The following is a 54,929-nucleotide window of genomic DNA, read 5'->3' as shown; positions in this document are numbered from 1 at the left end:
ATGCCCAGGTGCCGGTTCTGCATCATGGCGACGTGCGCGTCTGGCAGTCGCTGTCGATCATCGAATACGCAGCCGAGCTGTTTCCGGAGAGCGGGCTCTGGCCGACATCCTCTGCGGATCGTGCCGTCGCCCGTTCCATCTCGATGGAGATGCTCTCGGGCTTTCGCGCGCTGCGCAATGCCTGCCCGATGAATTTTCGCCGGCCGAAGCGGCGTATCGAGCTTGCCGATGGGGTGATGGAAGACGTCGCGCGCATCTCCACGATCTGGCGGGAATTGCGGGCAAAATCCGGCGGTCCGTTCCTGTTTGGCGAATTTACCGCAGCGGACGCGATGTTCGCACCGGTCGTCAATCGCTTTGCGGTCTATGATCTGGTAGACGACGCCGACACGCTTGCGTATATGGAGGCAATGACGTCGCATCCGGCCTGGGTTTCATGGCAGGAAGCGGCCCTTCAGGAGACAGCAATCGTCGAAGAAGACGAGGCCTGAGGTGTTTCGGCGTGGTTTGCGAAAAAATCCCGCCAATATCCCTGCAGGGACTGGTCAAGTACCCGGTTGGCATGTATAAGCGCGCCAAATTTCCGAGATCGAGACATGGAATGTTCGGCCTCAGTTCCGGCCGGAAATCCCTGTTTTGCACGAAGTGGAGTAACGAAAATGGCTGTACCTAAAAGAAAAACGAGCCCGTCGAAGCGCGGTATGCGCCGCTCTGCTGACGCTCTCAAGACCCCGACATTTGTCGAGGACAAGAACTCCGGCGAACTGCGCCGTCCGCACCATATCGATCTCAAGACCGGTATGTACCGCGGCCGTCAGGTTCTGACGCCGAAGGAAAGCGCATAAGCTTTTCTGATGATTGCTTGAAAGGCCGGCTTTGCCGGCCTTTTTTGTTGCGCGCTCGGTAAGGCGCGTTTCTTCCCGCAGCAGGTGCCGTTCAGGTGCTCATGCTGTCGAGACGACCCTGAAGCGCGCGGAGCTGCTCCTTCAGTTCGTCGATGTCCTTGGCTTCCGCCTTCTTGCCCGATGGTGGGGCGGACTGGTGCGGCGTCGCGGCACCGGCAAAGGGCGCGAACATCTGCATGGCCTGACGGAACATGTCCGTATTGCGCCGCACCTGTTCTTCCATCATCTGCATCGGAAGGTGCAGGTTCTTGGCGATCGGCGTGTCGCCAAACGCACTCGTCATCTGCTCGCGCATCTGCACCTGCTGGTCCGTAAACGTCTTCATCGAGTGTTCGAGGAAGGTCGGCACCACCATCTGCATCTGATCGCCGTAATAGGAGATCAGCTGTCGCAGGAAGGACACCGGCAAAAGCGTGTTTCCGGTCTTCGACTCCTGCTCAAAAATGATCTGGGTCAGAACCGAGTGCGTGATGTCCTCGCCCGTCTTGGCATCCTGAACCGTAAATACCTCGCCCTTCTTGACCATTTTCGCCAAGTCTTCGAGCGTCACGTAAGTGCTTGTTCCGGTGTTGTAGAGACGCCGGTTAGCGTATTTCTTGATCGTCACGTCACCTTCGGTCTTTGCCATGATTTCCCTCCACTTCGCCATTCGCGCGATTATTAGTGCTTGGCATCTTCTCCCGCCTCGAATGTAAGCTTAAATTGGCGCAACTGACAATCGATTTGTGCGCCGCGATGGATCACCATGCTGCGCAGCAAATCGATGAAAAATCGGGTTTTTCGGGCGAAAACCGGGCGTTTGACAGGGCGCACAGGCTTTGCCAGTCTCGGTGCCAAGAAACGGAAAGAGGAGACATCATGTCCAATCCATCCATCGTTATCGCAGCCGCAGCACGAACGGCCGTCGGCTCGTTCAATGGCGCATTTGCAAACGTCCCCGCACACGAACTCGGTGGCGCGGTGATCAAGGAGGTGCTGGCGCGCGGTGGCGTGGAGGCGGGTGAAGTGGACGAGGTCATCATGGGCCAGGTCCTTCCTGCCGGCGAGGGACAGAACCCCGCCCGCCAGGCGGCGATGAAGGCCGGGGTGCCGCAGGAGGCGACGGCCTGGGGCGTCAACCAGCTCTGCGGTTCCGGTCTTCGTGCGGTCGCACTGGGCATGCAGCAGATCGCGCTCGGCGACGCCAAAATCATCGTCGCGGGAGGCCAGGAATCCATGTCGATGGCCCCGCATTGCGCACATCTGCGCGGCGGCGTGAAGATGGGTGATTTCAAGATGATCGATACGATGATCAAGGATGGCCTGACCGACGCGTTCTACGGCTATCACATGGGCATCACCGCTGAAAACATCGCCCGACAGTGGCAGTTGTCGCGCGAGGAACAGGATCAGTTCGCGGTGTCCTCGCAAAACAAAGCGGAGGCAGCGCAGGTTGCTGGCCGCTTCAGGGACGAGATCGTTCCGTTCCTGATCCAGACCCGAAAGGGCGATGTTCGCGTCGAAAACGACGAATACATCCGTGCCGGTGCGACTTTGGAGGGGATGGCGAAGCTTCGGCCGGCCTTCGATAAGGAAGGCACAGTGACTGCCGCCAACGCATCTGGCCTCAACGATGGCGCAGCCGCGGCGTTGCTGATGACGGAGGACGAAGCCGGTCGTCGTGGCATTGCGCCGCTCGCGCGCATCGTCTCCTGGGCCACCGCCGGCGTCGATCCGCAGATCATGGGAACTGGCCCCATCCCGGCTTCGCGTCGCGCGCTGGAAAAAGCCGGTTGGAAAATCGGCGATGTCGACCTGATCGAAGCGAATGAGGCGTTTGCCGCACAGTCCTGCGCGGTCACGCGGGATCTGGGCCTCGATCCGTCGCTCGTCAACGTCAACGGCGGAGCGATCGCCATCGGTCACCCGATCGGTGCGTCGGGTGCGCGAATTCTCAATACGCTGCTGTTCGAAATGAAGCGCCGTGGCGCGAAAAAGGGGCTTGCGACGCTCTGCATCGGGGGTGGTATGGGCGTCGCCATGTGTCTGGAAGCGCTCTAGCACTCGGTGGCAGCTGCCCACGTTATCGGCGTAAGCAGTTCCGTTACGCTGACGGCGGCGACGGTATGAAAGGAAGTTTACATGGCGCGTATCGCGTTGATTTCAGGAGGCACGCGCGGCATCGGGGCTGCGATCAGCACTGCGATGAAAGCGGCAGGCTATTCGGTCGCCGCAAATTTTGCGGGCAATACCGAAAAGGCCGCTGAGTTTCACGCGGCGACGGGCATTCCGGTGTTCCAGTGGGACGTGTCGGATTACGATGCCTGCGTGAAGGGCATCGCTGAAGTCGAAACGCAGCTCGGGCCTGTCGACGTCCTCGTCAACAATGCCGGCATCACCCGCGACGGCATGTTTCACAAGATCACGCCACAGCAGTGGAAGGAGGTCATCGATACCAACCTGTCCGGGCTGTTCAACATGACCCATCCGGTCTGGCCCGGCATGCGCGAGCGCGGCTTCGGCCGCATCATCAACATCTCCTCGATCAATGGCCAGAGGGGCCAGATGGGGCAGGTGAACTATTCTGCCGCCAAGGCGGGCGATCTCGGCTTCACCAAGGCGCTGGCTCAAGAGGGGGCCTCGAAGAACATCACCGTCAATGCGATCTGCCCCGGCTATATCGGCACCGACATGGTGCGTGCCATCCCGCAAAAGGTGATGGACGAAAAGATCATCCCGCAGATACCTGTCGGACGGTTGGGCGAACCGGAAGAAATCGCCCGCTGCGTGCTGTTTCTGGCCTCTGAAGAAGCCGGATTCATTACCGGCTCGACGCTCAGCGCAAATGGCGGTCAGTATTTCGCCGGGTAAGCGGATACAAAAAAACCGGCGCCCATGGGACGCCGGTTTCTATTCTGCGACTAAACGCAGGACTTAGCGGCAACGCGCTTCGTATGTACGGCCATAACGGTCGCGATAGACGCAGTAACCGTTGCGCTTCTGCGATTCGCCGATAGCAGCGCCAACCAGACCGCCGCCGACAGCGCCGACTGCAGCGCCACCCCAGCTGTTGGTCACAGCGCCACCGATAACGGCGCCCGAAGCAGCACCGATTGCAGTGCCCTTTTCAGTGGATGTGCAGGATGCCAGCATTCCGACGAGAGCGCCGACGAGCAAAACTTTTTTCATGTCACTTTCCTTCCCTTGGTAACGTGCGGCTTCGCCGCTTTTAGATCCTGCCCATCAGCAGGAGGATGATGATAATCAGCACAACAAGGCCGAGACCGCCGGACGGACCATAACCCCAGTTCCGGCTGTGCCCCCAATTCGGCAGCGCGCCAATCAAAAGCAAAATCAGTACGATAAGTAGGATGGTTCCGAGCATAGGATTGTACTCCGCTGACCTACCGGCTCGACATGTCCGGTTGGGATTGCCGAGAAAACGTAGCATGGGAACTTTTGTTCCACTCACCACTAGCTTGCCCGTGGGGTGTGGTTAACGGGTTACACTTTGGCCATGCGTCGGAAAGCCGGGTAATGTTCGAAACAGATCGGGAACGCTCCGGAATCCGCAATCGTCGCCGATTCGTTCACGTTTGTTCGAACGAAACTGGCTTGCGTATCGTACACATGTTGATCCTGGAAATCGTGGTCTCGCCTTGTCGAGGACAACATATCGGCTTGCGTTTATCGTCGAGCATGGCCATCTGATACTGCGATTGCGTTTCCGTGGAGGATCGCATCGGCGGATAAGCAGGAACTGGCTTTGCATTCTCAGCCCATGATTCTCAGCGGCCGCGGCGTCACGGCCGTGCTAGGCCCCACCAATACCGGCAAGACCCATTATGCCATCGAGCGCATGGTTGCGCACGGTTCCGGCGTCATCGGTCTGCCCCTTCGCCTGCTTGCACGCGAGGTCTATACGCGTGTCGTGGAGAAAGTCGGCTATCACAATGTGGCGTTGATCACGGGTGAGGAAAAGATAACGCCGCATATGGCGCGCTTTTCCGTCTGCACCGTCGAAGCGATGCCGCGCGAGACAAAGGCCGCCTTCGTCGCCATCGACGAGGTACAGCTGGCCGGCGATCTCGAGCGCGGGCACATCTTCACCGACCGCATCCTGCATCTTCGCGGACGCGAGGAGACGTTGCTGCTGGGCGCCGGCACCATGCGGCCGATCCTCGAACGGCTGCTTCCCGGGATCACCGTGGTCGAACGGCCGCGTCTGTCGCAGTTGTTTTATGCCGGCCAGAAAAAGATCACCCGCCTGCCGCAGCGTTCCGCCATTGTCGCCTTCTCCGCTGAAGAGGTCTATGCGATCGCCGAACTGATCCGCCGCCAGCGCGGTGGTGCGGCCGTGGTGCTTGGCGCCTTGAGCCCGCGGACACGCAATGCACAGGTCGCTCTCTATCAGGAAGGCGATGTGGAATATCTGGTCGCAACCGATGCGATCGGCATGGGCCTCAATCTCGATGTGGATCACGTTGCCTTCGCTCAGGATCGCAAGTTCGACGGCTATCAGTTCCGCAACCTTAATCCGTCCGAACTGGCGCAGATTGCCGGGCGTGCCGGCCGCCATGTGCGCGACGGAACCTTCGGCGTGACCGGACAGGTCCAGCCTTTCGACGACGAACTGGTCGAGCGGATCGAGGGTCATCATTTCGAGCCGGTGAAAGTGCTGCAGTGGCGCACGAAAAGCGTCGACTATTCCTCGCTTGCCGCTTTGCGTGCCAGTCTCGACCGACCGCCGACCGTGGCAGGCCTTGCCCGCGCGCTTCCGGCAATCGATATCCAGGCGCTCGACTATCTTTCGCGCTACGCAGAAATCCGCGATACGGCGACAACGCCGGAGCGGGTCGAAAAACTGTGGGAGGCCTGCGCTCTGCCGGACTATCGGCGGATTGCCCCTGCGCAACACGCAGACCTCATTTCGACTCTTTTCTCGGATCTTGTGCGCTTCGGCACGGTGAACGAGCAATTCATGGCAGAACAGGTTCGCCGCGCCGACCGGACCGACGGAGAAATCGACACCCTGTCGGCCCGAATCGCGCAGATTCGTACCTGGACCTATGTTTCGAACCGCCCTGGCTGGCTTGCCGATCCGACACACTGGCAAGAAAAGACACGGGAAATCGAGGATAGGTTGTCGGACGCGTTACATGAACGGTTGACGAAACGCTTTGTTGATCGCAGGACATCTGTGCTCATGAAGCGCCTAAGAGAGAATGCGATGCTGGAAGCTGAAATCAGTGTGAATGGGGATGTCTTCGTCGAAGGCCATCATGTGGGGCAATTGGCTGGATTCCGATTCACGCCTATAGCCGGCACGGAGGGTCCAGATGCAAAGGCCGTCCAGGGTGCCGCGCAAAAGGCGCTTGCGCTGGAGTTCGAGGCACGCGCCGCGCGGCTTTATGCATCCGGCAACAACGACCTTGCTGTCGGCTCGGACGGTTCCGTGCGCTGGCTCGGCGAACCTGTCGGCCGGCTTGCGTCAAGCGACCATATCATGCGCCCGCGCCTGATCCTGCTTGCCGACGAGCAGTTGACCGGCAATGCCCGCGAACACGTCGTTGCGCGCATCGAGCGTTTCGTGAACCATCATATCGCGACCGTGCTGAAGCCGCTGGACGATCTGTCGCGCGCTGAAGACCTGCAGGGTCTCGCCAAGGGCCTGGCCTTCCAGCTGGTCGAAAACCTCGGCGTCATGTTCCGGCGCGATGTTGCCGAAGACGTGAAGACGCTCGATCAGGATGCGCGCGCTTCGATGCGCCGCTACGGCATCCGCTTCGGCGCCTACCATGTGTTCATGCCGGCGCTGCTGAAGCCTGCTCCGGCGGAGCTTATCACGCTTCTCTGGGCGCTGAAGAACGACGGCATCGACAAGCCGGGTTACGGCGATCTCATTCCGGCGCTTGCTGCCGGCCGCACATCGGTCGTCGCGGATCCTGCTTTCGAGCGTACCTTCTACAAGCTCGCCGGTTTCCGCTTCCTCGGCAAGCGTGCCGTTCGTATCGACATTCTCGAGCGTCTGGCCGATCTCATCCGTCCGCTGCTGCAGTGGAAGCCGGGCTCCAGCCCGCGTCCGGAAGGCGCCTATGACGGTCGCCGCTTCGTGACGACGACAGCCATGCTGTCGATCCTCGGCGCAACGCCTGACGATATGGAAGAAATTCTGAAAGGCCTCGGCTATCGCGCCGATGCCGTGAAGCCTGAAGAGGCGCAGGCATTCCTGGCTGGCCAGGAGCCAGCTGCGGCTGCCCCTGCCACGCCAACGGCTGCAGCAGACGAGGCCGCACCGACTGCCGAAGGCGATCAGGTCGAAGCAACCGAAGCTTCCGCTGAGGTTGCGGCGCCTGCCGAGGCTGCTGCTTCTGCAGAAGACGCTGCTCCTGCAGAAGACGCTGCAAGTGAAGAAGCTGCGGCGCCTGACGTCGCCGCGTCCATGGAAGCTGAAACCGTTGAGGCAACTGCAACGGCCGAGCCGGACGCTCAGGCCGAGACAGCCGCCTCGACTGAAGCTGCCGCTGCCGTCGAACCCGAAGAAGCAAAGCCTGTTCTCCTGTGGCGCCCGGGTGGCGGTCGCGAGAATAGCCAGCGCCAGGGTGGTCGGCCACAGCAGGGTGATCGCCGTGGTAACGGCCAGGGTCAGCGCAATGCCGGTGCTGCCTCAGCAGGCCGCACCCAGGAAGCCCGCCCCCAGGGCGAAGCCGCTCCCAAGGAAGGCCGCCGCGATGGTCGTCGGGATGGCGAGCGCCGTGACGGTGGTCGTCCGAACCGCGACAACAACAACCGTCGTCCTGAAAACCGGGGCGATCGTTCCGAGCGCGGAGATCGTAACGATCGTCCGGACCGTAACAAGGGACCACAGCCCGCTCGCTTTGAGGCCAAGCCACCGCGCAAGGAAAAGCCGATCGATCCGGATTCGCCCTTTGCCAAGCTTGCTGCTCTCAAGGAGCAGATGAAGAAGTAGGCGCATGGTTGAAAAAGAGCTGCATGCAGGTTCGCGACAGCGCATCGACAAGTGGCTCTTCTTCGCGCGCATGGCAAAGTCACGCTCCATCGCGCAGTCGCTGATCCAGTCCAACTGCATCCGCATAAACGGCGCGCTGGTTTCTCAACCGAGCTATCAGGTCAAGACCGGGGACCGCCTCGACATCAAGCTGGAACGGCGCGATGTCGTTCTGGTCGTCAAGTCCGGTGGTGATCGGCGGGGTCCATTCGAAGAGGCGCGGCTTCTCTACGAAGATCTGACGCCGCCTCCGGAGGAACGCCAGAAGTTGACGGCGTTCGAGCAGGCGCAACGCCTGCCGGGCTCCGGGCGTCCGACGAAGAAGGAAAGGCGGGAGACCGAACGCCTGTTTCCCGAAGCGGGCGAAAACTAGGTTTAGAAAATCCGCCCTCAAGACCCGGTTTTTACGCACGGTTTATTCTTGCGCAGTTGCAGCAAAGGCATTAGGTGACACTCGAAAAGCATGACTTCCTTGAGTGCTGAAGCCTGCCGGCTTTTCGCCTGCCGCACCTTTCGTCGGCAGCGTGCCGCAATCTGCGATATTCGGAGTTTCGCATGACATTCGTCGTGACAGACAATTGCATCCGCTGCAAATACACAGACTGTGTCGAAGTATGCCCGGTCGATTGCTTCTACGAAGGTGAGAACTTTCTGGTCATTCACCCGGACGAATGCATCGATTGTGGCGTCTGCGAGCCTGAATGTCCGGCTGAGGCCATCAAGCCTGACACGGAACCAGGTCTCGACAAGTGGCTGAAGGTGAACTCCGACTTCGCGCAGATCTGGCCGAACATCACCGTGAAGCGGGATCCGCTTCCGGAGGCCAAGGAAATGGACGGCGAAGAAGGCAAGTATGAAAAGTATTTCTCGGCAGAGCCAGGTTCCGGCGATTAAACCCGGATGGTGACGGTGCGCCCGTCACCCGCTCGAATCAGCTGTCTTTTGGTTGGGCACTGTCCGACTGTCACGCGGCTTGCAAGAATAAAAGCAAATTATTGATTTCCGCACTTTTTTGTGGTAGAGCTTACTCACTGTTCCACAAGGTGGCACTCGCGTGCCCGAAAAACATCACGAAAGAAACAGATCGCTCCCCGCGTTCCCCGTGACATTGCAACACTTTGATGTTGTCGTCGCCGTTTCGCGAGTTGGTCTGTTTTTGCGCGCGTTGTCGGATCAGTATGGAGTGACCCGACGGTTTCCCCCGTCTCATCCGGGCCTGACAGACCCGGTTTCCCCAGACCCGATAAAACGGGTGAGTCAAAGGGAGTTTGTGAATCGAATGACGACCCAACTGAAAAAGAATTCTCCCGCACGCCAGGGCTTTAGAACTGGTGAATCGATTGTTTATCCTGCGCATGGCGTCGGCACGATCACCTCTATCGAAGAACAGGAAGTCGCGGGCATGAAGCTCGAGCTTTTCGTGATCGATTTTGAAAAGGACAAAATGCGCCTGAAGGTTCCGGTCGCCAAGGCCTTGAGCATCGGCATGCGCAAGCTCTCCGAGACGGATTTCGTCGAACGTGCACTGAAGGTGGTCCAGGGCAAGGCCCGCGTGAAGCGCACGATGTGGTCGCGTCGCGCACAGGAATATGATGCCAAGATCAATTCCGGTGATCTGATTTCCATTGCAGAAGTGGTGCGCGATCTTTTCCGCGCCGAAAACCAGCCCGAGCAGTCTTATTCCGAGCGTCAGCTGTATGAAGCGGCGCTGGATCGCATGGCGCGCGAAATTGCCGCCGTCAACAAGATGTCCGATACGGAAGCTGTTCGCCTGATCGAGGTCAACCTTGCCAAGGGTCCCAAGCGCGGCAAGACAGTCGAGGAAGATGAAGCTCAGGAAGAAGAAGCAGCCTGATTTTGTCTCTGAAAGACAACACCAAAAACCCGGCCTAGTGCCGGGTTTTTTGTTGGAACCTTTACAACACAAGCGCGTTAACCCGCCGGAACGGCGAATTTAATGCTGCATCGTGCTGCGTGTTCTCCGTCCTAACCAATAGCGGGGCGATTGCCTAACCGGTCCAAGACCTCCGCGAGACACTTGAGGGACATCGGCAGAAATTCGCAAAAATCAAGGCTGGAATATCGGTAATCCCGCAATTCAGCGTTTTTTTTGGTTCTGCCCTTTGTCGATCACGGCACCACGGAGAACACTATGACAGCCATGTCCGCAGACCGCACAATGATCAAGATAGCGATGTCGGCTCCGTATCTCGCCCGCGAGGAAGAGCGTGATCTGGCAATCCGTTGGAAAGACCGCCAGGATCAGGGCGCTCGAAACCAGATTGCACTCGCCCACATGCGTCTCGTCATCGCGATGGCGTCGAAATTCCGTGGGTTCGGTCTACCCATGAGCGATCTCGTTCAGGAAGGTTATGTGGGATTGCTCGAGGCTGCGGCAAGGTTCGAACCGGCCCGCGATGTCCGCTTTTCCACATACGCCAGCTGGTGGATCCGTGCCTCCATGCAGGACTATATCCTGCGCAACTGGTCGATCGTTCGCGGTGGTACGAGTTCAGCCCAGAAGGCGCTGTTCTTCAATCTGCGCCGCCTGCGCGCAAAACTTGCCCGCGGCGACTCCAACCTCACGGCCCAGGCCATCCATGAGGAAATTGCCGTCGCACTCGGCGTCAGCGTTTCCGACGTGCAGACAATGGATGCCCGTCTCTCCGGCAATGACTCGTCGCTCCAGGCTCCAACGATTTCCGGTGATGCCGACAGTGGCGAACGCCTCGACATGCTGGCCAGCGGCGAACCACTGCCGGACGAACAGGTTTCGGGCATGATTGATGGCGAGCGTCGCCTGAAATGGCTGCAGGGTGCCCTCACCAAGCTCAACGACCGCGAAAAGATGATCATCCGCGCCCGCAGGCTGACGGATGACGGTGCGACGCTGGAAGCGCTGGGTGCCAAGCTCGGAATTTCCAAGGAGCGTGTGCGGCAGATCGAAAGCCGCGCGATCGAGAAGCTGAAGTCGGCACTCGTCACCGCAAATCCGCAGATGGCGCTTGTGTCCTAAACACACTGTGCCCGCGCCGCTCTGGCGGTCGCGACATCTCGATACGATGCTTTAAAGCGCGCAGGCCCTTGAAACGGCCTTCGCGCTTTGAAGCTTTTATACAAGCCTCATTCGGAAATGATTTTGACTTTTTGGCCCGGCGACAATGTCGCGCCGACCGGAATGGCGTTGATCAGCTTGAACAGGTCCAGCTTGCGGTCTGTGCCCATCATCCGGCTTGACAGCGATGCCATCGTATCCTGCGGCCCAACGCTTACGACGCGGACGCGGAGCGGCTTCAGCGACGCGATTTCAGGCTGTGTCATGCGGCGGAAGCTGTTGCGCAGGATTTGTGCGGTCGTGTCGAGTGCGGGACTGCCCTTCGGGACCGCCGTCAGGAACCGGAAGATCTGGTCGTTGACCTTGATCACGGTCACGTCGAAATCCCAGCGTTCGGCGGATGCGCGTGCGGTCGCGGCCGGCAGGCCGTTGACAGTCGTCTCGCGCACGGTTTCCGGCTGAAGCCCGGCCACCCAGCCGCTGGTCAGATAGTTGGGCAAGCTGCTGGTGTCGCCAGCGGCGACGCCGTCGAAACGGATCGCGGTTTCGCCAGGTCCTGTCGCGAGAACCGCTTCCACCTTGTTGTCGATGCGGAAGTCCGGCGGAACGTCGAAGCGTATTCCAAGGCCCCCGTGCAGGAAGGTCTGGCCGCGGACATAGCCCTCCTGTGGGCTGTCGCCATAGAGAAGACCATCGATGCCGGCGAGGAAATAGTCGCGACCCTTGTCGCCGACGCCTTCCTGGCCGAAATTGCGGGCGTGCCTGCGGGCCAGATCGACGCGTTGGGCGGAATTCGGGTGGCTGGACAGGAAGTCCAGGCTCTGGTCGCTGTCGGGATCGACCGCCGAGTAGCGCGCATAGGCCGCCATTGAATCGAGGAAGCGCGCAGCGGCGTAAGGGTCGTAGCCAGCTTCGCCCAGCATCCGCACACCGATCACGTCCGCCTGCAGTTCCTGCTGGCGGGAGAAGGCTGCCAGCCTCAGCTTGCCGCGGGCAAGCGCCTGCTTGCCAGCGATGTCGCTCGAGAGAACTTCGGCGACCACCCGGCTGGCGATTACTTCAGCTTCCTCGCGCCGCTGCCGTTCGATCCCGTGATTGGCGGTCACGTGGCCCATCTCGTGCGACAGCACGGCCGCAACTTCCGAAGCGTCGTTGGCGAGCGCCAGCAGTCCACGCGTGACGTAGAGATAGCCACCCGGCAGGGCGAAGGCATTGATCGCCGGGGAATTGAGGATAGTGATGCGGAAGGATTGCGTCGGATTTTCCGAAACGGCGGTCAGCGCACCGGCAATCCGGGCAACCAGCCGTTCGGTCTTTGCGTCACGATATTCGCCGCCGTAGCTTGCAACGATACGGGGATGCTCGCGTGCACCCATCTGCGCCCGCGGATCGTTCTTCTGCACTTCGTCGACGATCTGAGGCGAGTCTGATGGAGAAACGTTCGGCGTATAGGCTTGGTCGAACACGGACTGACAGCCTGCGAGTGCTGCACCTGCGAGCAACACGACGGCAAAGCGTCCCCAACGGCGCGATGCGCTGGTCTGCCCGGTCCTGCCGGGTGTCGCGTCCTCGCGTGTTTTGATCCGTGTCTTCTGCACCGTCAGTCCCGTTCACCTTCGCTTCGTACCGATTTTCGCATCGCATGCACAGATAAAAGAGATAGGTTCAGCCGGCGCGTTTGCAATTGACTTCTGATAAACCAAGGCGATGACATCGCCGCAAGACCAAATTGTGGCACTGCGATAACGTTGGTTTTCGCCTGTCTCTATTCGTGACGACGCTCCGTCGACTGGCCTCTAGCGGGCGTAAGGAATAGCCGTGTTTGCGGCGGAGTTCACGATCGTGCCATCGTCGACGGCGACCACCACATCGGCAAGCTTTTGAACCTCGGCGCGGTCGTGGCTGACGATCACCACCGTATTGCCGGTTTCGCGGTGCAGGTCCAGAAGCAGCGATGCCATCGAAGCCCTGAGTTCGGGATCAAGCGCCGCAAACGGCTCGTCCATCAGCAAAACGGGCCTCTTTCGCACCAGTACCCGCGCGAAGGCCGCGCGTTGCCGCTCGCCGCCGGACAGCGTTCCCGGTTTGCGCGTCTCGAAGCCGGCAAGCCCGACGCGGTCGAGTGAGTGCGATATTCTCATCCTGTCCTCACGCGAAAGCTTCAGGGACGGATCGACGCCGAGACCGATATTGGTGAGGAGGTCGAGATGGGCGAACAGATTGTTGTCCTGGAACACCAGCGAAATCGGCCGCTGAGACGGGTGCGCGTGGGTCACGTCCTCGCCCGCGATCAGGACGCGGCCGGACTCAGGTATCTCGAAGCCCGCGATGAGGTTCAGCAGTGTCGACTTGCCCGAACCCGAGGGGCCGGTCACGGCAGTAATCGCGCCGCCGGTCATGGCAATATCGAAGCTGAACCGTTTGCTGCCGAGTTGCAGCGCGATCTTTTCCAGGCGGATGCTGTCAGCCATCGTATTCCCTTCGGCGGCGAAGACTTCCGAGGATCGTCAGCGCCAGACATATCACGCCTAAAAGCAGGGCAAGCCCGTCGGCGTCGTTGGTTCGGTAGCTGGATAGTCGGCTGTAGACGAGCCAGGGCAGGGTCGTCAGTTCCGAGGAGCCGAACAGGGCCACGGCTCCGAGATCGCCGAGCGAGAGCGCCATGGCAAACGACAGTGCCGTCAGGACAGGGCCGATCAGGAAGGGCAGGTCGATCCGCCGCAATCGCGAAAGGCCTGATACGCCGAGGCTCGCGGCCAGCCGTGCCGTCTGCCGCCGATGATCCTCGATCGAGGGCTCCAGGACCCGCATCACGAAGGGCAGCGCCATCAGCATGTTGATCGCCGCGACCAGTGCCGGGGCAAACCGCGAGACATCGCCAAACGGGCGAAGCAGCAGGAACCAGCCTGTCCCGATCACCACCGGCGGCACCAGCAGCACCAGCGACGACGTCGCGCCGAGCATCGCCGCCAGTCCACGCGCCGGGATGCCGGGATGGCGGAGGTCTCTTATGGCAATGCGCGCATGGATGATCGCCAATGCAACGCTGACGGCCAGCAGCCCGGACAAGAGCGCGATCGACAGGCTTGTATAGGCCGCGTTGAGGAAGGCGGGGCTTGAGGCCAGCCGCCAGAGATCGGCCTTGATGCCGGCTAGGAAGATCGAGGCAAGCGGCAGGACGAGAAACAGGGTCGCAGCGAGGATGGTCGAGCCGTCCCACAGCCTTGCGCCCCATGTGCGTCCATCGAAGCGGCGGGTGGCGCGGCCGGCGGTCACATGTGTGCCGTCGGGGGCGGGGAGAAACGCGAGGGCGGCGAGGATCAGGCCGGTTACCGCAATCTGCAGCACCGCCAATCCGATGGCGCGGGGCGGATCGAAATCGAAGCGCAGCGACTGGTAGATCGCTACTTCCAGTGTCGTTGCCGCCGGCCCGCCACCGAGGATGAGGACCAGCGTGAAACTGGTGGCGCAGAGCATGAAGATCAGCCCGGCAATGCCTGGCACGACGCGGATCAGGGCCGGGCCTTCGATGAAACGGAAGATCGACAGGGGCTTCATGCCGAGGCTGGTGGACAGCAGCCAGTATTCGGCCGGCTGCCGCTCAAGCGCCACGAGAAACAGCCGGGCGGCCAGCGGCAGGTTGAAGAACACGTGGGCCAGAAGAATGCCGGTCAGGCCGTAAATGCTGATCGGTTGCTCCAGCCCCAATGTCGATAGGAGGCCGTTCACCGCGCCCTGGCGGCCCCAGATGCCGATCAGACCCAGCGCCCCGATCAGAACCGGCAGGCCCATCGGCAGCGCCATCAGCCGCACGATCCAGACGCGGCCGATGAAATGTGGCCGTCTCGCCAGTGACAGCGCTACGGGAAGGGCAAGGCATACGGAGAACAAGGTCGATAGCGCCGCCTGCCACAGCGTGAACTGCAGGATGCGGCCGGTATAGGCCGTGAACAATTGCCCCTGCGTTTCAGGGGCATCCCAGAGCAGCAGGGCCGAGACCGCGATGCCGACGAAAAGCGCGATCGCGCCGAGGCTCAGCACCCCGCCGGAAATCCCTCGTCTTCGCTCGGCAGCGGTCAGCAGCATACCCGATTCAGCCGATCAGTTCATGCTCATGGCGTTGAGCCATTCGTCGATCCATGCCTGGCGGTTCTTCGCGACTTCGTCAGATCCCATCAGGAATGTCTTTTCCGGCTTAACCAGCTTGCCGAAAGCGTCTGGCAGCGGTTGCGACGTCTTCGTCACCGGCATCATCCAGTTGGTGGTAGGGATCACATCCTGGAAGCCCTGCGACACCATGAACTTCAGGAAGTCACGGGCGAGATCCTTGTCACGGGCGCCCTTCAGCATGCCGGCCACTTCGATCTGAACGTAATGTCCCTCGGAAAAAGCAGCCGCCTGGTAACGGTTCTCGTTCTCCTCCACCATGTGGTAGGCAGGCGAGGTCGTATAGGACAGCACCATCGGCACTTCGCCCTTGGTAAACAGGCCGTAGGCTTCAGACCAGCCGGGGGTGACGGTCAGGATGCGGCCCTTCAGCTTTGCCCAGGCTTCCGGCGCCTTGTCGCCATAGACGGATTTCATCCACAAAAGCAGGCCGAGGCCGGGTGTCGAGGTGCGCGGATCTTCGATCGCGATCTTCTGCGACGGATCGCCTTCCACCAGTTCCTTCAGGCTCCTCGGCGGGTTCTTGATGGTCTTCGTGTCGTAGACGACGGCGAAATGGCCGTAGTCATAGGGCAGGAACGTATCGTCGGCGTAATTGCCGGGAACGCTGATGCCGCCATTCTCTGACGATGCCTGCAGTCCATGCGGTTCGAACAGGCCGGTGGCCTTGGCCTCCGAAATCAGGTTGGTGTCGAGCCCAAGCGCGATATCGGCCTTGGTCGTCTCACCCTCCAGCTTCAGCCGGGTCAGAAGTGCGACGCCATCGGCGACAGCCACGAATTCGACCTTGCAGGCGCAGGTCTTTTCGAAAGCGGCCTTCACCTTGGGGCCAGGGCCCCAGTCGGCGGTGAAGCTTTCATAGGTGTAGATGGTCAGCACCTTGTCTTCGGCCTTGGCGGCCGGCGACAGGATGATGGTGGCCGCAGCCACGGTGAGCGATAGCAAGAGTTTGCGCATCAACGCCTCCTTCAAAATCAATCTACAAGGGGAATAGGCGCTGAGCGTGAGCCGTCTAATCCCTCCGCCGGTGTTAGCCGGATCAGGTTCCGCGGGTTGGCTGAAAGCCTCTCAGCCGCACGTTACCGCGCAGCACCCCGTTAGAGCGGGAGTAGATGTAACGGTGAAGGAATTGTCTGGCAAGTGGTGTCGAACCCTGCCGTCTTGCGTTCAGGGCCAAAGGACCGAAAGGCATCGTGCGATAGCAGTCTCGATAGCAAGAAAGCCGCCCGGCGTGCCGGACGGCTTTCTTGCTAGTAGTTCTTTGACAACAAGGTTCAGGCGTTGAGCGCGTAGCCTGACTGGGAGTCGTTGCGGAATATCTTGAGGTCACGCGGCACGATCGCCATGCCGCCAAGACGGTTGGCGATGGCATAGTCGATTGTCTGCTCTACCACATGCGGCATCACGGGCTTGGTCAGAACGCCGAGCGATCCCTCGACGCCGTCTTTCACGTCTTCCGGATTGGCCGTCATGAAGATGACCGTCAGGCCGTATTCGGCAGCGAGTTCGCGCCCGATTTCCGGACCTGTGCGGCCATCGGCGAGATTGACGTCGACCAGCGCGATATCGGCGTATGCACCGAGCGACAGGGCGTGCTTGCGGGCGCTGGCAAAGCCTGCAACCTTGAGACCCATGCTCTCGACAGTCTCGGCAACATCAAGCGCGATCAGGAATTCGTCCTCAACGATCAGAACGCGCTGTTCCATTGCATCACTCGCCAGCCGACGACGCATCACATTAGTCAGCATTGGACATTCCTAACCGTTTTGTTTCCATCTGGTCGGCATGTCGGCATTCATACCGCACTACGCATTTCGACCACTTGATGGATGCCGAACGTCACCGGGGAATGTTTGTTCCGGCTCCCGACAAATAAAACGGTGGATGTTTATTTGTTAAGTATAGGAATTCTTTAACTATCCTTCAATCTGTTCTCTGAGCATCTCGAGTTCCAGCCATTCTTCTTCCATTTTGGCGACGCGATCGCGCAGTTTTGCCGTTTCTGCGGCGAGCTTTGAAAATGCCGACGGGTCTTTGGCAAAGAGTTTGGGATCGGCCATCTTGCGTTCGGACGTGGCGATGTCGTCCTGTGCCTTCGCCATTTCCTTGGGAAGGTTTTCGAGCGCGAATTTCTGCTTGAACGAAAGCTTGCCCTTTGCCTTAGTGACACCGGGCGCACTGCCTTCGGTCTTTGCCTTTTCCGCCTTATCGGCGCGGCGCTTTTCGTCGGCCATGCCTTTGCGCTGCTGCAGCATGTCGGTATAGCCGCCTGCATATTCGATCCAGCGTCCATCCGGCGCATCCGGGTCTACCGGAGCGATCGTCGAGGTCACGGTGCGGTCGAGAAAGTCGCGGTCATGGCTGACGAGAATGACGGTGCCGGCATATCCCGCAACGATTTCCTGCAAGAGGTCCAGCGTCTCGATGTCGAGGTCGTTGGTCGGTTCGTCGAGGATCAAAAGGTTCGATGGTTTTGCCAGCATGCGGGCCAGCATCAGCCTTGCGCGCTCTCCGCCGGAGAGGTTCTTGATCGGCGTGCGGATCTGTTCCGGCTGGAACAGGAAGTCTTTCATGTAGCCCGCCACATGCCGCTGTTCGCCGTTGACCAGCAGCGTTTCGCCGCGGCCGTCTGTCAAGTAATGGGACAGCGTGTCGGCGGGATCGAGGTCCTCGCGCTTCTGGTCGAGCGTGGCAATCTCGAGATTGGTGCCGAGCTTGATCCAGCCGCCGTCGGGGGCGAGCTGGCCCGTCAGCATCTTCAGCAGCGTCGTCTTGCCAGCACCATTCGGGCCGACCAGGCCGATCCGGTCGCCGCGATGGATGCGGATCGAGAATGGCGCGACGATCGGCTTGTCATAGGTCTTGGTGATGTTTTCCGCTTCCACCACCAGCTTGCCGGACTCGCGACCTTCGGCGACGGAGGCCTGAACGGAACCCTGCGGCCCCTTGTGGCCGCGGTAGTCGGCACGCATGGACTGCAGCTCGCCGACGCGGCGCATGTTGCGCTTGCGCCTTGCGGTCACGCCGTAGCGCATCCAGTGTTCTTCACGCTCAATCGCCTTGCCGAGCTTGTGCTGCTCGATCTCTTCCTCTTCGAGAACCTGATCGCGCCAGGCTTCGAAATGGCCGAAACCGCGCGACAGGCGGCGGGAGGTGCCGCGGTCGAGCCAGACTGTAGCGTTCGACACCTTTTCGAGAAAGCGACGGTCATGGCTGATGACGACCAGTGCGCTACGGGTCTTGCGCAGCTCGTCTTCCAGCCATTCGATGGTCGGCAGATCGAGATGGTTGGTCGGCTCATCCAGCATCAGGATATCAGGTTCCGGTGCCATGACGCGGACAAGTGCTGCACGTCGCGCCTCGCCACCGGAAAGCCTGACCGGGTCTTCCTCGCCTGTCAGGCCCAGATGCTCCAGCAGATAGGTGACGCGGTAGGGGTCGTCGCCCGGTCCAAGCCCCGCTTCCGCATAGGCCTGCACGGTTTTGAATCCAGCAAAATCCGGCGCCTGTTCGAGATAGCGGATCGTCGCATTGGGGTGCCGGAAAACCTCGCCGGACTGTGCTTCCACCATGCCGGCGGCGATCTTCATCAGCGTCGATTTGCCCGACCCGTTGCGGCCGACGAGAGAAATCCGGTCTCCCGGCTCCACCTGCAGGGCAGCTCCGTTGAGAAGCGGCGTGCCGCCGAAGGTTAGAACGATATCGTCGAGTTTCAGAATAGGCGGTGCCATGCGGCGTCTATGCTCCGGAAAAATCGTTTGGGCGGGCAAGGATCATCGCCTTGCCGTCACGTAAATGGAATTGGACCGGCCCTTCTGCAACGTTGGACACGGTGCGGGAGGAACCGAAGGGCAGCGCGTAATCCTTGAGAGGATAGCGCGCGCCGTGAATGTCGAGGCCTGCGAGGGCTGTGAAACCGATAACGGAAAACAACGCGCCCTTGGGCAGGTCGAGCGTCATCGTGCCGGTGAGAAAGGGCACAGCCTCTTCCTCGCCGGATGTCAGGAAAACGTCATGGCCGCGTTCGGCAAGGCTCATCGCATGCAAAAAATGCTGGAGCGCGTGGTCGGAGCGTTCTCCGCCCAGCGCGCCGATCAGGATCAGCCGCGTCGCGCCGCGTTCGATCGCTTCAGCCGTCGCAATCTCGCCGTCCGTCTCGTTCTTTTCCGGCGGATAGGTCCGGCGCTCGACATCGGGATAGCGCTCGATCAGGTCTGCGTCGGAGGAATCGAAATCGCCCACCCAGAGCTCCGGCATCACACCCAGCGCCTGCGCATGCCGCATGCCGCTGTCGGCCGCGATGAAGCGGCTTGCGGCAACTGCCTTTTGCAGTCGGTCTGTTACGGTGAGGTCACCGCCGAGCAGGATCGTGAAGGTCGAGTTGGCCATTGCCCATGCCCATATCCTAAAGCGGCTGGCAAGGGAAAGGCGCGTGTCGCACTGTTCGTGCGAAAGCGGTCATTTTTGCTCCCATTGACGGCGGGCGTGGCAAGGATTATTTGAAAAGTCGAAATTCCGTGGTGATTTGGCCGGCCGGCTTGCAGCCACGTAAAAAAAGTCGCTAAAGGGCCGCGAGAAGAGTTTCAAAAACTTCCCACGGGCCGGCTGCGATTCTTCGTGCCGGCTTTTTGTTTTTGGGTTGAAGAGATGCCGATCAAGATCCCCGATACGCTGCCTGCCTTCAATACGCTCGTTTCCGAGGGCGTGCGCGTGATGACCGAAACGATGGCGGTCAGGCAGGACATCCGGCCACTGCAGATCGGGCTTCTCAACCTCATGCCCAACAAGATCAAGACCGAAGTGCAGATGGCGCGCCTTGTCGGCGCTTCGCCGCTGCAGGTCGAGTTCTCGCTGGTTCGCATCGGCGGCCACAAGGCCAAGAACACATCGGAAGATCATCTCCTGTCGTTCTACGAGACGTGGGAAGAGGTGAAGCGCCGCAAGTTCGATGGTTTCATCATCACCGGCGCGCCGGTGGAAACCCTGCCCTACGAGGACGTCACATACTGGCAGGAGATGAAGGAAATCTTCGACTGGACCACCACCAACGTGCATTCCACCATGAATGTCTGCTGGGGGGCGATGGCCGCCATCTATCATTTCCACGGCGTTCCAAAGCACGGGCTGAAGGAAAAGGCATTCGGGGTCTATCGCCACCGCAACCTGTCGCCGGCGTCGGTCTATCTCAACGGTTTCTCCGACGATTTCCAGGTTCCGGTGTCGCGCTGGACGGAAGTTCGTCGGGAGGATGTTGAAAAGGCCGGCAACGATCTCGAGATCCTGATGGAATCGGACGAAATGGGCCTCTGCCTCGTGCATGAGCGGGCCGGCCGGCGGTTGTTCATGTTCAATCACGTGGAATACGATTCCACCTCGCTCGCCGACGAGTATTTCCGCGATGTCGATGCCGGCATACCGATCAAGATGCCGCACGACTATTTTCCGCACAACGACGATACGCTGGCTCCGCTCAACCGCTGGCGCGGTCATGCGCATCTGCTGTTTGGAAACTGGATTAACGAGATCTACCAGACGACGCCTTACGACCTCGAAAAAATCGGCACCGAGTGATCGAGACCGGTTTCTGCCCCGTCATCCTTGCTGGATGAGAGCCTGACGGATTTTTCGGCTGGCCTCGTTGCAGCTTTGACCGAAATCACGCAGTTTGCCGCAAACATTCGGGAGATGGGTTATGACGGGTCATGAATTCGAGATTTTCGGCACGACGAAGAGCGGCGAGGCGGTGCACCGGATCACGCTGTCGGGCGGCGGGCTGACAGCCCAGGTTCTCACCTGGGGTTCGGTTATCCAGGATCTGCGGCTTGCCGGCCACGAGCCGCCTCTGGTGCTGGGGTTCGACAATTTCGCAGACTATGAGGCCTACTCGCCCTATTTCGGCGCCACGCCTGGTCGCTGTGCCAATCGCATCGGCGATGGCCGCTTCTCAATCGACGGCACAGAATACCAGCTGGAACTCAACGAAGACGGCGTAACCCATCTGCACGGCGGATCCGACGGTATCGCCCGGCGCATTTGGTCGATCGTCGATCACGCGGAAGACCGAGTCGTGCTGCAGATCACCGACCCGGACGGACGCGCCGGATATCCCGGCAACTGCACCGTCACTGCGACCTACCAGCTGATGGAAGACGGGGTGCTTTCGGTGATCTACGACACGGTGACCGACCAGCCGACGCCCGCCAACGTCTGCCAGCACTCCTATTTCAATCTCGACGGTCGTCCCGACATTTTCGGCCACGACATGATGATCGCCGCGGCTGAGTTGACGGCGGTGGATGAAAGGATGGTGCCGACCGGCGTCCTGATGCCGCTTGCTGGCACCACGTTCGACCTGAGCGAGATGGGTCCGATCCAGCGCACCGGCGCCGATGGCGAACAGGTGAAGTTCGATCATAACTACTGCCTCTCGGAGGAGAGGACTGCCAAGCGCTCGGTCGCGCTTGCCCGCAGCCTGTATTCCGGCGTGCAGCTCGAAGTGCGCACCACGGAGCCGGGGATCCAGTTCTACGCGGGCTTCAAGCTCGCCTTGCCGGTGCCCGGCATGGAAGGCCGTCCCTACGCGCCTTACGCCGGCTTCTGCCTGGAAACCCAGGTCTGGCCCGATGCAATCAACCACGAGACTTTCCCCAATGCAGTGCTTCGCCCGGGCGAAACCCTGCGCCAGGAAACCGACTACGTGTTTTCGAAGAGCTGAGGCGATGAGGGCTGAGGCTGCCGAAAGGCGGCCTCAGTCTGGCTGCGAGGATGCAGGCAGCCAGCGAATGACGATAATAGACGAGGTACCCTACTGGGTACCAATACCGTTATTCGTTTTTTCGTCTGAAGGGAGAATTTGGAGCGGGCGAAGGGATTCGAACCCTCGACCCCAACCTTGGCAAGGTTGTGCTCTACCACTGAGCTACACCCGCTCATAAACCGTCGACCCGGTGGTAGTCTGGATCGTCGGTGCCGCTCGTTGCCGGCGACGGGCGGTATATGGCCCAGACTTTTTTTAAATGCAACAGGGAAATGACGATCTCGATGAAGAATTTTTCAGGCGCTTTGAAAGTCCCTGCGAAACAAGGGTTTGCGCCCAGGCGTGCATCTTGGCCGGTCGGAACAATCTGTCTATAGTCCGCCATCCTTACCCCGCCGGCCGGGGCCAACACCTCAAGAGCAGCCAAGATCGATCATGCCAAAAACTGCAGAAGACCTGTTCGCCTTTCTCGATAGCCTCGATATTGCCCACAAGACGAAAGCGCATGCACCGGTGTTTACGGTATCGGAATCAGCCAGTCTGCGTGACGAGGTCCCGGGCGGGCATACCAAGAACCTGTTCGTCAAAGACAAGAAGGACCAGTTCTTCGTCATCACGGTCGAAGAAAACGCCAGCGTCGATCTAAAGACCGTCCACAAGGTGATCGGTGCGTCCAGTCGCGTCTCGTTCGGCAATCCTGAAAAGATGCTGGAATTTCTCGGCGTCGTGCCGGGCTCCGTCACCGTGTTCGGCGCGCTGAACGACACGGATAACAACGTCACGTTCGTGCTCGACGAAGACCTCATGCGCGAAGAGGTGATCAATGGCCATCCACTCTCAAACGATGCGACGACGTCGATCGGTCGCGACGATCTTATCCGCTTTCTGGAGGCGACGGGCCATACGCCGCTTGTCTTGAAAGTGACGGGCTGACATACGATCTTTGCAATTCAGAGTAAGACATAATGCGCATCGGCCGTGTGCCGATTGGACTTTTTCCGGGAGAACACTTTCATGAGCGGCACGAACAATCCTTATGGTGGCTCCTATGGCGCCGGTAACTACGGCGGCCAAAACGCGACGGTGAACTTCGGTTCGACGCCTGCAGCGGCCCCAGCGCCCGCGGCTTCCTCTGCCCCTGCTGCTGCCGGTAGCTATATCTCGGACACGACAACCGCAGGCTTCGGCAAGGACGTGATCGAGGCATCGCGCAGCCAGCCGGTTCTCGTCGATTTCTGGGCGCCCTGGTGCGGTCCGTGCAAGCAGCTGACGCCCGTCATCGAAAAGGTCGTCAACGAAGCCCAGGGTCGCGTCAGGCTCGTCAAGATGAACATTGACGACCATCCCTCGATCGCGGGACAGCTCGGGATCCAGTCGATCCCGGCCGTGATCGCCTTTGCCGATGGCCGTCCGGTCGACGGGTTCATGGGTGCCATTCCGGAAAGCCAGATCCGCGAGTTCATCGAAAAGGTCGCAGGTCCAGAGGGCATGGACCAGGCGGCCGAGATCGAGGCGGTGCTCGGCGATGCGGAAACCCTGCTCGGACAGGACGATATCCAGGGTGCCGCACAGCTCTACGGCGCCGTGCTGCAGGCCGACCCGGAAAACCCCAAGGCTGCGGCCGGCATGATGCAGTGCCTGATCGGCATGGGCGAAACGGCCCGCGCCGGCGAGATGCTCGCCTCCCTGCCCGAAGAGATGGCTGCCGATCCCGCAATACAGGCGGTCGCCAAGAAGCTGGAGCAAATCGAGGAAGCCCGCAAGCTGGGTGACCCTATCGCACTCGAGCAGCAGCTTGCCGCCAACCCCGACGATCACGAGGCCCGCGTGAGCCTCGCCAAGATCCTCAACGTCCAGGGCGAACGCGAAAAGGCGGCCGATCACCTGCTGACCATCATGCGCAAGGACCGCACCTTCGACGACGATGGCGCGCGCCGCCAGCTGCTGCAATTCTTCGAGGTCTGGGGGCCGAAAGATCCAGCTACGATTTCCGGGCGCCGCCGCCTTTCGTCGATCCTGTTCTCCTGATTGTGTTGCCGATTGATCGCTAAGCCGGATCGCAGCCTTGCGTTCCGGCGACGATGCCCCACATTAGTTTTATAGGTTTGGCTGAACGGCCAGGTTTGGACAACGGCCAGATTCGGACAGACATTTTTGTCCGGTGAATGTGGTCTGGGAGGTATCGGACCAATGCATGTGGGAAACGCGCGCTATCTGAAGCGGGAGGATCTTCCGGAAACGATCCCGGTCTTTCCGCTGACTGGGGCTTTGCTCCTGCCGGGAGGCCAGCTTCCTCTCAATATCTTCGAGCCGCGTTATCTGTCCCTGTTCGATGCAGCGCTTGCGGGCGACAGGTTGATCGGTATCGTGCAGCCATCATTGATGGAACCGGACGAGCCGCTCGGCGGCGGGCGCTCGGCGCTGTCGTCGATCGGTTGCGCCGGCCGGATCACGTCCTTTGCCGAAACCGGCGATGGCCGCTACATCATTTCGCTCAGCGGGATCTGCCGCTTCAGGCTGCTCGATGAGATCGGTGGCGGCCATCCGTTCCGCAAATTCAGACACGCGCCGTTCCTGTCCGATCTGACCGACGAGGATGACGAAAAAGCCGTCAACCGGCCGGAACTGCTGCGGGTCTTCAAGGCCTATCTCGACGCCAACAAGCTGGAGGCGGACTGGGAAAGCATCGAGCGGGCCGGAAACCGGACGCTGGTGAATTCGCTGTCGATGATGTCGCCCTTCGGCCCTGCCGAGAAGCAGGCGCTTCTGGAGGCACCGGATCTGAAGAGCCGGGCTGATACGTTGATCGCAATCACCGAGATCCTGCTTGCGCAGGGATCCGGGACTGCGAACGTGCTGCAGTAAGGCAAAGACCGGTCATGGACGAAAAACTCAGCAAGGTGGACCCGAAACTGCTCGATCTTCTCGTCTGCCCGATGACCAAGGGCAGGCTGTCGCTCGATCGCGAAAACAACGAGCTCGTGTCGCAAGGCGCGCGGCTTGCCTATCCGATCCGCGACGGGATCCCGATCATGCTCATGTCGGAAGCCCGCAAGCTCGAGGACTAGCCTTCAGATCGAGCCGTGAGCAGCCTTCAGATTGATCGGCCGCTCAGCAGTTTCGGGTTATCCTTGACCGTCGTTCCGGCGGCCTGGCCGATGAAGAAATCCTTGATCTTCGGAAGCCGCTCCACGACGCCCAAGCCGAAATCGCGGGCGATACGGATTGGCGTGACGTCGTTGGAAAACAGCCGGTTCAGCACATCCGTCGTCACGCCCATCCGGAACGTATCGAAACGCCGCCACGACTGGTAGCGCTCGAGCACATTGAGCGAGCCGATGTCGAGGCCGAGGCGATCCGCCTCGACGATCGTCTCGGCAAGCGCTGCGACATCCTTGAAGCCGAGGTTGAGACCCTGGCCGGAGATCGGATGAATGCCGTGGGCGGCATCGCCGGCAAGCGCGAAGCGCGGTGCGACAAAGGCACGCGACAGGGTGAGGCTGAGCGGATAGGCCTTGCGACCGCCGACCAGCCGGATCTCGCCCAGCTTGTGGCCGAAGCGCCGCTGCAGCTCTTCCTCGAAGATCAAGTCGTCCGATGCCATCAGGCGCTCGGCGGCATCGGTGCGCTCCGTCCAGACCAGCGACGAGCGATTGTTGGTGAGCGGCAGGATGGCGAACGGGCCGGACGGCAGGAAATGCTCTTCCGCCACGCCTTCGTGGTCGCGTTCATGGGCAACCGTCGCGACGATGCCGGACTGGTCGTATGTCCAGTTGACAGTGCGGATACCGGCCATGTCGCGCAGCTTCGAGCGCACGCCGTCGCAGGCAACGAGAAGGCGGGTTTCCTCGGTCGAGCCATCGGAAAATTTCACGGTCGTATGCGTTGCGGTCGTCTCGAAGCCGGTGGCGGAAAGGCTGTGACGGATCGATACGCCGAGCCGTTCGGCGGCACCGCGCAGGGCGCGCACCATCGCGACGTTCGGCACCATATGGGCAAACGGCCTGCCTGCCTGGATCGTGCCGTCGAAGGTGAGAAAGACCGGGCGGACCGGATCGGATGTCCGGCTGTCGGTGACGATCATCCGGTTGATCGGCTGGGCGTGCGGCAATATTTCGTCCCAGGTGCCGAGGATGTCGAGCATCTGGCTGGCGGCCGCGATGATCGCGGAGGCTCGCTCGTCCTTTTCCCAGACACCGGCCGGTGCGGCCTCGACGACCTGGACCTCCAGATGCGGCGCCGCCTGCTTGACCGCGACCGCCGCCGCAAGGCCCACATAACCACCACCCACAACCAGCATGTCCAGCATTGCAAAACTCCCGAGCACGTCAAACACTTCGTGGCGTTTCCATTTGAGCTCGAAACGCTTAGCCTTAGATATAGATCATCAAGTGCCCGCTTCCTACCGCCGGAGTCCGTCTTAATGTCGAGTTCTTCTACCCCAATCGATCCCATCAGCGCACTGCTGACCGTACTCGACCTCGAAAAGCTGGAGGAGAACCTGTTTCGCGGCAGGACCGGCCCCGACACGGGATGGCAGAGAGTGTTCGGCGGACAGGTGATCGGCCAGGCGCTGGTTGCGGCACAGCGGACGGTCGCCAGCGATCGCTTCGTGCACTCGCTGCATGCCTATTTCCTGCGGCCTGGAGATCCGCTGGTGCCGATCATATACCAAGTGGAGCGTATCAGGGACGGGTCGAGCTTCACCACGCGACGGATTGTCGCCATCCAGCATGGTCATGCCATCTTTTCGATGTCCGCTTCGTTCCAGATCGAAGAAGGCGGTTACGACCATCAGATGTCGATGCCGCCCGTCGCCATGCCGGAAGAGCTGATGCCGGAAAGCGAATTCAAGCAGATGTTCCTGAAGCACGGCTCGGATGCCGTGCGCCGCTACTGGTCTCGCGAGCGTCCGATCGAGATGCGGCCGACGTCGCTTGCGCATTATCTGTCCAAGGAGAAGCTGGAGCCGCGCCAGGATATCTGGGTGAGGACCACCGGCCCGGTGCCGGACGACCGGGCGATCCAGGCAGCGCTGCTTGCCTATCTCTCCGACATGACGCTTCTCGATGCATCTCTCTATCCGCACGGCACCTCGATCTTCGATCCTACCATCCAGGCTGCGAGTATCGACCATGCGATGTGGTTCCACCGTCCGATCCGTTTCGACGACTGGCTGCTCTATTCGCAGGACAGTCCCAGCGCATCCGGCGCGCGCGGCATGACCCGCGGCGCAATCTACAGTCGATCCGGCGAGCTCGTCGCATCCGTCGCGCAAGAAGGTTTGATTCGTAAAAGAGCAAATGAATAATATTTGGGCATTTTGAGAAAACTGCACAAGTTTTCGCCGCAATTTGGCCGACGCGTTGCCCGTTATTTGGCGACGTTCTGAAAGGGTCATTCTTATCAATAGCTTAATATGGCTTCTCAAACTGGCATGACCCTTGAATGTGTCATGTCAGTCGCTGCTCTTGATCAGGCAGTGATCCAGGAGAATCGGCCCCGAGCCGAGCAACAAAGGATGGGAAGCCAGATGAAAATTGTAATGGCCATTATCAAGCCATTCAAGCTGGATGAGGTGCGCGAAGCCCTCACCGCTGTCGGTATCCAGGGCCTTACCGTGACCGAAGTAAAGGGCTACGGACGCCAGAAGGGACACACGGAAATCTACCGTGGGACGGAATATGCGGTCAGCTTCCTGCCGAAGCTGAAAATCGAGATCGCGGTTCCGACCGACCTCGTCGAAAAAGCCGTTGAAGCAATCGCCTCTTCCGCCAAGACCGGCCAGATCGGCGACGGCAAGATCTTTGTCTATTCGATCGAGCAGGCCGTGCGCATTCGCACCGGCGAAACCAATACTGAAGCGCTGTAAGAACGGCTGACAGGGGAGTCTTCAAGCTATGCAATTTACCAAATTTTCCACTCTCGGGCGCCTCGGTGCCGCGGCTGCGGCCTTCGCCGCGCCCGCCGTCGCCTTTGCGCAGGACGCTGCCGCACCGGCAGTCGCTGCCGCGGCTGCCGCCCCGGTTGCCGACAAGGGCGACACCGCGTTCATGTTCATCTGCACGCTTCTCGTGCTGTTCATGCTGATGCCGGGCATCGCCCTGTTTTACGGCGGCCTCGTCCGCACCAAGAACATGCTGTCGGTCCTGATGCAGTGCACCGTTGCCGGTGCCGCCATCATGATCATCTGGGTGACCTACGGCTATTCCTTTGCCTTCGGCGGCAGCACCTCCGCCTTCTGGGGTGGTACGGCGAAAATGTTCCTGTCGGGTGTCAACATGGACTCGACGGCTGCAACCTTCTCCGACGGCGTGGTCATTCCGGAATTCATCTTCGTGATGTTCCAGATGACCTTTGCGGCTCTGACGCCTGCACTGATCATTGGCGCCTTCGCCGAGCGCATCAAGTTCTCGGCTTCGATCCTGTTCTGCATCCTGTGGGTTACCTTCGTCTACTTCCCGATCGCCCACATGGTCTGGGACGCAAACGGCCTGATCTTCGGCTGGGGCGCGCTTGACTTTGCCGGCGGCACCGTCGTTCACATCAATGCAGGTCTTGCAGGTCTGATCGGTGCGATCATGGTCGGCAAGCGTACCGGCTACGGCAAGGACATGATGGCCCCGCATTCGATGACGCTGACGCTGGTCGGCGCTGCAATGCTCTGGGTCGGCTGGTTCGGCTTCAACGCAGGCTCCAACCTCGAAGCTTCGGGCGGCGCAATGCTCGCAACGGTCAACACCTTTGTTGCAACCGCTGCAGCCGTTCTCTCGTGGTGCGTTGTCGAAACCTTCACCCGCGGCAAGGCTTCGCTGCTCGGTGCTGTCTCGGGCATGATCGCCGGTCTCGTCGCCATCACGCCGGCTGCCGGCATTGCCGGTCCGATGGGCGCCATCGTCATGGGCCTGATCGTCTCGCCTCTGTGCTACTTCTTCGTTGCCGTCATCAAGAACAAGTTCGGCTATGACGACACGGCAGACGTGTTCGGCGTCCACGGCATCGGCGGCCTGTTCGGCGCTCTTGCCACGGGCATCTTCGCATCCGCCTCGCTCGGCGGTATCGGCTATGCCGAAGGCGTCACGATGGGCGGTCAGTTCATGACCCAGGTCTATGCCGTTCTCGTCACCATCGCGTGGTGCGGTATCGGCTCGCTGGTCATCTACAAGATCGTCGATCTCGTCGTCGGCCTGCGCGTCACCGTGGAAGCAGAACGCGAAGGTCTCGATCTCGCCTCGCACGGGGAAGCTGCCTACCACTCGTAGGAGGCTGCAACTGCCTCTCGAAGGCAGCGTCAATCTCTGATGGCCATCACTCAAGCCCGGGCCTTTGGTCCGGGCTTTTGCGTTTTGCCAAGCGAATTCCAGCCGATCAATCTTGGTTAAAGCCGCGTTAACCATCGCGGGGGTATTCTGCCTGGAATTGCGTGACCGGCCGAAACCTGCCGGTTCATGAAACAGGCGGTTTTTCAGGACGGCGGGCAGACAAGATGGGCAGAAGCAGTTCGGCGGCTATGGCAAATCGATCCACCCGCCTGGTACTCACAGCCTTTGTCTGGCGACAGGCGCTTGCGCTGACAGGCTTTGGCATTTTCACGCTGCTGGCGCTGGCGGTGGCAGCCCTTGCCACGTGGAATGTCGCAGATCCGAGTTTCTCCTACGCCACCGACAACCCGCCTGCCAATATCCTCGGCTTTTCGGGCGCAGCCTTCGCCGACCTGATGATGCAGTTCCTCGGACTTGCGAGCATCTTTGCGCTGCTTCCAATCCTTGCCCTGGCGCTCGCTCTGATTTCCGGGCGTCGTTACGACCGCATTCCGGCGCGGCTTGCAGCATGGGGCGGCGGTACGCTTCTCGCCTCGGCGACGCTCGGCTGCTTTCCTGCGCCGGCGACCTGGCCTATCCCGAACGGCATCGGCGGCGTCATTGGCGACATGATCCTGCGCTTTCCGGCTCTCTTCGTCGGCGCCTATCCGACCGGCATGGTCGCAACCGTGCTCGGCTGCATCTTTACCATTCCCTGCATCTGGCTGATGCTGTTTGCCTCAGGCTTTGTCGGCGAGGCCGTCGAGACGGAAAGCGATGACGACGATGCGCCCGTGGCTGCCGTCTCCGCGCGCAACCGTCAGGATGAGGACGATGACGGCGACGACAATGGCCTCTTCGGGGGCTTCCTGGCGTTCGGCGCACTGGCCCATTACTGGTATATCGCTCAGGCGCGCCTGCGGCGGCTGACTGGCGCAAAGCCCCGCGCCCGTGTCGGTTTCGACCAGCCCTATGATTTCAACGACGACGAATTCGGCACCCTGAACGAGCCGGTCCGTGCCAAACAGGCCTCTGCCGGTGGCAGAAGCCGGATGGAGCCGTCGCTCGATGGCGCACCGGAGCGGGTCCTGTCGCCACGCCGGATCGTATCTGCGCCGCCGATGCCCTCCAATGACGCGGATGACGACGATGATTCGTCGCTCGATACGGCAGACAATCCACGTCGCCCGGCCGGGATCCTTGCCGACCACGATGAGGATTTCGCGGCCGCGCGCGGGTCGAAATCTGCTGGCAACGGCTCTCCGCGCGTCGTCCCGGCGGCACCGCCTCCCAAGCCCAGCGCCCGCGTCGGTCGCGATGCGCAGGGCTCGTTCATCTCTGCCGACGGGTTCCAACTGCCCTCCGTGCACCTGCTTGCCGAACCAAAGGCGATTGCCCGCGATGCTTCGCTGTCGGCTGACGCGCTGGAGCAGAACGCCCGCATGCTGGAAGGCGTGCTGGAGGATTTCGGCGTCAAGGGCGAGATCATCCACGTCCGCCCGGGCCCTGTCGTGACACTCTACGAACTGGAACCTGCGCCGGGCATCAAGTCGTCCCGCGTGATCGGACTTGCCGACGATATCGCCCGCTCCATGAGCGCCATTGCTGCCCGTGTCGCGGTCGTTCCCGGCCGCAACGCGATCGGGATCGAGCTGCCGAACCGAATTCGCGAAACCGTCTATCTGCGCGAAATGATCGGCTCGAAGGATTTCGAAACCAGCAAGGCAAAGCTTGCCATGGCACTCGGCAAGACGATCGGGGGCGAGCCTGTTGTCGCCGATCTTGCCAAGATGCCGCATCTTCTCGTGGCCGGTACCACCGGTTCGGGTAAGTCGGTTGCGATCAACACGATGATCCTCTCGCTTCTCTATCGTTACACGCCGGAGAAGTGCCGCCTGATCATGATCGACCCCAAGATGCTTGAGCTTTCCGTCTATGACGGGATCCCACATCTCCTGTCTCCCGTCGTCACCGATCCGAAGAAGGCCGTTGTCGCGCTCAAATGGACCGTCCGCGAGATGGAAGAGCGCTACAAGAAAATGTCGAAGATCGGCGTGCGCAATATCGACGGGTTCAACTCGCGCGTCGAGCAGGCGATGGAGCGCGGCGAGGTTCTGACCCGTACCGTCCAGACCGGTTTCGATCGCCAGACCGGCGAGGCGGTTTACGAGACGGAAGAGTTCGACCTGCAGCCGATCCCCTATATCGTCGTCATCATCGACGAAATGGCCGACCTGATGATGGTGGCCGGCAAGGATATCGAAGGCGCTGTCCAGCGTCTGGCGCAGATGGCGCGTGCGGCCGGCATCCATGTGATCATGGCGACGCAGCGCCCCTCGGTCGATGTCATCACCGGCACGATCAAGGCCAACTTCCCGACCCGTATCTCCTTCCAGGTGACGTCGAAGATCGACAGCCGCACCATTCTCGGCGAGCAGGGTGCCGAACAGCTGCTGGGCCAGGGCGATATGCTCTATATGGCGGGCGGCGGTAGAATTCAGCGTGTCCACGGGCCTTTCGTCTCCGATACCGAGGTCGAAGAGATCGTCGCCTACTTGAAAACTCAAGGGTCGCCCCAATATCTCGAAGCTATCACGGCTGATGACGACGAGGATGGCGAGGGCGCAGGACCTGCCGGCACTTCCAACCTCTCCGACTCGGACGATCCTTACGACCAGGCGGTGGCGGTTGTGCTCAAAGACGGCAAGGCCTCCACATCCTACATCCAGCGCCGTCTCGGCATCGGCTACAACCGTGCGGCATCGCTGATCGAGCGGATGGAGCAGGAGGGCCTGATCGGCCCGGCCAACCATGCCGGAAAGCGCGAGATCCTCGTGCCGACCGAAGCGGATGTGCTGGATCGGTAAGGCCGGTAAAGCGGTCTTCAGGGGTTCGTGATCCGGCGCAAGCGGCCATCAAGACGCCGTGTTTCCACAACAGAAACACGGAAGGAGACCAGAATGACAGAACAAAAGACCACTCTTTCCAAAAGCATGACCGGACTTCTCGGCCGTCGCCAGTTCTCGCTCGGCCTTGCCGGCGGTGTTGCCGGGCTGCTGGTTGCGGGAGCGGCCAAGCCCGTTCTGGCGCAGGCCGCAGCCGGTGCCTCGGCTCAGCGGATCGCCGACCATTTCTCGTCGGTGAAGACGATGATGGGCGAGTTCGTTCAGTTCGGGCCACGCGGCGAACAGACCGGCGGCAAGTTCTTTATCGAGCGCCCCGGCAAGCTGCGCTTCAACTTCGAGGATCCGTCGCCGCTGCGCGTGATTGCCGATGGCCGCAACGTGGTCGTGGGCAACGTCAAGCTCAAGACCTGGGATATCTACCCGCTGTCGAAGACGCCGCTCAGCCTGCTCTTGTCCGAGCGCATCGATTTGACATCCGCGACCGTGCGCAGCGTGCGGGAAGAAACCGACCTCACGACGATCGTGCTCGGCAACAAGTCGATCTTCGGCGATTCGACCATCACCATGATGTTCGACACCAAGACATTCGACCTTCGCCAGTGGACGATCACCGACGCCCAGAACAAGGATACGTCCGTGATGGTCTATAACGTCCGCAACGGCGTGGCGATGGACGAGAGAGTGTTCACCATCCCCTACGATCAGGTGAAGTAAGACATATCGACTAGGACGGATCGCTTTTGGAGGGCTGCGGAAACGCGGCCCTTTTTGCTTTTACTGCTATCCGAAATTGCCTAGAGGTGATGCCCATCAGCGAGGGCAGGCATGACATTCTCCATCACCACCTGGAACATCAACTCGGTCCGGCTTCGCATGCCGATCGTGCAGCAGTTCATTACCCGCAACCAGCCGGACATTCTCTGCCTGCAGGAGATCAAGTGCCAGGAGCCTGAGTTTCCCTACCAGCCGCTGAGAGACCTCGGCTACGAGCATATCATCGTGCATGGCCAGAAGGGCTATCACGGCGTCGCCATCGCCTCGAGGATCCCGCTGTCGGAAGATCACCGCCAGAACTACTGCAATGTCGGCGATGCCCGGCACATCTCGGCGCTTTTCGGGACGGGTTCCCGGCGTATCCGGGTGCATAATTTCTACGTGCCTGCAGGAGGCGACGAGCCGGACCGGACGATCAATCCGAAATTCGGTCACAAGCTGGATTTTGTCGAAGAGATGAAGGTTTTGCAGGCCGATGCGACGCCCGGCATTTCGTCGATTCTCGTCGGCGATCTGAATATCGCACCGCTGGAGCACGATGTCTGGTCGCACAAGCAGCTTTTAAAGATCGTCAGTCACACGCCGGTCGAGACTGAGGGCATGAAGGAGATCATCTCCAAGGGCGGCTGGCTCGATCTGATGCGCCAGTACACGCCGGAGCCGGAAAAGATCTATACCTGGTGGAGCTACCGCGCCAAGGACTGGGAAGCCGCCAACAAGGGCCGCCGTCTCGATCATATCTGGTCATCGCCGGACCTTGGCCCGTTTCTCGACCGGATCGAGGTGCTGAAGGAAGCCCGAGGCTGGACCCAGCCATCGGACCACGTTCCGGTGACGGCAGTGTTCAAGTTCTAAGGAGCAGTCGTCTCAGCGGAACCGGTGCTGCATGGCGAGTGCTGCCTTGGCGAGGTTGACGATGTTGTCGCGGATCCGGTTTTCGATCAACCGCCCGACCTGAGGGTATTCTTCCAGCAGGCGTTCGAACAGCGAGCGGCCGATCCTGAGCGTTTCGGAATCCTCGGCGGCGATTGCCGTGAACTTGCGCTCGACCATGGTCACCAGCGCGAGCTCGGATAGAAGCGTGCCGGCCCCGACCGTCTTGTCGAGACGAACGGTGCCGTCGCGGGTGGTCGAGTAGAGGTCGAAACTACCTCTGCAGATGATGAAGGCGGATTCGGCGGGCGAGCGTTCGCGGAAAAGCTCCTGGCCTGTCGATGTCGAACGCCGTTCGGCACCGAACGCGATCAGCCGCAGCTGGTCGCTATCCAGTTCCCTGAAAAGCGGCACCTGCGACAGAAGCCGGATATCGTCGGACAGTGCCATTTTACGGGTTTGCGGTCTTCGGGGTTAAGGAACGATCTTGTATCCACCGTTTTCCGTCACCAGAATCTCAGCATTCGAGGGGTCGCGCTCGATCTTCTGTCTCAGACGATAGACATGGGTTTCCAGTGTATGCGTTGTAACGCCGGAATTATAGCCCCATACTTCTTCCAGAAGAATATCGCGTGTGACGACCTTCAGCCCTGCGCGATAGAGATAGCGGATGATCGCCGCTTCCTTTTCGGTCAGACGGATCTTCTTGCCATCGTCCGTGGTCAGAAGCTTCTGGCTCGGCTTGAACAGGTAGGGGCCGACGGTGAACGTGGCGTCCTCGCTCTGTTCGTACTGGCGAAGCTGGGCGCGGATACGCGCAAGCAGAACCGCAAAGCGGAACGGCTTCGTCACATAATCGTTGGCGCCGGCTTCGAGGCCGAGGATCGTGTCGGAATCGGTGTCGTGGCCGGTCAGCATGATGATCGGGGCCTTGAAGCCGTTCTTGCGCAGAACCTTGACCGCCTCGCGGCCGTCCATATCCGGCAAGCCGACATCCATGATCAGCAGATCGACCTGGGTCGCCTTGGCGGTATTGACCGCCTTGGTTGCATTGGCTTCCTGCAGGATCGAGAATTCGTCGTAGAAGCCGAGCTGCTCCACAAGGGTCTCGCGCAGATCATCGTCGTCATCGACCAGCAGTATCGTTCTCGCCATGCAGTTCTTGCCTTCCGTAGCGCCTATTGCGTTTGTAAGACGTATCTAGGGATCTTCGATGTAAAACCCAACCCGCTATGAATTCAAACGAAATCATATTCAAAGCAAAACCTTGTGAGTGAAATGCATCGTTTTCTCGAGAAAGATCACAAAACCGGACCCGTCGTCGTGGTTCGTACCGCGCCGCGTGACCGCCGGCGTGCCATCGTGACATGCAGCGGGATCACCGTCCAGGCAGCGCTGGGGCGATCCGGGACGACGGCGTTCAAGCGGGAAGGCGACGGGGGAACGCCGATTGCCGCGATGCGGATCATCAGCGGCTTCATCCGCGGCGACCGTCTTTCGGTGCCGGCCACGCGGCTTCCGCTTCGCCGCATCGGCCGCGACATGCTCTGGTGCGACGAGCCGAAGCACCCGGCCTACAACCGCCTGGTGAAGGCCCCGTTCAAACCCTCTCACGAGGAGATGCAACGGGCAGACGAACTCTACGATATCTGCCTCGTGCTCGACTGGAACATCACCTCGCGCAAGCGCCACGGCGGCTCGGCCATCTTCTTCCACCTGATCCGCCCGGGTTACAAGCCCACCGCCGGCTGCGTCGCGGTTCACCCGCGCGACATGAAGCGGCTGCTGCCGTTTCTGCGCAAGGGGACGCTTGTGCGGGTGCTGGGGTGAGGGTGCTGGGATAGGCTACCGGCCGATGGCAATCGCACCGGCCGCCACGATGAGCCCGGCCACGATGCGCTTCGGTGTGAGTGTCTCGCCGAGGAACAGCCTGCCGATGATCATCGCGAAGACCACGCTCGTTTCGCGGATTGCGGTGATGGGACCGGCAGGTCCCATGGAGTAGGCGATGATGACGACGCCATAGGCGATCAGCACGAAGATGCCGGCCAGCAGGGCCTTGCGGGTTTCCCGCTCGCGGATGTCCAGGCGCAAGCGGCCCCGCATCAGCGTATACGCGACAATCAGAAGCACGCCATAGGTGAACAGCACCCAGGCGGCATAGGCACCCGGATCGGCCAGATAGCGTACGCCGATGGAATCAACCGTCGCGTAGGTGGCGATGATTAGGCCGGTCAGCAGCGCCCACAAAATGGACGTGGTCGGCGCGCGCTGGCTGCCGGTCGAGAGGCTCATGATGCCAGCCGCTACCAGGATGACGCCGAGAATCTGGGAAGAGGTGAGCGTTTGTCCCATCATCAGGAAGCCGCCGAGTGACACCAGAAGCGGCACGGAGCCGCGCACGATCGGGTAGACCTGTCCGAGGTCGCCCAGCCGGTAGGCGAAGACGAGGAAGATGCTGTAGGCCACCTGCAGCATCGATGAGGCGAGGATAAACCCGAGGCCTGCGGCCGTCGGCCATGGAAACCACAGCATGACCGGGAGAGCGGCGAGAATGCCCGTGATGCCCATCACGGTGATCGACCATAGCCTGTCGGCGCCCGAGCGCAGGAATGCATTCCAGCTGGCATGCATGACGGCGGCTGTAAGCGCCAGCGCGATGACGGTCGGGCTCATTGCTTGGCGATCCTTCCGGCCCGCGGCAAAAGACGGAGCGGGCAGACAGGCATTGCCGTACCGATCTCCTTAAAAATCTACCGTATTGGCGCGTCCCGAAAGGTCAAACGTGTTTTCCTGAACCGGCTGTGAGCGCTGCTCATCGCAGCAAAAAGCCGCCGGATGCTTTCACATCCAGCGGCTTCGCTTGTCTGGCATGAAGAGCCTTCAGCCTATTTCCAGTCGCGGATATCCACGAAGCGACCGGCGACGGCGGCAGCTGCTGCCATGGCCGGTGAGACCAGGTGGGTGCGGCCCTTGGAGCCCTGACGGCCCTCGAAATTGCGGTTCGAGGTCGAAGCGCAGCGTTCATAGGGGTTGAGGCGATCGTCGTTCATGGCAAGGCACATGGAGCAGCCCGGCTCGCGCCAATCGAAACCGGCATTCTTGAAGATCCGGTCGAGACCTTCGGCTTCCGCCTGTTCCTTGACGAGGCCGGAGCCCGGAACGACCATGGCCGAGACAGTGGGCGCCACGGTCTTGCCTTCGACCATCTTTGCCGCAGCGCGCAGATCCTCGATGCGTCCGTTGGTGCAGGAGCCGATGAAGACGCGATCGATGGTGATGTCGGTCATCTTCGTGCCCGGCGTCAGGCCCATATACTCGAGTGCGCGCCATTTGGAGGTGCGCTTGTTCTCGTCCTTGATCTGGTCCGGATCCGGCACCGTGCCTTCGATCGTGGTCACGTCCTCGGGCGAGGAGCCCCAGGAAACGATCGGGGGCAGGGCGGCTGCGTCCAGCACCACGACCTTGTCGTAATGGGCGCCTTCGTCCGTGTGCAGCGTCTTCCAGTAGTCGACGGCCATATCCCAGGCGGTGCCCTTCGGCGCGCGCGGCTTGCCCTTGATATACTCGAACGTCGTCTCGTCAGGAGCGATCAGGCCGGCACGAGCGCCACCTTCGATCGTCATGTTGCAGACGGTCATGCGGCCTTCCATGGAGAGCGACCGGATCGCCTCGCCGGCGAACTCGATGACGTGTCCGGTGCCGCCGGCCGTGCCGATCTCGCCGATAATCGACAGGATGACGTCCTTTGCCGTGACGCCGGCGGGCAGTTTGCCGTCGACGCGGACCAGCATGTTCTTTGCTTTTGTCTGCAGCAGCGTCTGGGTGGCCAGAACGTGCTCCACTTCCGATGTGCCGATCCCGTGCGCCAGCGAACCGAAGGCGCCGTGCGTCGAGGTATGGCTGTCACCGCAGACGATCGTCATGCCCGGCAGGGTAAAACCCTGTTCCGGCCCGACGATATGGACGATACCCTGGCGGACATCGCTTTCGGAAAAGTATTCGACGCCGAAATCCCTGGCGTTTTCCGCCAGCGCCTCGACCTGGATGCGGCTCTCCTCGTTCTTGATCCCGAGGTGACGGTCAGGCGAGGTCGGCACGTTGTGGTCGACGACGGCGAGCGTGCGCTGTGGCGAGCGCACCTTGCGTCCGGCAAGGCGCAGGCCCTCGAAGGCCTGCGGGCTCGTCACCTCATGCACCAGGTGACGGTCGATATAGAGAAGACAGGTATCGTTTTCATCGCGGGAGACGACGTGGTCGTCCCAGATCTTGTCATACAAAGTACGAGGTGCGCTCATGGCTGCGGTCCAATAAGATTGAGAATGGGTGGGGAAATAGAGGCGGCATCTTAGGCCGCGCCGGACATGTCTGCCCGGTCAGCTAAGTCGGCTGCATAGAGCGCCGGATACGCGCGCAAAAAAGCGTGACGGCAGACGCTTGTGGTCCTGCAGCACGATCATGCGGTTCGCGAGACATCCGAATTTCGATCCCATGGCAAAGGGTGTAGCAGTTTTTTGAATTCTCGGCAATTGCCTCCAGAAAACGTACATGCGAGAACGCTACTAAAGGATCCCCCTTATCGGGGGTCGGTCTGCAGCGCCTCCCGGGCCTGAAAGAGGAGACGAGAATGGCTTTGCCAGCCCAGCTTCCCGACAACGAGGCTGAACGCCTGCTCTCTGTGCGGGCCCTGATTTCCGCCGACGGACCCTCCACGCCGGAGCTCGAGGCGCTGGTGAAGCTTGCCAAGGATGTGTTCACGACGCCTTATGCGGCCGTCAACATCGTCGACGCCGATTGGCATCGGGTGGCCTGCCAAGTTGGCATTCGAACGAGCGAATGCCCGCGCGACATTTCGATCTGCTCCCGTGTCGTGTTCGACAACGAGGTCGTGGTGGTTCCCGATCTTGCCCGGCATCCGGAACTGCGCGATCTTCCTTATGTGCTGGGCGAGCCGGGTTTCAGGTCCTATGCCGGTGCGCCGGTCGCGCTGGAGCCGGGTCTTCCTGTTGGTGCCTTCTGCCTTCTCGATACGGAGCCGCGCGAATTCAGCGACCGGGAGATTGCCAATCTCATGCATTTCGCCGAGGTGGCGAGCGGTCTTTTGCGGCTGCAGAAGGCAAATCATGTGATGGGTTTTGCCGAGGAAAAGCTGCGGCTGGCCGCAATCACCGATCCGATGACCGGGTTCTACAATCGCGCGGCGCTGGTCTCGATCGTCGACGGCATGCTGGCCGATGCATTTTCGGCGCAGCAGACGGTCGGCATTCTCTACATGGATATGGACGGGTTCAAGACGATCAACGACACGCTCGGCCATCCCGCGGGCGATGAAGTGCTGAAGCAGGCGGCGCAACGCATTACCGAATGCCTCGGTGTCCAGGAAATTGCCGTCCGGATGGGTGGCGACGAGTTCGCCGTCTTTGTTCCGAACCTTGCCAATGCCGATGCGCTGGCCGGTCTTTCGGAACGCCTCGTGAAACGGTTCCGCAGCCCGTTTGCCGTGGGCAGGCATATCGTCAATGCACGTCTGAGCGTGGGTGCTGCCCTCGCACCGCATGCAGGGTCGGATCGCCTCAGCCTTTTGCAGGCCGTGGACGAAGCGCTGTACGAGGCGAAGGCCTCCGGCCGCGACAGGTTCGTCCTCAGGTCCTCCTGACGGCGGCGAATGCGGGCGATGCCTTCTATCGACGGCTTGCCTTTCTGATCCCCTGTTCCCGCATCCTCTTTTCGACTTGCCGCAAGGCAATCGACAAGCCGATCGTCAGGATCAGGTAGATATAGGCGACGATCGAATAGGTTTCGAAAAACCGGAACGAGCCGGACGCATAGATCTTGCCGGCCTGGCTGATATCGGCCACGCCGAGAACCGAAACGAGAGAACTGTCCTTCACCATGGCAACGAAGTCGTTCGAGAGGGGTGGGAAGATCACCCGTATCGCCTGCGGGAATACGACAAGGCGAAAGCGCTGACCCCGCGTCAGCCCGAGCGCCATGGCCGCTTCGACCTGGCCGCGATCGATGGACTGGAAACCGGCGCGAAAGATCTCGGCGATAAAGGCCGAATAGCCGATCGTCAGCGCAATGATCGCTCGCCACATCAGCGACAGATCGCGGACCTGCATCGGCTCCAGCCAGCCGCCGTCGACCAATGGCGTGATCAGGACATTGTAAAAACCGACGATCGCCGGTGCGCCAGCAAAGGCAATGTAGAATAAAAGCACCAGGATCGGGATGCCGCGCACGACTTCCACATAGAAGCGCGCCGCTTGCCGGAGGGCCAGGCGATCGGAAAGGCCCGCAAGGGCGATGGCCAGCCCCAGAGCGGTGGCAAGCACGAAGGCCGTGACCGTCACGAACACCGTCACCCAGATGCCGCGCGAGACGGTGGCGAAAACCTGGGCATAGAGATCGTTGACGACGATCACGGCTGCGAGCGCGAGGCCTATGACGACGACGGCTGCGAGCCACCACGGACGATCACCATCGCCGCCCGATGTCGGCAGGGTCTGAAAGGTCATCAGGTTTCGACCCTGTCCGCGAAGCCTGCCATCCTGATGGTCACTGGCCCATCTTGTAGTCGAGGAACCACTTTTTGTTCAGGGCATCCAGCGTGCCGTCGGCTTTCAGCGCGGCGATCGCGGCGTTGACGGGCGCTGCGAGATCCGATCCCTTCTTGAAGATGAAGCCGAAATCTTCGGCTCCGAGCGGGCCGCCGATCACCTTCAACCCGCCGTTCGACGCGTCGACATAGCCTTTGGCCGCGACGCTGTCGGTCAGCACGAGATCGACGTCGCCGCCTTTCAACGCCTGCACGGTTGCGCCAAAGGTCTCGAACAGCTTGATGCGCGGGTTCTGCTCGTTGCCGTCGAGGATGCTGTAGACCGACGTGTAGAACGGCGATGTGCCCGGCTGGGCGCCGATCAGCGCGCCGTCCACGGCCGCAAAGGCCTTTTCGTCCGCAAAGCGGGTCTCGTCGCCGCGCACCAGCATGAACTGTTCGGAGCGCAGGTAGGGATCGGAGAAATCGACCTGCGCCTTGCGTTCATCCTTGATGGTGATCCCGGTCATGCCGATGTCGTACTGGCCATCGGACACGGCCTGGATCATCGCGTCCCAGCTGACATTCTGGTACTCGACCTTGAAGTTTAGCCGCTTGGCGATCTCGTTCATCGCATCATACTCCCAGCCGATCGCCTTGCCCGTCTTCGGATCGACGAACTGCAGGGGTGGGTAGGCGTTTTCGGTAACCACGACAACAGACCGGCCCTTCAGGTCCGGCAGGTTTTGCGCGAAGGCGCAGACCGGGGCCAGGCTTGCAACTGCGAGGGCGGCAATGACAAAACGTCTTTTCAGCATGGGGCGATCCTCAAGAGAAATATCTCAGCCAAATCTCACCAATTTCTGCGGGAAGACAAGCACAACCATTCCTTCAGACGAAGATCGCTGGGTTTGGCTTTGCAGACGCAACTGCATGGGATCGATATCAATGCCCGAGGGCAATCGCAGGCAATAAAAAAGGCGGCCAACCGGCCGCCTTTTCTCATCCCATGAAGGGAAATCTTATTCAGCAGATGCTGCTTCTGCAGCCTTTGCTTCTTCCGCAGCCTTCGCTTCAGCGGCTTCTGCTGCTGCCTTGTCGGCGGCGAGAGCCTGTGCTGCTGCGATCTTTTCAGCTTCGATGCGTGCCTTTTCTTCGACAACTGCAGCGCGCTCGGCTTCGTTCAGCTTGCGTGCACGCGTGCCGGTGTTCTCGACGATACGAGCCGACTTGCCGCGACGATCGCGCAGGTAGTACAGCTTGGCGCGACGGACGCGACCGCGGCGAACGATTTCGACGCCTTCGACGAGCGGCGAGTAGACCGGGAATACGCGCTCGACGCCTTCGCCGTAGGAGATCTTGCGAACGGTGAAGCTTTCGTTGATGCCACCGCCGGAACGGGCGATGCAAACGCCTTCATAGGCCTGTACGCGGGTACGGGTGCCTTCCGTCACGCGGACGTTGACGCGGACGGTGTCGCCCGGGGAAAATTCTGGAAGCGAGCGCTTGGCTTCGATCTTGGCGACCTGTTCGGCCTCAAGCTGCTGGATGATGTTCATGTGTCAAACCTCAGGTTTTTCTGAAACAGCCAGAGCGCTCTTAGGATCCGTTGGTCAAAGCCTCTGGATCTGCCTTGCGGCAGAGCGTTTCGCCATTCTTTGTTGCTGGCAGACGGGACAGTTTTCCCATTTCCGTTCGCGCCATTACACGAAAGGCATGCGCTTGTCATCGGGCATGCCGCAATTTTGTGGCGATCGGTGGCGTTTTCGCCGCTTGCTGCCTCTCTATAGCAGGTCTAAAGGCTGACCGAAAAGAATTCGGGAGGATTCATGTCGATCACCATGGTGGTGCTGTTGGCCGCTGCCGGCTTTTTCTCGGGCGCCGCCAACGCGATTGCCGGCGGCGGGACGTTTCTCGTCTTCGGCGCCTTGACGCTTGCCGGCGTGCCGCCGATCTTGGCCAATGCAACATCGTCGATCGTGCAGTTTCCGGGCTATGTCACCTCGACGCTTGCCTATCGCCGCGAGATTGCCAGCCACTGGCGAAGTGCTTTGGCGCTCGCAATCGTCTCCGTCATCGGCTCGATTTTGGGAGCGCTGATCCTGCTGGCGCTCGACAATGACGCGTTTCGCCAGGTCGTGCCGTGGCTCCTGGGCGCCGCGACCGCCGTGTTTGCGGCAGGCCCATGGCTTAAGCCGAAAGCCTCGTCCGAGCGCCCTGCCAACTCGCCGCTTTCGGTCATCGGTCAGTTCCTGACATCGATCTATGGTGGGTTCTTCGGGGCCGGAATGGGGATCATGATGCTGGCGGTGCTGGGTATGACGACCGGCGGCAGCTATCACCATCTCAACGCGCTGAAGAACATGCTGGCGGCGCTGATTGCCGGCGTCGCGATCGTCGTGTTCGTCGGCGGCGGTGTGATCGCCTGGCCGGAAACGATCATCATGATGCCGGCGGGCGCGCTCGGCGGCTATTGCGGCGTGTGGCTTGCGCGGCGGGTCCCGCAGGCGGTGCTGCGCTGGTGCGTGGTGGCGGTCGGTGCCGGCCTGACTGTCTACTGTTTCGTGACTGGCTAGTTCTCGTTCAGCAGGTCCGGGCGGCGTTCGCGGGTGAGCCGCAGCGACTGTTCCAGCCGCCATTTCTCGATCGCGGCATGGTTGCCGGAGGTCAGGATAGCGGGTATTTCCCGGTCTTCGAAAACCTGCGGGCGGGTATAGTGCGGGTGTTCGAGCAGGCCGTGCTCGAAGCTTTCGTGGGTGCCGGAAAGGGCATTGCCCATCACGCCCGGCAGAATGCGCACAACGCTGTCGAGCAGCGTCAGGGCTGCCGGCTCGCCGCCCGAAAGGATATAGTCGCCGATCGACACTTCCTCGAGCTGGCGTGCATCGATCACCCTCTGGTCGACGCCTTCGAAACGACCGCAGACAATGACCACGCCCTCGCCATCGCCAAGCTCGCGGACCCGCTTCTGGGTGAGCGGCTTTCCGCGCGGGCTCATCAGCAGGCGGGGACGGCTGTCGTCTGCGAGGGAATCGATCGCCTTTGAGAGAATATCCGCCCGCAGCACCATGCCGGCGCCGCCGCCGGCCGGCGTGTCGTCCACGGTACGGTGCTTGTCCTCGGCGAAATCGCGGATCTGCATCGCTTCCAGCGACCACTGCCCGCGTTCCATCGCCTTGCCGGAAAGCGAGAAGCCGAGATGGCCGGGAAACATTTCCGGATAGAGGGTCAGCACCGTGGCGCGAAACGGCATCGCGGTCACTTGTCCTTGCGAGGGAAATTCGAGTTCGCGCCGTCTTCGTCGGGGTTTTCGATGAGACCTGCTGCGTCCGGATCGATCAGGATCTTGCCGCCTTCGAGATCGATCTCCAGAACGGCTGCCTCGGTAAACGGAATAAGCGACGGACGGCGGCCGGGGCCTTTCAGCTCCAGAAGGTCGCCGGCGCCGAAATCGAACACGGCGCTGACCGTGCCAAAGCTCTTGCCGTCCTTGTCGACCGCTTCCAGGCCCTCGAGGTCGGCGTAATAGAATTCGTCGTCGTCCAGTTCCTCGTCCGGCAGGTTGTCACGGTCGACGAACAGCTCGATGCCGTTCAGCGCTTCTGCATCCTCGCGGCTGTTGATGCCGCGGAAGCGCACGATGACGACGGTTTTCGCCTCGCGGATATCGAGGATCTCGAACACCCGGCCGTCCGCGGTGTAGAGATTGCCGTAGTCGCCGAGCGCCGTCGGGTCCTCGGTAAAGGATTTCACCCGCACCTCGCCCCGCAGGCCCTGGGCAGCGCCGATCGTTGCCATCAGAACTGGGTTTTCGAGCTTGGTCATGCGGGAAGGCTCCGGTTTCTTCGCGCCCATTTAAGCGCAACACAGTGAAATGAAAACAGTCTCGGCGGAATGAAAACAGCAAAACGGGCGGTGCGTTGCCGCACCACCCGTCGAAGCAAAAGAAGCAGATCTTATTCCGCGGCAGCAGCTGCCTTGGCGTCTTCGATCTTCTTTGCGCGCTCGGCAGTGCGTTCCTGAGCCTTCTTGCCCGGCTTCGCCTTTTCCGGGTTGCTCTTGGCATCGCGCTGGCCAACGCCGGCTTCTGCCAGGAAGCGCAGAACGCGGTCGGTCGGCTGTGCGCCGTTGTCGAGCCAATGCTGAACGCGCTCTACGTTGACTTCAACGCGCTTTGCGTCGTCCTTGGCAAGCATCGGGTTCCACGAACCGACCTTTTCCAGGAAGCGGCCGTCACGCGGCGAACGGGCGTCAGCGACGACGATCGTGTAGTAAGGACGCTTCTTCGAGCCACCACGGGCAAGACGGATCTTCAAGGGCATTGTATTCACTCCTAGGTTTGTCTGGGCCGCCGTCCCGGCGGGCCGTGTCGTTATTGGTTTAAGCTGTTTCCTTACCGCCGTGTTCGGCGGCGATGGCTTCATGATGCCGGATGACTTCCTTGATGACGAAGTTCAGGAACTTCTCGGCGAAATCCGGGTCCAGATGAGCGTCGTCCGCCAGACGGCGAAGGCGTTCGATCTGGTATTCCTCGCGCGCCGGGTCTGCCGGCGGCAAATCGTATTGGGCTTTGAGGACGCCCACTTCCTTGGTGCAGCGAAAGCGTTCCGCCAGCATATGCACCAGTGCCGCATCGATATTGTCGATCGACTGGCGGTAGCTTGAAAGCTTTGCCTTGATCTCAGGGTCAACCATCGCGTCCTCCCCTCACTTCTTCTTGCCAGGCAGGCCGGGAAGACCCGGGAAGCCGCCAAGGCCGGGGAGCTTTCCTCCACCGAGACCCGGCATTCCGCCACCGAGACCCGGCATGGAGCCAGGCTTCATGCCGGCAGCTTCGGCCTGCTTCTGCAGGGCTTCCAGCTGCTTGGGATCGAGCTTGGGAAGATCGGGCATGCCGCCCATTCCACCCATTCCGCCGCCCATACCACCAAGACCCATCTTGCCGGCAAGGCCGCCCATCATCTGCTTCATCATGCCGCCCTTGCCCTTGCCGCCCATCATTTTCATCATGTCGGCCATCTGGCGGTGCATTTTCAGCAGCTTGTTGATTTCGGACGCGTCCGTGCCGGAGCCGGCTGCGATGCGCTTCTTGCGGGAGTGCTTCAGCATATCCGGGTTCGAGCGTTCGGCCTTCGTCATCGAGCCGATGATGGCGATCTGGCGGTCGAACATCTTGTCGCTCATGCCGGATGCGGCAAGCTTGTCCTTCATGCCGGCCATGCCGGGCATCATTCCCATGATGCCGCCCATGCCGCCGAGCGACTTCATCTGGCGCAGCTGGTCGGCGAGATCGTTCAGGTCGAACTTGCCCGACTGCATCTTCTTGGCCATCGCCGCTGCTTTTTCAGCGTCGATGTTTTCGGCTGCCTTTTCGACCAGGCTGACGATGTCGCCCATGCCGAGAATACGGTCGGCGATGCGGCGGGGATGGAACTCTTCGAGTTCGTTCATCCGTTCGCCGACACCGATCAGCTTGATCGGCTTGCCGGTGACGGCACGCATCGAAAGTGCTGCACCGCCGCGGCCATCGCCATCCATGCGGGTCAGAACGAGGCCGGTAATGCCGACGCGTTCGTCGAAATTGCGGGCCAGATTGACGGCGTCCTGGCCGGTCAGTGAGTCGGCGACCAGCAGGATTTCATGCGGGTTGGACTTCCGCTTGATTTCCGCCATTTCGGCCATCAGCGGTTCGTCGATATGCGTGCGGCCGGCGGTGTCGAGGATGACGACGTCGTGGCCACCGAGCTTGGCCGCCTGGACGGCGCGCGCGGCGATATCGGTCGGCGACTGGCCGGCAATGATCGGCAGCGTATCGACGCCGGTCTGGACGCCGAGCTGGCGCAACTGTTCCTGGGCTGCCGGACGTCGCGTATCGAGCGACGCCATCAGCACCTTTTTCTTTTCGCGGTCGGTCAACCGCTTGGCGATCTTGCCTGATGTCGTGGTTTTACCCGAACCCTGCAGACCGACCATCATGATGACAACAGGGGCCGCGGCATGCAGGCTGATGCCGACGCCTTCGGTCCCGAGCATTTCGACCAGTTCGTCATGGACGATCTTGACGACCATCTGGCCGGGCTTGATCGATTTCAGAACCTCGGCGCCGACGGCCTTTTCGCGAACCTTGTCGGTAAAGGCGCGCACCACTTCCAGCGCCACGTCGGCTTCCAGAAGCGCACGGCGAACCTCGCGCAGGGCGGCGGATACATCCGCTTCGCTCAATGCGCCACGGCCGGTCAGTCCATTCAGAATGGAGCCAAGACGGTCCTGGAGGTTTTCGAACATCGTGTATTCCTTCTTCGTTTCCGGGTGCCCAAAAACGTCGGTTCTTTCGCCGGCAAATACAAGGCACCAAGGAGTACGCAAAGCCAAAGAGCACCCGAGGGCGCCACGCGCTGTCGGGTGTTGACCTCCGGGTTTCCGAATAGTTCGGCTCCCGGTCGGCGGCTCCAAGTTCTCGGACTTGTCAGCAGATTGCCGGGCTTAAACAGGAAATGGGGTTGGAAGTCAAGGCGCGCCGGGGTTTTGCCGCGGGCGAGGGCGTCCGCTGACGAGATGCCGGAGATCTGATGTTGCCGCAAGCTTCCGCCCGTGCACGAATTGCCGTATTCTATAGGGGATATATGCGAACCTAGATAGAGGTGGCCTTGATGGCGCAGCTCTTGCAAACCCTGGTGATCGAACAGACCTCATGAAACGTCGCAATTTTCTCAAATGGTCCGGGATCGGCGCAGTGGTGGCCCTTGCCGGCGGGTTGACCGCACGAGGTGCCATGGCAGCCAACAGCTATTATTCCGGGCCGGTGTCCGATCACTTCGACGGAACGCATTTCTTCAATCCCGGCGGAGAGGAGCCGCGCGGAACTCTCGATCTGCTGCGCTGGAAGTTCGGCAACGGCAATATTCCCTGGCCGGACACGTTTGCCAGCCCGTTTCCGCAGGCCGTGCCGGAGACGCGCGTGACCGGCAATCGTCTTGTCGTCACCATGGTCGGCCATGCGTCGCTGCTGATCCAGGTTGCCGGCGTCAATATTCTGACCGATCCGGTCTGGTCGGAGCGCGCCAGTCCGGTCTCCTTCGCCGGGCCCAAGCGGGTCAATCCACCGGGCATCCGCATCGGTGATCTGCCGCCGATTGATATCGTGCTCGTTACCCACAATCACTACGACCACATGGATCTCGAAACGCTTTGGGTGCTTGAGGGACGCGACAAGCCGCATTTCATCACCCCGCTCGGCAATGATGCGATCATCCGCTCGAAGGTTCCGGATGCGAAGATCACGGTCATGGACTGGGGCGGCAGCGAGACAGTCGCGCCCGGCGTCGTGTTTCACTGCGAGCCCTGCCATCACTGGTCGGCGCGGGGTCTCGGCGACAGGCGCAAGGCATTGTGGGCGGCCTTCGTGTTTGAAACGCCGGCCGGCAAGGTCTATCATGTGGGCGATACCGGATTTCACGAGGGCGTCAACTATCGCGCCGCGGGCAGTAAGCATGGTCCTTTCCGCTTGGCGAACCTGCCGTTCGGCGCCTATGAGCCGCGCTGGTTCATGAAGGCGCAGCACCAGGATCCGCAGGAAGCCGTCGAAGGGATGCAGCTTTGTGGAGCCTCGTTCGTTGCCGGGCATCACTGGGGCACGGTCAAGCTGACCGACGAGGGCATCGACCAGCCGGTGGAGGCGCTGTTTGCGGCGCTCGACAGTCGTGGTATTGCGCGTGAACGATTCCGGCCGATGCGGGCAGGTGAGGTTTTCGACGTTCCGGCGTGACGGAGCTTGACGAGCCGCTCCACAGTTTGCTTGATGCGGAAACATGAGTATTTGGGGCAAGATATGCAGATCGAACTGGGCCGCCTGACGGACGCTACTCGCATCCAGCGCCTCAAGGCGCAGACAGCGGGTACGCATGATACGCTCGACAAGCGGATCATGCGGGCGGAGCCATTCGCCAATCGCGAGCGCTATGCCTTGTTTCTCGACGTCCAGCATCGGTTTCACGCCGATGTCGCGCCGCTTTACGCGGCCGCCGAACTCAACCGGCTGCTGCCCGGCCTTGCCGAGCGTTGCCGGCTGGAAGCGCTTCGCCACGACATCGCGGATCTCGGCGGCGTGCCGGAACAGCTGGGATCGACGACCGGCCCCCTGAACCCTGCGACCGCGCTCGGCTGGCTCTACGTCGCCGAGGGCTCCAATCTCGGGGCAGCCTTCCTGCGCAAGGAAGCGGCCAAGCTCGGGTTGTCCGACGATTTCGGTGCGCGGCATCTGGCCGGCCACACGGACGGCCGCGGCCTGCACTGGCGCAACTTCGTTTCGGCCTATAACGAGCTTCTGCTGACCGAGGCAGAGGAACTCGAGGCAGCAGAAGGCGCCAGGGCGGCGTTCCGCCGGGTGCATGCGCTGGTCGACCAGATCTTCGGATGACACGATCGGAGAATGGCGCTCGCCGCACAAGTTGCGCGCGCTACTGGCAATTCGTGGCGATTTCCGCCATATACGGCCGATGACCGGTAATTTACCGCACGGGTTGGCAATCATGGCAGAACAGGTCGAATTTGCGCGCATGAACGGGCTTGGCAACAAGATCCTGGTCATCGACATGCGCGGTCGCGCCGACAAGGTCACGCCGGAAGCAGCCGTTGCGCTCAACGCTGATGCTGCGACCCAGTTCGACCAGATCATGGCGATCCACGATCCGAAGATAGCGGGTACCGATGCGTTTATCGACATCCTGAACTGCGACGGCAGCAAGGCCCAGGCCTGCGGCAACGGCACGCGCTGCGTCGTGCAGGCCTTGAGCTCCGAGACTGGCCGCAAGGTTTTCACCTTCCAGACGGTCGCCGGCATTCTCAATGCGCGTGAGCACGAGGATGGCACGATCTCGGTCGATATGGGCAAGCCGGCCTTTGCCTGGAACAAGATCCCGCTGTCTGAAGAATTCTACGATACCAGCCGGATCGAGCTGCAGATCGGCCCGATCGATGCGCCGATCCTGCATTCGCCGTCTGCGATGGCGATCGGCAATCCGCATGCGATCTTCTGGGTTGATCGCGACCCGATGGACTTCGATCTGGAACGGTTCGGACCGCTTCTCGAAAACCATCCGATCTTTCCGGAAAAGGCGAATATCACCCTGGCGCAGGTGACATCGGAAACGTCGCTGCGCACCCGCACATGGGAACGCGGCGCGGGGCTGACGCTTGCCTGCGGCTCCGCCGCCTGCGCCGCGGGTGTTTCGGCTGCCCGCACCGGCCGCACCGGTCGCACGGTTACCATCGACGTTGCCTCAGCGCCCACCCGGCAGCCGCTCGTCATCGAGTGGCGGGCCGACGATCACGTGGTGATGACCGGCCCTGCGGAATGGGAATGGTCCGGCAAGGTCGATCCGGTCACCGGTGAATTTTCGCGTGACGAGGAAGTCGGGCAGGGCGCTTACCAAGGGGCGAAGGTCCATTGAGTGGCGTCGAGGTCATCACCTTTGGCTGTCGGCTGAACACCTACGAATCGGAAGTGATGCGGGCGGAGGCCGAAAAGGCCGGGCTCAACAATGCCGTGCTGGTGAATACCTGTGCTGTGACCTCGGAAGCGGTGCGCCAAGCCCGCCAGACGATCCGCCGCGTGCGTCGTGACAATCCCCATGCCCGGATCGTCGTCACGGGATGCGCCGCCCAGACCGAGAAGCAGACATTTGCCGAGATGCCCGAAGTGGACATGGTGCTCGGCAACGAGGAAAAGCTGAACAGCCGATCCTACCGCGCGCTTCCGGATTTCGGCGTGTCGTCGGAAGAAAAGCTGCGCGTCAACGATATCATGAGCATCAAGGCGACCGCGCCGCAGATGATCCGCCATATCGATGGTCATGTGCGCGCCTTCATCCAGGTCCAGAACGGTTGCGACCATCGCTGCACCTTCTGCATCATTCCCTACGGTCGCGGCAATTCGCGTTCGGTGCCGATGGGTGGGGTCGTCGAACAGGCCCGCAGGCTTGTCGAAAGCGGGTATCGCGAGATCGTTCTGACCGGCGTCGATGCCACCAGCTACGGCGGCGACCTTCCCGGCCAGCCGACGCTCGGGCTTCTTGCGAAGACGCTTCTGAAGCAGGTGCCTGACATCCTGCGGCTGCGGTTGTCGTCGATCGACAGTATCGAGGCGGATAATCACCTCTGGGATCTGATCGCCGACGAGCCGCGCTTCATGCCGCATCTGCATCTGTCGCTGCAGCATGGCGACGATATGATCCTCAAGCGGATGAAGCGCCGCCACAGCCGCGCCGAAGCTTTCGCCTTCGTGGAACAGGCCCGGCGGCTGCGGCCCGAGATCGCGTTCGGTGCCGACATGATCGCCGGGTTTCCGACCGAGACGGAAGAGATGTTTGAAAATTCGGCGACGCTTGCGCAGGACGCCGGCATTTCCTTTCTGCATGTTTTCCCCTATAGCCCGCGTCCCGGAACGCCGGCTGCGCGGATGCCGCAGCTCGACCGGGCACTGGTCAAGGAGCGCGCAGCACGGCTTCGCGCAACGGGTGAGGCGTTGCATAAAGCCCATCTCGACCGCATGGTGGGGACCGAACAGATCGTCATCGTCGAAAACAACGGCCTGGCGCATACCGAAAACTTTTCGCTGGTCGCCGTGCCGGGGCTGGTTCCCCGGAACGTCCAGCGCATTATGATAACTGGCCATAACGGCAAACATCTCGACATGCGGGTCATGGCCGCTCCCGCCACAGAGCGGGCGGCCTGACCGGAACGGATTTCTTATGGCACTGAGTTTCATCAAACGCGTCTTCACCTTCGGCGACGTCCCCCCCGAACAGCAGGTCGAAGATCGCGCTCCGGCACCGATCACCGAAGCGGATTCCGTTCAGGCGGAGCTTGAACCCAAGACACGCGCGGAAGACCTGCCCGTTGCCGCTGTCGATCCGGTGGCCGCGATCGAGATGGAGACTGCCGGCGGACCGGTGTCAGATGCGCCGGCCGACATGGCTGACGTCGACGCGCCGGTTTCAGAGACCGCCATTGAGGACGACGCTGCCATTCTCCCGGGTGTCGAGGAAACCTCCGAACTCGGTATCGTGCCGCTGTCGCTGCTCGAAGCCGAAGCGGCGGCAGATGTTGATTCCGCCCCGCTGCCGGCGCCCGTTCTTCCCAAGGGCTTTTCCACCGCCAGCGCGGAACCGGAAACGGTCACCATTGTGCCGCCTGCCAAACTCACCTGGTTCCAGCGTCTGCGCGAAGGTCTGTCGCGGACTTCGTCGCAGCTGACTGGCCAGATCGCGGCGCTGTTTACCAAGCGCAAGCTGGACGACCAGACGCTCGAGGATCTCGAGGATCTGTTGATCCAGGCCGATCTCGGCGTCGAGACCGCGATGCGCATCACCGGCACGCTGTCTTCCGAACGCTACGGCAAGGACGTGACCGGCGAGGATGTGTCGCGCATCATGTCGGCCGAAATCACCAAGGTGCTGACGCCGGTCGCCAAGCCGTTGCAGCTCGATCTCAGCCACAAGCCGCATGTCATTCTCGTCGTCGGCGTCAACGGCACCGGCAAGACGACGACGATCGGCAAGCTGGCGGCGAAACTTTCGGGCTCGGGGCTGAAGGTGATGCTGGCCGCCGGCGATACGTTCCGTGCAGCTGCCATCGAACAGCTGAAGATCTGGGCCGACCGCACGGGATCGCAGTTCATCGGCACCAAGCTTGGCGCCGATGCGGCAGGCCTTGCCTATGACGCTTTCGAGCAGGCGCGTGCCAACAAGTCGGATGTGCTGATCATCGACACGGCCGGCCGGTTGCAGAACAAGACCGAGCTGATGGCGGAACTCGAAAAGATCGTTCGCGTGCTGAACAAGCTCGATCCGGACGCGCCGCATACGGTGCTGCAGACGCTCGATGCGACGACGGGCCAGAATGCGATGAACCAGGTCGAGATCTTCCGCAATATCGCCGGCGTCAGCGGTCTGATCATGACCAAGCTCGACGGCACTGCGCGTGGCGGTATCCTTGTCGCGATCGCCGCCAAGCACAAGCTGCCCGTCTATTTCGTCGGCGTCGGCGAAGGGGTCGACGATCTCGAGCCTTTCGAGGCCAAGGATTTCGCCGAAGCGATTGCCGGGCTGGCGCCCGCGCCGCATTGATGGCACACAGAAACGAATTTGATCCAGGCAATTACTGGCTTTGAAGTTGGACCCCATGCAGACGATTGAAAGCGACACCACGCCGACCAAGGACGAGAAGAAGCATCCGGGCCTGAAAATGGCGCTGGAACTGGGGCCGCTCCTGGTTTTCTTCTTCGGCAACCTGCGCGGCGAATGGCTGGTGCAGAAATTCCCGGCGCTTTCGGCTGTTGGGGGCCCGCTTCTGGTGGCAACCGCGCTGTTCATGGTTGCCACGGTGATCTCGCTGGTGATCTCCAAGATCGTCTTCAAGCACCTTCCGGTCATGCCCTTTGTCTCGGGCGTGGTCGTCATGGTGTTCGGATCGCTGTCGATCTGGCTGCAGGACGAGACCTTCATCAAGATGAAGCCGACCATCGTCAACACGCTGTTCGGCGTGGTGCTGCTCGGCGGGCTTTTCTTCGGCAAGTCGCTGCTCGGCTATGTCTTCAATGCCGCCTTCAGCCTGAATGAAGAGGGCTGGAGAAAGCTCACCCTGCGCTGGGGGATCTTCTTCCTGTTTCTCGCCGTGCTCAACGAAGTGGTCTGGCGCAATTTCTCCGACGAGGCCTGGGTCAACTTCAAGGTCTGGGGCACGATGCCGATCACCATCCTGTTCACCCTTTCGCAGATGCCGCTGATCATGCGCCACTCCGTCGAAGAGCCGAAATCAGGTTCCGAGGTGTGACTGCCGGGGTGCTGCCCTCAAGCGGTTCATCCGGACGACGCTGGCTTCTCGCAGCACTGGTCCTGTTTGTGGCGCAGATCGCCATTCTCTACGCGATGGGCCGCATTCCGATCTGCGAATGCGGCTACATCAAACTGTTTGAGCCTGATGTGAATTCGTCAGGCAATTCCCAGCATCTGGGGGACTGGTATGTGCCGTCCCACATCATCCACGGTTTTCTGTTCTACGGGCTCGGCTGGCTGATCCTGCGCCGAGCGTCGGTGCCGGCCCGGCTCTCGCTTGCCGTCCTCCTCGAGGCCGCGTGGGAGATCGCCGAAAATTCTCCCGTTATCATCGATCGCTACCGGACCGCGACGATGGCGCTCGGCTATTCAGGCGACAGCATCATCAACTCGGCGATGGATACGGTGTTCATGGCGCTCGGCTTCGTAGTTGCCGCACGCGCGCCCGTCTGGCTCACGGTGTGCATCGCCGTGTTCTTCGAGCTCTTCACCGGCTGGCTGATCCGCGACAACCTCGTCCTCAACGTGCTGATGCTGGTCTGGCCCGTGGATGCCATCAAGGTCTGGCAAAACGCGGTTTAGGCGTTGAGCGAGGTTCAGAATCAGCAAGTGCCAGCTCAGCCTTTACCTGCGGCCGCTTTTTCGATTGCCGGTAGCAGATCCTGGGTGACGCTGCGGGTGTCGAAGGGGCCGACCTTCTTGTAGAGGATCGTGCCGTCGGGGCCGACGAGATAGCTTTCCGGAATGCCGTAGACGCCCCAGTCGATCGCGGACTTGCCGTTCGGATCGATGCCGATCGCCTTGTAGGGGTTTCCGAGTTCGCCGAGGAAGCGCAGCGCGTTGTCGTTGCGGTCCTTGTAGTTGATGCCGACAATGGTGAGCCTGTTGTCTTCAGCCAGTTGCTTCAGGATCGGATGTTCCTGCCGGCAGGGGACGCACCAGGAGGCGAAAACATTGACCAGCGTCAGCTTGCCGGCAATGGCTGATGAGGTCAGCGCCGCGGTCTGCGAGCCTTCGAGAGGCGGCAGCACCAGAGATGGCGCCTTCTTGCCGATCAGGGCTGACGGAATGGTGGAGATGTCGCGTCCGTTGACATCCTGGTCGTATAGCATCTTGCCGGCGATTGCGGCAAAGCCTGCAAAGGCAAGGAGCGGGATGAGCGCGAAGGCGTAACGGGCTAGACCGCGGCGTTTCGGCTGGATGTCCTGCGAGGACGAGGGTTCGGCGCTCATGCCTTGCCGCCTTCCGGCGCCTTGGCCGGCGCCGTTGCCGAGCGGCGGCGGATGCCGGCGGCCTCGAGCTGCGCAAGTTCCCTTCGGCGGGCGCGGCCATCGAGCCAGACCCAGGCGATCAGACAGAGCGAGATGAGGCCGGCAATTCCATAGGACATGGCGATATAGAATGTGTGGCTCATGTCAGGTGCTCTTCTCGATCGTCAGGCCTGGCTTGTCGCCTGCCATTCTTGCTGCCATCCGGCGCTGCGCGGACACGCGGCGACGCCAGATCTCGTTGCGCATGGCAGCGATGTGCAGGGTGAAGAACAGCATCGTGAAGGCAAGTGCCATGACAAGCAGCGGCCGCAGGAACGACGCGTCGATGCTCGATCCGCCCATGCGAATGACGCTTGCCGGCTGATGCAGCGTGTTCCACCAATCCACCGAGAACTTGATGATCGGAATGTTGACGAAGCCGACCAGGATGAGGATGGCGCAAAGGCGTGCGGCCTTGCCGGGATCGTCCATGGCGCGGTTGAGCGCGATCAGGCCGAGATACATCAGGAACAGCACGAAGACGGAGGTGAGCCGCGCATCCCAGACCCACCACGTTCCCCA

General features: G+C 61.1%; 58 protein-coding genes, 1 tRNA gene and 2 riboswitches (2 of these 61 only partly in view). Of the genes, 31 read left to right on the top strand and 28 right to left on the bottom strand.

The window, feature by feature from the left end; genetic code table 11:
- Positions 1-491, top strand: the 3' portion of a protein-coding gene (locus tag G6K99_RS16565; RefSeq protein WP_174197185.1) for a glutathione S-transferase family protein. Its footprint begins 157 nt before the window's first position; 491 of the gene's 648 nt are visible here — the last part of the coding sequence; its start codon lies off the left edge, out of view; its stop codon occupies positions 489-491.
- A gap of 168 nt (positions 492-659) precedes the next feature.
- Entirely contained in the window at positions 660-845 is a 186-nt protein-coding gene (gene rpmF / locus G6K99_RS16560; protein WP_062462189.1) for a 50S ribosomal protein L32, read from the top strand.
- 91 nt (positions 846-936) lie between these two features.
- Here rpmF and phaR read toward each other — a convergent pair whose 3' ends face one another.
- On the bottom strand, positions 937-1,533 hold the full coding sequence (gene phaR / locus G6K99_RS16555; protein ID WP_174197184.1) for a polyhydroxyalkanoate synthesis repressor PhaR: 597 nt from the start codon (positions 1,531-1,533) through the stop codon (positions 937-939).
- Positions 1,534-1,763: 230 nt separating this feature from the next.
- Between phaR and G6K99_RS16550 the strand changes: the two genes are divergently transcribed.
- Together G6K99_RS16550 and G6K99_RS16545 are read left to right on the top strand one after the other, a co-directional pair.
- On the top strand, positions 1,764-2,945 hold the full coding sequence (locus G6K99_RS16550; protein ID WP_113165659.1) for an acetyl-CoA C-acetyltransferase: 1,182 nt from the start codon (positions 1,764-1,766) through the stop codon (positions 2,943-2,945).
- 81 nt (positions 2,946-3,026) lie between these two features.
- On the top strand, positions 3,027-3,755 hold the full coding sequence (locus G6K99_RS16545) for a beta-ketoacyl-ACP reductase (RefSeq protein WP_174197183.1): 729 nt from the start codon (positions 3,027-3,029) through the stop codon (positions 3,753-3,755).
- Between the two features lie 63 nt (positions 3,756-3,818).
- Here the strand turns inward: G6K99_RS16545 and G6K99_RS16540 are convergent, their stop codons facing one another.
- Positions 3,819-4,073 (bottom strand): glycine zipper domain-containing protein, encoded by a 255-nt coding sequence (locus tag G6K99_RS16540; RefSeq protein ID WP_062462199.1) that lies wholly within the window; start codon positions 4,071-4,073, stop codon positions 3,819-3,821.
- Between the two features lie 40 nt (positions 4,074-4,113).
- Positions 4,114-4,269, bottom strand: a complete 156-nt coding sequence (locus G6K99_RS16535) for a DUF3309 family protein (RefSeq protein WP_082471964.1) — start codon at positions 4,267-4,269, stop codon at positions 4,114-4,116.
- A gap of 375 nt (positions 4,270-4,644) precedes the next feature.
- On the opposite strand from G6K99_RS16535, the gene G6K99_RS16530 reads away from it, so the two are divergent.
- The 5 genes from G6K99_RS16530 to G6K99_RS16510 all read left to right on the top strand — a co-directional run bounded on the left by G6K99_RS16530 (position 4,645) and on the right by G6K99_RS16510 (position 10,909).
- Positions 4,645-7,854 carry a helicase-related protein gene (locus G6K99_RS16530; RefSeq protein ID WP_174197244.1) on the top strand — a complete coding sequence of 1,070 codons (3,210 nt, stop codon included), beginning with the start codon at positions 4,645-4,647 and terminating at the stop codon, positions 7,852-7,854.
- A gap of 4 nt (positions 7,855-7,858) precedes the next feature.
- Positions 7,859-8,266, top strand: coding sequence for an RNA-binding S4 domain-containing protein (locus tag G6K99_RS16525; protein ID WP_062462206.1), 408 nt, complete (start codon positions 7,859-7,861; stop codon positions 8,264-8,266).
- Positions 8,267-8,448: 182 nt separating this feature from the next.
- Positions 8,449-8,787 (top strand): ferredoxin FdxA, encoded by a 339-nt coding sequence (gene fdxA, locus G6K99_RS16520; protein ID WP_062462209.1) that lies wholly within the window; start codon positions 8,449-8,451, stop codon positions 8,785-8,787.
- Positions 8,788-9,172: 385 nt separating this feature from the next.
- The gene (locus G6K99_RS16515) at positions 9,173-9,748 is read left to right on the top strand and encodes a CarD family transcriptional regulator (protein WP_062462212.1); all 576 of its coding nucleotides are present in this window, start codon (positions 9,173-9,175) and stop codon (positions 9,746-9,748) included.
- Between the two features lie 297 nt (positions 9,749-10,045).
- Positions 10,046-10,909 carry an RNA polymerase factor sigma-32 gene (locus G6K99_RS16510; protein ID WP_062462213.1) on the top strand — a complete coding sequence of 288 codons (864 nt, stop codon included), beginning with the start codon at positions 10,046-10,048 and terminating at the stop codon, positions 10,907-10,909.
- A gap of 107 nt (positions 10,910-11,016) precedes the next feature.
- On the opposite strand, the gene G6K99_RS16505 is transcribed toward G6K99_RS16510, so the two are convergent.
- From G6K99_RS16505 to G6K99_RS16475, 7 genes are all read right to left on the bottom strand, one after another.
- Entirely contained in the window at positions 11,017-12,531 is a 1,515-nt protein-coding gene (locus G6K99_RS16505; RefSeq protein WP_174197243.1) for a M48 family metalloprotease, read from the bottom strand.
- A gap of 213 nt (positions 12,532-12,744) precedes the next feature.
- Complete coding sequence (locus tag G6K99_RS16500) at positions 12,745-13,419, bottom strand: ATP-binding cassette domain-containing protein (protein ID WP_174197182.1); 675 nt, start codon at positions 13,417-13,419, stop codon at positions 12,745-12,747.
- Positions 13,412-15,034, bottom strand: coding sequence for a thiamine/thiamine pyrophosphate ABC transporter permease ThiP (gene thiP, locus G6K99_RS16495; protein ID WP_174197181.1), 1,623 nt, complete (start codon positions 15,032-15,034; stop codon positions 13,412-13,414). Before thiP ends, G6K99_RS16500 begins: the two co-directional genes overlap by 8 nt.
- A 15-nt stretch (positions 15,035-15,049) precedes the next feature.
- Positions 15,050-16,087 (bottom strand): thiamine ABC transporter substrate binding subunit, encoded by a 1,038-nt coding sequence (thiB, locus tag G6K99_RS16490; RefSeq protein WP_371816212.1) that lies wholly within the window; start codon positions 16,085-16,087, stop codon positions 15,050-15,052.
- Between the two features lie 27 nt (positions 16,088-16,114).
- Positions 16,115-16,222, bottom strand: a riboswitch (TPP riboswitch).
- A gap of 167 nt (positions 16,223-16,389) precedes the next feature.
- Positions 16,390-16,863 carry a response regulator gene (locus tag G6K99_RS16485; RefSeq protein ID WP_174197179.1) on the bottom strand — a complete coding sequence of 158 codons (474 nt, stop codon included), beginning with the start codon at positions 16,861-16,863 and terminating at the stop codon, positions 16,390-16,392.
- Positions 16,864-17,031: 168 nt separating this feature from the next.
- Entirely contained in the window at positions 17,032-18,846 is a 1,815-nt protein-coding gene (locus tag G6K99_RS16480; protein ID WP_113111689.1) for an ABC-F family ATP-binding cassette domain-containing protein, read from the bottom strand.
- Positions 18,847-18,853: 7 nt separating this feature from the next.
- Positions 18,854-19,504 (bottom strand): thiamine diphosphokinase, encoded by a 651-nt coding sequence (locus G6K99_RS16475; RefSeq protein ID WP_174197178.1) that lies wholly within the window; start codon positions 19,502-19,504, stop codon positions 18,854-18,856.
- A gap of 118 nt (positions 19,505-19,622) precedes the next feature.
- A riboswitch (SAM riboswitch) is annotated at positions 19,623-19,700 on the top strand.
- 62 nt (positions 19,701-19,762) lie between these two features.
- Here G6K99_RS16475 and metA point away from each other — a divergent pair.
- The gene (gene metA, locus G6K99_RS16470) at positions 19,763-20,686 is read left to right on the top strand and encodes a homoserine O-succinyltransferase (protein WP_174197177.1); all 924 of its coding nucleotides are present in this window, start codon (positions 19,763-19,765) and stop codon (positions 20,684-20,686) included.
- Between the two features lie 121 nt (positions 20,687-20,807).
- The gene (locus G6K99_RS16465; RefSeq protein ID WP_062462241.1) at positions 20,808-21,830 is read left to right on the top strand and encodes an aldose epimerase family protein; all 1,023 of its coding nucleotides are present in this window, start codon (positions 20,808-20,810) and stop codon (positions 21,828-21,830) included.
- Between the two features lie 139 nt (positions 21,831-21,969).
- On the opposite strand, the gene G6K99_RS16460 is transcribed toward G6K99_RS16465, so the two are convergent.
- Together G6K99_RS16460 and G6K99_RS16455 are read right to left on the bottom strand one after the other, a co-directional pair.
- Positions 21,970-22,044, bottom strand: a tRNA-Gly gene (locus G6K99_RS16460).
- Positions 22,045-22,257, bottom strand: a complete 213-nt coding sequence (locus tag G6K99_RS16455) for a hypothetical protein (RefSeq protein ID WP_162734794.1) — start codon at positions 22,255-22,257, stop codon at positions 22,045-22,047.
- A 50-nt stretch (positions 22,258-22,307) separates the two neighbouring features.
- On the opposite strand from G6K99_RS16455, the gene G6K99_RS16450 reads away from it, so the two are divergent.
- The 4 genes from G6K99_RS16450 to G6K99_RS16435 all read left to right on the top strand — a co-directional run bounded on the left by G6K99_RS16450 (position 22,308) and on the right by G6K99_RS16435 (position 24,940).
- A complete protein-coding gene (locus G6K99_RS16450; RefSeq protein ID WP_174197176.1) occupies positions 22,308-22,805 on the top strand; it encodes a prolyl-tRNA synthetase associated domain-containing protein in 498 nt (165 codons plus the stop codon).
- A gap of 81 nt (positions 22,806-22,886) precedes the next feature.
- A complete protein-coding gene (gene trxA, locus G6K99_RS16445; RefSeq protein ID WP_174197175.1) occupies positions 22,887-23,900 on the top strand; it encodes a thioredoxin in 1,014 nt (337 codons plus the stop codon).
- 162 nt (positions 23,901-24,062) lie between these two features.
- Positions 24,063-24,737, top strand: coding sequence for an LON peptidase substrate-binding domain-containing protein (locus G6K99_RS16440; RefSeq protein ID WP_062462253.1), 675 nt, complete (start codon positions 24,063-24,065; stop codon positions 24,735-24,737).
- Between the two features lie 14 nt (positions 24,738-24,751).
- Positions 24,752-24,940 (top strand): Trm112 family protein, encoded by a 189-nt coding sequence (locus G6K99_RS16435; protein WP_062462256.1) that lies wholly within the window; start codon positions 24,752-24,754, stop codon positions 24,938-24,940.
- 26 nt (positions 24,941-24,966) lie between these two features.
- On the opposite strand, the gene G6K99_RS16430 is transcribed toward G6K99_RS16435, so the two are convergent.
- Positions 24,967-26,181 (bottom strand): ubiquinone biosynthesis hydroxylase, encoded by a 1,215-nt coding sequence (locus G6K99_RS16430; protein ID WP_062581587.1) that lies wholly within the window; start codon positions 26,179-26,181, stop codon positions 24,967-24,969.
- 114 nt (positions 26,182-26,295) lie between these two features.
- Here G6K99_RS16430 and tesB point away from each other — a divergent pair, with 114 nt between their 5' ends.
- The 6 genes from tesB to G6K99_RS16400 all read left to right on the top strand — a co-directional run bounded on the left by tesB (position 26,296) and on the right by G6K99_RS16400 (position 33,708).
- Positions 26,296-27,183, top strand: coding sequence for an acyl-CoA thioesterase II (gene tesB, locus G6K99_RS16425; RefSeq protein WP_174197174.1), 888 nt, complete (start codon positions 26,296-26,298; stop codon positions 27,181-27,183).
- Between the two features lie 210 nt (positions 27,184-27,393).
- On the top strand, positions 27,394-27,744 hold the full coding sequence (locus G6K99_RS16420) for a P-II family nitrogen regulator (protein ID WP_062462263.1): 351 nt from the start codon (positions 27,394-27,396) through the stop codon (positions 27,742-27,744).
- A 28-nt stretch (positions 27,745-27,772) separates the two neighbouring features.
- Positions 27,773-29,134 carry an ammonium transporter gene (locus tag G6K99_RS16415; protein ID WP_062462266.1) on the top strand — a complete coding sequence of 454 codons (1,362 nt, stop codon included), beginning with the start codon at positions 27,773-27,775 and terminating at the stop codon, positions 29,132-29,134.
- A 224-nt stretch (positions 29,135-29,358) separates the two neighbouring features.
- Positions 29,359-32,040 (top strand): DNA translocase FtsK, encoded by a 2,682-nt coding sequence (locus tag G6K99_RS16410; RefSeq protein WP_174197173.1) that lies wholly within the window; start codon positions 29,359-29,361, stop codon positions 32,038-32,040.
- Between the two features lie 93 nt (positions 32,041-32,133).
- Positions 32,134-32,793 carry an outer membrane lipoprotein carrier protein LolA gene (locus G6K99_RS16405; RefSeq protein ID WP_062581593.1) on the top strand — a complete coding sequence of 220 codons (660 nt, stop codon included), beginning with the start codon at positions 32,134-32,136 and terminating at the stop codon, positions 32,791-32,793.
- A gap of 111 nt (positions 32,794-32,904) precedes the next feature.
- On the top strand, positions 32,905-33,708 hold the full coding sequence (locus G6K99_RS16400; RefSeq protein WP_062581595.1) for an exodeoxyribonuclease III: 804 nt from the start codon (positions 32,905-32,907) through the stop codon (positions 33,706-33,708).
- 12 nt (positions 33,709-33,720) lie between these two features.
- Here the strand turns inward: G6K99_RS16400 and G6K99_RS16395 are convergent, their stop codons facing one another.
- Both G6K99_RS16395 and G6K99_RS16390 read right to left on the bottom strand, forming a co-directional pair.
- Positions 33,721-34,176: a cyclic nucleotide-binding domain-containing protein gene (locus G6K99_RS16395; protein ID WP_174197172.1), complete on the bottom strand. Its 456-nt coding sequence runs from the start codon at positions 34,174-34,176 to the stop codon at positions 33,721-33,723.
- Between the two features lie 24 nt (positions 34,177-34,200).
- The gene (locus tag G6K99_RS16390; protein ID WP_062462280.1) at positions 34,201-34,881 is read right to left on the bottom strand and encodes a response regulator transcription factor; all 681 of its coding nucleotides are present in this window, start codon (positions 34,879-34,881) and stop codon (positions 34,201-34,203) included.
- 123 nt (positions 34,882-35,004) lie between these two features.
- Between G6K99_RS16390 and G6K99_RS16385 the strand changes: the two genes are divergently transcribed.
- Positions 35,005-35,556: a L,D-transpeptidase gene (locus G6K99_RS16385; protein WP_174197171.1), complete on the top strand. Its 552-nt coding sequence runs from the start codon at positions 35,005-35,007 to the stop codon at positions 35,554-35,556.
- 15 nt (positions 35,557-35,571) lie between these two features.
- On the opposite strand, the gene G6K99_RS16380 is transcribed toward G6K99_RS16385, so the two are convergent.
- Complete coding sequence (locus G6K99_RS16380) at positions 35,572-36,402, bottom strand: EamA family transporter (protein WP_092659253.1); 831 nt, start codon at positions 36,400-36,402, stop codon at positions 35,572-35,574.
- A gap of 212 nt (positions 36,403-36,614) precedes the next feature.
- The gene (gene leuC / locus G6K99_RS16375) at positions 36,615-38,024 is read right to left on the bottom strand and encodes a 3-isopropylmalate dehydratase large subunit (protein WP_174197170.1); all 1,410 of its coding nucleotides are present in this window, start codon (positions 38,022-38,024) and stop codon (positions 36,615-36,617) included.
- Between the two features lie 329 nt (positions 38,025-38,353).
- On the opposite strand from leuC, the gene G6K99_RS16370 reads away from it, so the two are divergent.
- Positions 38,354-39,382, top strand: coding sequence for a sensor domain-containing diguanylate cyclase (locus G6K99_RS16370; RefSeq protein ID WP_174197169.1), 1,029 nt, complete (start codon positions 38,354-38,356; stop codon positions 39,380-39,382).
- 25 nt (positions 39,383-39,407) lie between these two features.
- On the opposite strand, the gene G6K99_RS16365 is transcribed toward G6K99_RS16370, so the two are convergent.
- From G6K99_RS16365 to rplS, 3 genes are all read right to left on the bottom strand, one after another.
- Positions 39,408-40,244, bottom strand: coding sequence for an amino acid ABC transporter permease (locus G6K99_RS16365; RefSeq protein WP_113111702.1), 837 nt, complete (start codon positions 40,242-40,244; stop codon positions 39,408-39,410).
- Positions 40,245-40,284: 40 nt separating this feature from the next.
- Positions 40,285-41,082 carry a transporter substrate-binding domain-containing protein gene (locus G6K99_RS16360; protein ID WP_174197168.1) on the bottom strand — a complete coding sequence of 266 codons (798 nt, stop codon included), beginning with the start codon at positions 41,080-41,082 and terminating at the stop codon, positions 40,285-40,287.
- A gap of 204 nt (positions 41,083-41,286) precedes the next feature.
- The gene (gene rplS / locus G6K99_RS16355; RefSeq protein ID WP_062462300.1) at positions 41,287-41,823 is read right to left on the bottom strand and encodes a 50S ribosomal protein L19; all 537 of its coding nucleotides are present in this window, start codon (positions 41,821-41,823) and stop codon (positions 41,287-41,289) included.
- Between the two features lie 270 nt (positions 41,824-42,093).
- On the opposite strand from rplS, the gene G6K99_RS16350 reads away from it, so the two are divergent.
- Positions 42,094-42,840: a sulfite exporter TauE/SafE family protein gene (locus G6K99_RS16350; protein WP_174197167.1), complete on the top strand. Its 747-nt coding sequence runs from the start codon at positions 42,094-42,096 to the stop codon at positions 42,838-42,840.
- Here the strand turns inward: G6K99_RS16350 and trmD are convergent.
- The 5 genes from trmD to ffh all read right to left on the bottom strand — a co-directional run bounded on the left by trmD (position 42,837) and on the right by ffh (position 46,549).
- Positions 42,837-43,517, bottom strand: coding sequence for a tRNA (guanosine(37)-N1)-methyltransferase TrmD (trmD, locus tag G6K99_RS16345; protein ID WP_174197166.1), 681 nt, complete (start codon positions 43,515-43,517; stop codon positions 42,837-42,839). The two genes, G6K99_RS16350 and trmD, sit on opposite strands and share 4 nt — an antisense overlap.
- Positions 43,518-43,522: 5 nt before the next feature.
- Positions 43,523-44,089, bottom strand: coding sequence for a ribosome maturation factor RimM (gene rimM, locus G6K99_RS16340; RefSeq protein WP_174197165.1), 567 nt, complete (start codon positions 44,087-44,089; stop codon positions 43,523-43,525).
- 131 nt (positions 44,090-44,220) lie between these two features.
- The gene (rpsP, locus tag G6K99_RS16335) at positions 44,221-44,586 is read right to left on the bottom strand and encodes a 30S ribosomal protein S16 (RefSeq protein ID WP_062462306.1); all 366 of its coding nucleotides are present in this window, start codon (positions 44,584-44,586) and stop codon (positions 44,221-44,223) included.
- Between the two features lie 58 nt (positions 44,587-44,644).
- Positions 44,645-44,959 carry a chorismate mutase gene (locus tag G6K99_RS16330; RefSeq protein WP_062462309.1) on the bottom strand — a complete coding sequence of 105 codons (315 nt, stop codon included), beginning with the start codon at positions 44,957-44,959 and terminating at the stop codon, positions 44,645-44,647.
- A gap of 12 nt (positions 44,960-44,971) precedes the next feature.
- On the bottom strand, positions 44,972-46,549 hold the full coding sequence (ffh, locus tag G6K99_RS16325) for a signal recognition particle protein (protein WP_174197164.1): 1,578 nt from the start codon (positions 46,547-46,549) through the stop codon (positions 44,972-44,974).
- A gap of 406 nt (positions 46,550-46,955) precedes the next feature.
- On the opposite strand from ffh, the gene G6K99_RS16320 reads away from it, so the two are divergent.
- The 7 genes from G6K99_RS16320 to G6K99_RS16290 all read left to right on the top strand — a co-directional run bounded on the left by G6K99_RS16320 (position 46,956) and on the right by G6K99_RS16290 (position 53,679).
- Positions 46,956-48,029 carry an MBL fold metallo-hydrolase gene (locus G6K99_RS16320; RefSeq protein WP_062462318.1) on the top strand — a complete coding sequence of 358 codons (1,074 nt, stop codon included), beginning with the start codon at positions 46,956-46,958 and terminating at the stop codon, positions 48,027-48,029.
- Positions 48,030-48,092: 63 nt separating this feature from the next.
- Positions 48,093-48,680 (top strand): biliverdin-producing heme oxygenase, encoded by a 588-nt coding sequence (locus tag G6K99_RS16315; protein ID WP_062581614.1) that lies wholly within the window; start codon positions 48,093-48,095, stop codon positions 48,678-48,680.
- A 112-nt stretch (positions 48,681-48,792) separates the two neighbouring features.
- Positions 48,793-49,713, top strand: a complete 921-nt coding sequence (gene dapF / locus G6K99_RS16310; RefSeq protein WP_174197163.1) for a diaminopimelate epimerase — start codon at positions 48,793-48,795, stop codon at positions 49,711-49,713.
- A complete protein-coding gene (mtaB, locus tag G6K99_RS16305) occupies positions 49,710-50,996 on the top strand; it encodes a tRNA (N(6)-L-threonylcarbamoyladenosine(37)-C(2))-methylthiotransferase MtaB (RefSeq protein ID WP_174197162.1) in 1,287 nt (428 codons plus the stop codon). The genes dapF and mtaB overlap by 4 nt, the downstream gene beginning before the upstream one ends.
- Positions 50,997-51,012: 16 nt before the next feature.
- Entirely contained in the window at positions 51,013-52,389 is a 1,377-nt protein-coding gene (ftsY, locus tag G6K99_RS16300; protein ID WP_174197161.1) for a signal recognition particle-docking protein FtsY, read from the top strand.
- A 55-nt stretch (positions 52,390-52,444) separates the two neighbouring features.
- Positions 52,445-53,095, top strand: coding sequence for a septation protein A (locus G6K99_RS16295; RefSeq protein WP_174197160.1), 651 nt, complete (start codon positions 52,445-52,447; stop codon positions 53,093-53,095).
- Positions 53,096-53,103: 8 nt separating this feature from the next.
- Positions 53,104-53,679, top strand: a complete 576-nt coding sequence (locus tag G6K99_RS16290; protein ID WP_371816221.1) for a DUF2585 domain-containing protein — start codon at positions 53,104-53,106, stop codon at positions 53,677-53,679.
- A 35-nt stretch (positions 53,680-53,714) separates the two neighbouring features.
- On the opposite strand, the gene G6K99_RS16285 is transcribed toward G6K99_RS16290, so the two are convergent.
- The 3 genes in view from G6K99_RS16285 to G6K99_RS16275 are tightly spaced (at most 1 nt apart) and all read right to left on the bottom strand, a layout consistent with a single transcriptional unit that may run on beyond the window.
- Entirely contained in the window at positions 53,715-54,329 is a 615-nt protein-coding gene (locus G6K99_RS16285) for a DsbE family thiol:disulfide interchange protein (protein WP_174197158.1), read from the bottom strand.
- Positions 54,326-54,511 carry a heme exporter protein CcmD gene (gene ccmD / locus G6K99_RS16280; RefSeq protein ID WP_174197157.1) on the bottom strand — a complete coding sequence of 62 codons (186 nt, stop codon included), beginning with the start codon at positions 54,509-54,511 and terminating at the stop codon, positions 54,326-54,328. Before ccmD ends, G6K99_RS16285 begins: the two co-directional genes overlap by 4 nt.
- Position 54,512: 1 nt before the next feature.
- Positions 54,513-54,929 carry the 3' portion of a heme ABC transporter permease gene (locus tag G6K99_RS16275; protein ID WP_371816210.1) on the bottom strand. The gene runs 366 nt beyond the window's last position, so only the last 417 of its 783 coding nucleotides appear in the window; its start codon lies beyond the right edge, outside the window; its stop codon occupies positions 54,513-54,515.

This window comes from Neorhizobium sp. AL 9.2.2, assembly GCF_013317225.1.
GTDB lineage: Bacteria > Pseudomonadota > Alphaproteobacteria > Rhizobiales > Rhizobiaceae > Neorhizobium > Neorhizobium soli.
The sequence above is the reverse complement of the archived record's forward strand: the minus strand, read 5'-3'. Positions and strand labels throughout refer to the sequence as shown.

Bases quoted from the DNA above. Each gene is read 5' to 3' on its own strand.
- trxA (WP_174197175.1), top strand. From the start codon at position 22,887: ATGAGCGGCACGAACAATCCTTATGGTGGCTCCTATGGCGCCGGTAAC.
- G6K99_RS16315 (WP_062581614.1), top strand. From the start codon at position 48,093: ATGCAGATCGAACTGGGCCGCCTGACGGACGCTACTCGCATCCAGCGC.
- G6K99_RS16515 (WP_062462212.1), top strand. From the start codon at position 9,173: ATGACGACCCAACTGAAAAAGAATTCTCCCGCACGCCAGGGCTTTAGA.
- ffh (WP_174197164.1), bottom strand. From the start codon at position 46,549: ATGTTCGAAAACCTCCAGGACCGTCTTGGCTCCATTCTGAATGGACTG.
- G6K99_RS16360 (WP_174197168.1), bottom strand. From the start codon at position 41,082: ATGCTGAAAAGACGTTTTGTCATTGCCGCCCTCGCAGTTGCAAGCCTG.
- G6K99_RS16450 (WP_174197176.1), top strand. From the start codon at position 22,308: ATGCCAAAAACTGCAGAAGACCTGTTCGCCTTTCTCGATAGCCTCGAT.
- G6K99_RS16395 (WP_174197172.1), bottom strand. From the start codon at position 34,176: ATGGCACTGTCCGACGATATCCGGCTTCTGTCGCAGGTGCCGCTTTTC.
- G6K99_RS16440 (WP_062462253.1), top strand. From the start codon at position 24,063: ATGCATGTGGGAAACGCGCGCTATCTGAAGCGGGAGGATCTTCCGGAA.
- dapF (WP_174197163.1), top strand. From the start codon at position 48,793: ATGGCAGAACAGGTCGAATTTGCGCGCATGAACGGGCTTGGCAACAAG.
- G6K99_RS16285 (WP_174197158.1), bottom strand. From the start codon at position 54,329: ATGAGCGCCGAACCCTCGTCCTCGCAGGACATCCAGCCGAAACGCCGC.
- tesB (WP_174197174.1), top strand. From the start codon at position 26,296: ATGTCGAGTTCTTCTACCCCAATCGATCCCATCAGCGCACTGCTGACC.
- G6K99_RS16485 (WP_174197179.1), bottom strand. From the start codon at position 16,863: ATGCTGACTAATGTGATGCGTCGTCGGCTGGCGAGTGATGCAATGGAA.
- metA (WP_174197177.1), top strand. From the start codon at position 19,763: ATGCCGATCAAGATCCCCGATACGCTGCCTGCCTTCAATACGCTCGTT.
- G6K99_RS16390 (WP_062462280.1), bottom strand. From the start codon at position 34,881: ATGGCGAGAACGATACTGCTGGTCGATGACGACGATGATCTGCGCGAG.
- G6K99_RS16400 (WP_062581595.1), top strand. From the start codon at position 32,905: ATGACATTCTCCATCACCACCTGGAACATCAACTCGGTCCGGCTTCGC.
- ccmD (WP_174197157.1), bottom strand. From the start codon at position 54,511: ATGAGCCACACATTCTATATCGCCATGTCCTATGGAATTGCCGGCCTC.
- G6K99_RS16405 (WP_062581593.1), top strand. From the start codon at position 32,134: ATGACAGAACAAAAGACCACTCTTTCCAAAAGCATGACCGGACTTCTC.
- G6K99_RS16385 (WP_174197171.1), top strand. From the start codon at position 35,005: ATGCATCGTTTTCTCGAGAAAGATCACAAAACCGGACCCGTCGTCGTG.
- fdxA (WP_062462209.1), top strand. From the start codon at position 8,449: ATGACATTCGTCGTGACAGACAATTGCATCCGCTGCAAATACACAGAC.
- G6K99_RS16350 (WP_174197167.1), top strand. From the start codon at position 42,094: ATGTCGATCACCATGGTGGTGCTGTTGGCCGCTGCCGGCTTTTTCTCG.
- rpmF (WP_062462189.1), top strand. From the start codon at position 660: ATGGCTGTACCTAAAAGAAAAACGAGCCCGTCGAAGCGCGGTATGCGC.
- thiP (WP_174197181.1), bottom strand. From the start codon at position 15,034: ATGCTGCTGACCGCTGCCGAGCGAAGACGAGGGATTTCCGGCGGGGTG.
- G6K99_RS16365 (WP_113111702.1), bottom strand. From the start codon at position 40,244: ATGACCTTTCAGACCCTGCCGACATCGGGCGGCGATGGTGATCGTCCG.
- G6K99_RS16420 (WP_062462263.1), top strand. From the start codon at position 27,394: ATGGGAAGCCAGATGAAAATTGTAATGGCCATTATCAAGCCATTCAAG.
- G6K99_RS16435 (WP_062462256.1), top strand. From the start codon at position 24,752: ATGGACGAAAAACTCAGCAAGGTGGACCCGAAACTGCTCGATCTTCTC.
- G6K99_RS16455 (WP_162734794.1), bottom strand. From the start codon at position 22,257: ATGGCGGACTATAGACAGATTGTTCCGACCGGCCAAGATGCACGCCTG.
- G6K99_RS16550 (WP_113165659.1), top strand. From the start codon at position 1,764: ATGTCCAATCCATCCATCGTTATCGCAGCCGCAGCACGAACGGCCGTC.
- rplS (WP_062462300.1), bottom strand. From the start codon at position 41,823: ATGAACATCATCCAGCAGCTTGAGGCCGAACAGGTCGCCAAGATCGAA.
- G6K99_RS16545 (WP_174197183.1), top strand. From the start codon at position 3,027: ATGGCGCGTATCGCGTTGATTTCAGGAGGCACGCGCGGCATCGGGGCT.
- G6K99_RS16480 (WP_113111689.1), bottom strand. From the start codon at position 18,846: ATGGCACCGCCTATTCTGAAACTCGACGATATCGTTCTAACCTTCGGC.
- G6K99_RS16500 (WP_174197182.1), bottom strand. From the start codon at position 13,419: ATGGCTGACAGCATCCGCCTGGAAAAGATCGCGCTGCAACTCGGCAGC.
- G6K99_RS16330 (WP_062462309.1), bottom strand. From the start codon at position 44,959: ATGGTTGACCCTGAGATCAAGGCAAAGCTTTCAAGCTACCGCCAGTCG.
- G6K99_RS16320 (WP_062462318.1), top strand. From the start codon at position 46,956: ATGAAACGTCGCAATTTTCTCAAATGGTCCGGGATCGGCGCAGTGGTG.
- G6K99_RS16410 (WP_174197173.1), top strand. From the start codon at position 29,359: ATGGGCAGAAGCAGTTCGGCGGCTATGGCAAATCGATCCACCCGCCTG.
- G6K99_RS16475 (WP_174197178.1), bottom strand. From the start codon at position 19,504: ATGGCCAACTCGACCTTCACGATCCTGCTCGGCGGTGACCTCACCGTA.
- G6K99_RS16415 (WP_062462266.1), top strand. From the start codon at position 27,773: ATGCAATTTACCAAATTTTCCACTCTCGGGCGCCTCGGTGCCGCGGCT.
- G6K99_RS16430 (WP_062581587.1), bottom strand. From the start codon at position 26,181: ATGCTGGACATGCTGGTTGTGGGTGGTGGTTATGTGGGCCTTGCGGCG.
- G6K99_RS16510 (WP_062462213.1), top strand. From the start codon at position 10,046: ATGACAGCCATGTCCGCAGACCGCACAATGATCAAGATAGCGATGTCG.
- leuC (WP_174197170.1), bottom strand. From the start codon at position 38,024: ATGAGCGCACCTCGTACTTTGTATGACAAGATCTGGGACGACCACGTC.
- G6K99_RS16535 (WP_082471964.1), bottom strand. From the start codon at position 4,269: ATGCTCGGAACCATCCTACTTATCGTACTGATTTTGCTTTTGATTGGC.
- rpsP (WP_062462306.1), bottom strand. From the start codon at position 44,586: ATGCCCTTGAAGATCCGTCTTGCCCGTGGTGGCTCGAAGAAGCGTCCT.
- G6K99_RS16465 (WP_062462241.1), top strand. From the start codon at position 20,808: ATGACGGGTCATGAATTCGAGATTTTCGGCACGACGAAGAGCGGCGAG.
- G6K99_RS16380 (WP_092659253.1), bottom strand. From the start codon at position 36,402: ATGAGCCCGACCGTCATCGCGCTGGCGCTTACAGCCGCCGTCATGCAT.
- G6K99_RS16525 (WP_062462206.1), top strand. From the start codon at position 7,859: ATGGTTGAAAAAGAGCTGCATGCAGGTTCGCGACAGCGCATCGACAAG.
- G6K99_RS16540 (WP_062462199.1), bottom strand. From the start codon at position 4,073: ATGAAAAAAGTTTTGCTCGTCGGCGCTCTCGTCGGAATGCTGGCATCC.
- G6K99_RS16295 (WP_174197160.1), top strand. From the start codon at position 52,445: ATGCAGACGATTGAAAGCGACACCACGCCGACCAAGGACGAGAAGAAG.
- rimM (WP_174197165.1), bottom strand. From the start codon at position 44,089: ATGACCAAGCTCGAAAACCCAGTTCTGATGGCAACGATCGGCGCTGCC.
- phaR (WP_174197184.1), bottom strand. From the start codon at position 1,533: ATGGCAAAGACCGAAGGTGACGTGACGATCAAGAAATACGCTAACCGG.
- trmD (WP_174197166.1), bottom strand. From the start codon at position 43,517: ATGCCGTTTCGCGCCACGGTGCTGACCCTCTATCCGGAAATGTTTCCC.
- G6K99_RS16370 (WP_174197169.1), top strand. From the start codon at position 38,354: ATGGCTTTGCCAGCCCAGCTTCCCGACAACGAGGCTGAACGCCTGCTC.
- ftsY (WP_174197161.1), top strand. From the start codon at position 51,013: ATGGCACTGAGTTTCATCAAACGCGTCTTCACCTTCGGCGACGTCCCC.